The organism is Paenibacillus sp. BK033 (genome assembly GCF_004345425.1).
Taxonomy (GTDB): Bacteria; Bacillota; Bacilli; order Paenibacillales; family Paenibacillaceae; genus Pristimantibacillus.
On record NZ_SLVP01000012.1, the window covers coordinates 57,085 to 112,172 of the forward strand.

The 55,088-nt window shown below is 51.0% G+C and carries 77 protein-coding genes (2 of these 77 only partly in view); 8 read left to right on the top strand and 69 right to left on the bottom strand.

Features of this window, described 5'->3' with window-relative positions; all coding sequences use genetic code 11:
• From EV294_RS26785 to EV294_RS30470, 17 genes are all read right to left on the bottom strand, one after another.
• On the bottom strand, positions 1-173 hold the 5' end (the start) of the coding sequence (locus EV294_RS26785; protein WP_132312541.1) for a hypothetical protein. The gene continues 1,057 nt to the left of window position 1, outside the view; only the first 173 of its 1,230 coding nucleotides appear in the window; its start codon is at positions 171-173; the stop codon falls past the left edge of the window.
• Complete coding sequence (locus tag EV294_RS26790) at positions 173-2,491, bottom strand: phage tail tape measure protein (protein ID WP_132312542.1); 2,319 nt, start codon at positions 2,489-2,491, stop codon at positions 173-175. The genes EV294_RS26785 and EV294_RS26790 overlap by 1 nt, the downstream gene beginning before the upstream one ends.
• A 310-nt stretch (positions 2,492-2,801) precedes the next feature.
• Positions 2,802-3,173, bottom strand: a complete 372-nt coding sequence (locus tag EV294_RS26795) for a hypothetical protein (protein ID WP_132312544.1) — start codon at positions 3,171-3,173, stop codon at positions 2,802-2,804.
• Positions 3,174-3,284: 111 nt separating this feature from the next.
• Complete coding sequence (locus EV294_RS26800; RefSeq protein WP_132312546.1) at positions 3,285-3,689, bottom strand: hypothetical protein; 405 nt, start codon at positions 3,687-3,689, stop codon at positions 3,285-3,287.
• 43 nt (positions 3,690-3,732) lie between these two features.
• A complete protein-coding gene (locus EV294_RS26805) occupies positions 3,733-4,194 on the bottom strand; it encodes a hypothetical protein (protein WP_132312548.1) in 462 nt (153 codons plus the stop codon).
• A gap of 2 nt (positions 4,195-4,196) precedes the next feature.
• A complete protein-coding gene (locus EV294_RS26810) occupies positions 4,197-4,547 on the bottom strand; it encodes an HK97 gp10 family phage protein (RefSeq protein ID WP_132312550.1) in 351 nt (116 codons plus the stop codon).
• Positions 4,547-4,927 (bottom strand): hypothetical protein, encoded by a 381-nt coding sequence (locus tag EV294_RS26815; RefSeq protein ID WP_132312552.1) that lies wholly within the window; start codon positions 4,925-4,927, stop codon positions 4,547-4,549. Before EV294_RS26815 ends, EV294_RS26810 begins: the two co-directional genes overlap by 1 nt.
• Position 4,928: 1 nt before the next feature.
• Entirely contained in the window at positions 4,929-5,729 is an 801-nt protein-coding gene (locus EV294_RS26820) for a hypothetical protein (protein ID WP_132312554.1), read from the bottom strand.
• Positions 5,730-5,747: 18 nt separating this feature from the next.
• Positions 5,748-6,092: a hypothetical protein gene (locus EV294_RS26825; protein ID WP_132312556.1), complete on the bottom strand. Its 345-nt coding sequence runs from the start codon at positions 6,090-6,092 to the stop codon at positions 5,748-5,750.
• A gap of 6 nt (positions 6,093-6,098) precedes the next feature.
• Positions 6,099-6,302 (bottom strand): hypothetical protein, encoded by a 204-nt coding sequence (locus EV294_RS26830; protein ID WP_132312558.1) that lies wholly within the window; start codon positions 6,300-6,302, stop codon positions 6,099-6,101.
• Positions 6,303-6,375: 73 nt separating this feature from the next.
• On the bottom strand, positions 6,376-7,464 hold the full coding sequence (locus EV294_RS26835) for an SU10 major capsid protein (protein WP_132312560.1): 1,089 nt from the start codon (positions 7,462-7,464) through the stop codon (positions 6,376-6,378).
• Positions 7,465-7,539: 75 nt separating this feature from the next.
• Positions 7,540-8,244: a phage scaffolding protein gene (locus EV294_RS26840; RefSeq protein WP_132312562.1), complete on the bottom strand. Its 705-nt coding sequence runs from the start codon at positions 8,242-8,244 to the stop codon at positions 7,540-7,542.
• Between the two features lie 83 nt (positions 8,245-8,327).
• Complete coding sequence (locus EV294_RS26845) at positions 8,328-9,830, bottom strand: phage portal protein (protein ID WP_243711813.1); 1,503 nt, start codon at positions 9,828-9,830, stop codon at positions 8,328-8,330.
• Positions 9,831-9,900: 70 nt separating this feature from the next.
• Entirely contained in the window at positions 9,901-11,457 is a 1,557-nt protein-coding gene (gene terL / locus EV294_RS26850) for a phage terminase large subunit (RefSeq protein WP_243711814.1), read from the bottom strand.
• 719 nt (positions 11,458-12,176) lie between these two features.
• Positions 12,177-12,566: a phBC6A51 family helix-turn-helix protein gene (locus EV294_RS26855; RefSeq protein WP_132312566.1), complete on the bottom strand. Its 390-nt coding sequence runs from the start codon at positions 12,564-12,566 to the stop codon at positions 12,177-12,179.
• Between the two features lie 366 nt (positions 12,567-12,932).
• Positions 12,933-13,385, bottom strand: a complete 453-nt coding sequence (locus tag EV294_RS26860; RefSeq protein WP_132312568.1) for a hypothetical protein — start codon at positions 13,383-13,385, stop codon at positions 12,933-12,935.
• Positions 13,386-13,603: 218 nt separating this feature from the next.
• Complete coding sequence (locus tag EV294_RS30470; protein ID WP_165930819.1) at positions 13,604-13,774, bottom strand: hypothetical protein; 171 nt, start codon at positions 13,772-13,774, stop codon at positions 13,604-13,606.
• Positions 13,775-13,929: 155 nt separating this feature from the next.
• Between EV294_RS30470 and EV294_RS26865 the strand changes: the two genes are divergently transcribed.
• Positions 13,930-14,787 carry a ComEC/Rec2 family competence protein gene (locus EV294_RS26865; protein WP_132312570.1) on the top strand — a complete coding sequence of 286 codons (858 nt, stop codon included), beginning with the start codon at positions 13,930-13,932 and terminating at the stop codon, positions 14,785-14,787.
• Positions 14,788-14,789: 2 nt separating this feature from the next.
• The gene (locus tag EV294_RS26870) at positions 14,790-15,008 is read left to right on the top strand and encodes a DUF3006 domain-containing protein (RefSeq protein ID WP_132312572.1); all 219 of its coding nucleotides are present in this window, start codon (positions 14,790-14,792) and stop codon (positions 15,006-15,008) included.
• A gap of 254 nt (positions 15,009-15,262) precedes the next feature.
• Here EV294_RS26870 and EV294_RS26880 read toward each other — a convergent pair whose 3' ends face one another.
• On the bottom strand, positions 15,263-16,105 hold the full coding sequence (locus tag EV294_RS26880) for an ATP-dependent DNA ligase (protein ID WP_347813063.1): 843 nt from the start codon (positions 16,103-16,105) through the stop codon (positions 15,263-15,265).
• Positions 16,106-16,224: 119 nt separating this feature from the next.
• On the opposite strand from EV294_RS26880, the gene EV294_RS26885 reads away from it, so the two are divergent.
• A complete protein-coding gene (locus EV294_RS26885) occupies positions 16,225-16,731 on the top strand; it encodes a YhjD family protein (protein WP_132312578.1) in 507 nt (168 codons plus the stop codon).
• On the opposite strand, the gene EV294_RS26890 is transcribed toward EV294_RS26885, so the two are convergent.
• The 3 genes from EV294_RS26890 to dcm are packed head-to-tail and all read right to left on the bottom strand — an operon-like array spanning position 16,714 to position 19,064.
• Positions 16,714-17,358, bottom strand: coding sequence for a hypothetical protein (locus EV294_RS26890; protein ID WP_132312580.1), 645 nt, complete (start codon positions 17,356-17,358; stop codon positions 16,714-16,716). The genes EV294_RS26885 and EV294_RS26890 overlap by 18 nt on opposite strands.
• Complete coding sequence (locus EV294_RS26895) at positions 17,359-17,742, bottom strand: sigma factor-like helix-turn-helix DNA-binding protein (RefSeq protein WP_132312582.1); 384 nt, start codon at positions 17,740-17,742, stop codon at positions 17,359-17,361. It abuts the gene before it with no gap.
• Entirely contained in the window at positions 17,742-19,064 is a 1,323-nt protein-coding gene (gene dcm, locus EV294_RS26900) for a DNA (cytosine-5-)-methyltransferase (protein ID WP_132312584.1), read from the bottom strand. Before dcm ends, EV294_RS26895 begins: the two co-directional genes overlap by 1 nt.
• 76 nt (positions 19,065-19,140) lie before the next feature.
• Between dcm and EV294_RS26905 the strand changes: the two genes are divergently transcribed.
• Complete coding sequence (locus EV294_RS26905; RefSeq protein WP_132312586.1) at positions 19,141-19,494, top strand: hypothetical protein; 354 nt, start codon at positions 19,141-19,143, stop codon at positions 19,492-19,494.
• A 9-nt stretch (positions 19,495-19,503) separates the two neighbouring features.
• On the opposite strand, the gene EV294_RS26910 is transcribed toward EV294_RS26905, so the two are convergent.
• The 27 genes from EV294_RS26910 to EV294_RS27030 form a co-directional block, all read right to left on the bottom strand.
• Entirely contained in the window at positions 19,504-19,899 is a 396-nt protein-coding gene (locus EV294_RS26910; RefSeq protein WP_243711815.1) for a nucleoside/nucleotide kinase family protein, read from the bottom strand.
• A 182-nt stretch (positions 19,900-20,081) separates the two neighbouring features.
• Positions 20,082-21,617, bottom strand: a complete 1,536-nt coding sequence (locus tag EV294_RS26915) for a hypothetical protein (protein WP_132312588.1) — start codon at positions 21,615-21,617, stop codon at positions 20,082-20,084.
• On the bottom strand, positions 21,618-22,070 hold the full coding sequence (locus EV294_RS31145) for a 3D domain-containing protein (protein WP_132312708.1): 453 nt from the start codon (positions 22,068-22,070) through the stop codon (positions 21,618-21,620).
• Positions 22,071-22,197: 127 nt separating this feature from the next.
• Positions 22,198-23,013, bottom strand: coding sequence for a thymidylate synthase (locus EV294_RS26925; protein WP_132312590.1), 816 nt, complete (start codon positions 23,011-23,013; stop codon positions 22,198-22,200).
• Complete coding sequence (locus EV294_RS30475) at positions 23,010-23,162, bottom strand: hypothetical protein (RefSeq protein ID WP_165930820.1); 153 nt, start codon at positions 23,160-23,162, stop codon at positions 23,010-23,012. The genes EV294_RS26925 and EV294_RS30475 overlap by 4 nt, the downstream gene beginning before the upstream one ends.
• A complete protein-coding gene (locus tag EV294_RS26930) occupies positions 23,159-23,521 on the bottom strand; it encodes a dUTPase (protein WP_132312592.1) in 363 nt (120 codons plus the stop codon). Before EV294_RS26930 ends, EV294_RS30475 begins: the two co-directional genes overlap by 4 nt.
• A 198-nt stretch (positions 23,522-23,719) precedes the next feature.
• Positions 23,720-24,439 carry a PhoH family protein gene (locus EV294_RS26935; RefSeq protein WP_132312594.1) on the bottom strand — a complete coding sequence of 240 codons (720 nt, stop codon included), beginning with the start codon at positions 24,437-24,439 and terminating at the stop codon, positions 23,720-23,722.
• Positions 24,440-24,456: 17 nt separating this feature from the next.
• On the bottom strand, positions 24,457-25,425 hold the full coding sequence (gene nrdF, locus EV294_RS26940) for a class 1b ribonucleoside-diphosphate reductase subunit beta (RefSeq protein ID WP_132312596.1): 969 nt from the start codon (positions 25,423-25,425) through the stop codon (positions 24,457-24,459).
• A gap of 22 nt (positions 25,426-25,447) precedes the next feature.
• Entirely contained in the window at positions 25,448-27,553 is a 2,106-nt protein-coding gene (nrdE, locus tag EV294_RS26945) for a class 1b ribonucleoside-diphosphate reductase subunit alpha (RefSeq protein ID WP_279513617.1), read from the bottom strand.
• Positions 27,540-27,899: a class Ib ribonucleoside-diphosphate reductase assembly flavoprotein NrdI gene (gene nrdI / locus EV294_RS26950; RefSeq protein WP_132312600.1), complete on the bottom strand. Its 360-nt coding sequence runs from the start codon at positions 27,897-27,899 to the stop codon at positions 27,540-27,542. Before nrdI ends, nrdE begins: the two co-directional genes overlap by 14 nt.
• Positions 27,893-28,087: a hypothetical protein gene (locus EV294_RS26955; protein WP_132312602.1), complete on the bottom strand. Its 195-nt coding sequence runs from the start codon at positions 28,085-28,087 to the stop codon at positions 27,893-27,895. The genes nrdI and EV294_RS26955 overlap by 7 nt, the downstream gene beginning before the upstream one ends.
• Complete coding sequence (locus tag EV294_RS26960; protein ID WP_132312604.1) at positions 28,084-28,623, bottom strand: crossover junction endodeoxyribonuclease RuvC; 540 nt, start codon at positions 28,621-28,623, stop codon at positions 28,084-28,086. The genes EV294_RS26955 and EV294_RS26960 overlap by 4 nt, the downstream gene beginning before the upstream one ends.
• Positions 28,598-28,798, bottom strand: a complete 201-nt coding sequence (locus EV294_RS26965) for a hypothetical protein (protein WP_132312606.1) — start codon at positions 28,796-28,798, stop codon at positions 28,598-28,600. The genes EV294_RS26960 and EV294_RS26965 overlap by 26 nt, the downstream gene beginning before the upstream one ends.
• 27 nt (positions 28,799-28,825) lie before the next feature.
• Complete coding sequence (locus tag EV294_RS31150) at positions 28,826-29,230, bottom strand: HNH endonuclease (RefSeq protein ID WP_481856096.1); 405 nt, start codon at positions 29,228-29,230, stop codon at positions 28,826-28,828.
• 315 nt (positions 29,231-29,545) lie between these two features.
• Positions 29,546-30,553, bottom strand: a complete 1,008-nt coding sequence (locus tag EV294_RS26975) for a hypothetical protein (protein ID WP_132312610.1) — start codon at positions 30,551-30,553, stop codon at positions 29,546-29,548.
• Positions 30,554-30,642: 89 nt separating this feature from the next.
• Positions 30,643-30,942 (bottom strand): hypothetical protein, encoded by a 300-nt coding sequence (locus EV294_RS26980; protein WP_132312612.1) that lies wholly within the window; start codon positions 30,940-30,942, stop codon positions 30,643-30,645.
• The gene (locus EV294_RS26985) at positions 30,942-31,385 is read right to left on the bottom strand and encodes a hypothetical protein (protein ID WP_132312614.1); all 444 of its coding nucleotides are present in this window, start codon (positions 31,383-31,385) and stop codon (positions 30,942-30,944) included. Before EV294_RS26985 ends, EV294_RS26980 begins: the two co-directional genes overlap by 1 nt.
• A complete protein-coding gene (locus EV294_RS30960; protein ID WP_279513615.1) occupies positions 31,386-31,517 on the bottom strand; it encodes a hypothetical protein in 132 nt (43 codons plus the stop codon). It lies immediately after the preceding gene.
• Positions 31,517-32,170 carry a beta clamp domain-containing protein gene (locus tag EV294_RS26990; protein WP_132312616.1) on the bottom strand — a complete coding sequence of 218 codons (654 nt, stop codon included), beginning with the start codon at positions 32,168-32,170 and terminating at the stop codon, positions 31,517-31,519. The genes EV294_RS30960 and EV294_RS26990 overlap by 1 nt, the downstream gene beginning before the upstream one ends.
• A 28-nt stretch (positions 32,171-32,198) precedes the next feature.
• Positions 32,199-34,376 (bottom strand): DNA polymerase, encoded by a 2,178-nt coding sequence (locus EV294_RS26995; protein WP_132312618.1) that lies wholly within the window; start codon positions 34,374-34,376, stop codon positions 32,199-32,201.
• Between the two features lie 7 nt (positions 34,377-34,383).
• Positions 34,384-35,625 carry a hypothetical protein gene (locus tag EV294_RS27000; protein ID WP_132312620.1) on the bottom strand — a complete coding sequence of 414 codons (1,242 nt, stop codon included), beginning with the start codon at positions 35,623-35,625 and terminating at the stop codon, positions 34,384-34,386.
• Between the two features lie 22 nt (positions 35,626-35,647).
• Positions 35,648-35,857: a hypothetical protein gene (locus EV294_RS27005; RefSeq protein ID WP_132312622.1), complete on the bottom strand. Its 210-nt coding sequence runs from the start codon at positions 35,855-35,857 to the stop codon at positions 35,648-35,650.
• Positions 35,844-36,230 (bottom strand): PDDEXK-like family protein, encoded by a 387-nt coding sequence (locus EV294_RS27010; RefSeq protein ID WP_132312624.1) that lies wholly within the window; start codon positions 36,228-36,230, stop codon positions 35,844-35,846. The genes EV294_RS27005 and EV294_RS27010 overlap by 14 nt, the downstream gene beginning before the upstream one ends.
• Positions 36,231-36,375: 145 nt before the next feature.
• On the bottom strand, positions 36,376-36,627 hold the full coding sequence (locus tag EV294_RS27015) for a hypothetical protein (protein ID WP_132312626.1): 252 nt from the start codon (positions 36,625-36,627) through the stop codon (positions 36,376-36,378).
• 20 nt (positions 36,628-36,647) lie between these two features.
• A complete protein-coding gene (locus tag EV294_RS27020; RefSeq protein ID WP_243711820.1) occupies positions 36,648-37,442 on the bottom strand; it encodes a hypothetical protein in 795 nt (264 codons plus the stop codon).
• A gap of 208 nt (positions 37,443-37,650) precedes the next feature.
• Positions 37,651-38,220 carry a hypothetical protein gene (locus EV294_RS27025; RefSeq protein WP_132312630.1) on the bottom strand — a complete coding sequence of 190 codons (570 nt, stop codon included), beginning with the start codon at positions 38,218-38,220 and terminating at the stop codon, positions 37,651-37,653.
• Between the two features lie 392 nt (positions 38,221-38,612).
• Positions 38,613-39,197, bottom strand: coding sequence for a hypothetical protein (locus EV294_RS27030; RefSeq protein ID WP_132312632.1), 585 nt, complete (start codon positions 39,195-39,197; stop codon positions 38,613-38,615).
• Positions 39,198-39,307: 110 nt separating this feature from the next.
• Here EV294_RS27030 and EV294_RS27035 point away from each other — a divergent pair, with 110 nt between their 5' ends.
• Positions 39,308-39,523: a helix-turn-helix domain-containing protein gene (locus tag EV294_RS27035; protein WP_132312634.1), complete on the top strand. Its 216-nt coding sequence runs from the start codon at positions 39,308-39,310 to the stop codon at positions 39,521-39,523.
• A gap of 81 nt (positions 39,524-39,604) precedes the next feature.
• Here the strand turns inward: EV294_RS27035 and EV294_RS27040 are convergent, their stop codons facing one another.
• The 8 genes from EV294_RS27040 to EV294_RS30490 all read right to left on the bottom strand — a co-directional run bounded on the left by EV294_RS27040 (position 39,605) and on the right by EV294_RS30490 (position 45,056).
• Complete coding sequence (locus EV294_RS27040) at positions 39,605-40,519, bottom strand: toprim domain-containing protein (RefSeq protein ID WP_165930822.1); 915 nt, start codon at positions 40,517-40,519, stop codon at positions 39,605-39,607.
• Positions 40,467-41,117: a helix-turn-helix domain-containing protein gene (locus EV294_RS27045; RefSeq protein ID WP_132312638.1), complete on the bottom strand. Its 651-nt coding sequence runs from the start codon at positions 41,115-41,117 to the stop codon at positions 40,467-40,469. Before EV294_RS27045 ends, EV294_RS27040 begins: the two co-directional genes overlap by 53 nt.
• An 83-nt stretch (positions 41,118-41,200) precedes the next feature.
• On the bottom strand, positions 41,201-41,575 hold the full coding sequence (locus EV294_RS27050) for a hypothetical protein (RefSeq protein ID WP_132312640.1): 375 nt from the start codon (positions 41,573-41,575) through the stop codon (positions 41,201-41,203).
• Positions 41,576-41,728: 153 nt separating this feature from the next.
• Positions 41,729-43,093 (bottom strand): DnaB-like helicase C-terminal domain-containing protein, encoded by a 1,365-nt coding sequence (locus tag EV294_RS27055; protein WP_132312642.1) that lies wholly within the window; start codon positions 43,091-43,093, stop codon positions 41,729-41,731.
• Positions 43,094-43,395: 302 nt separating this feature from the next.
• Positions 43,396-44,163, bottom strand: a complete 768-nt coding sequence (locus EV294_RS27060) for an ATP-binding protein (protein WP_132312710.1) — start codon at positions 44,161-44,163, stop codon at positions 43,396-43,398.
• 76 nt (positions 44,164-44,239) lie between these two features.
• A complete protein-coding gene (locus EV294_RS30485; RefSeq protein WP_165930823.1) occupies positions 44,240-44,389 on the bottom strand; it encodes a hypothetical protein in 150 nt (49 codons plus the stop codon).
• The gene (locus EV294_RS27065) at positions 44,377-44,613 is read right to left on the bottom strand and encodes a hypothetical protein (protein ID WP_132312644.1); all 237 of its coding nucleotides are present in this window, start codon (positions 44,611-44,613) and stop codon (positions 44,377-44,379) included. Before EV294_RS27065 ends, EV294_RS30485 begins: the two co-directional genes overlap by 13 nt.
• A gap of 299 nt (positions 44,614-44,912) precedes the next feature.
• Positions 44,913-45,056: a hypothetical protein gene (locus tag EV294_RS30490; protein ID WP_165930824.1), complete on the bottom strand. Its 144-nt coding sequence runs from the start codon at positions 45,054-45,056 to the stop codon at positions 44,913-44,915.
• Positions 45,057-45,452: 396 nt separating this feature from the next.
• Between EV294_RS30490 and EV294_RS27070 the strand changes: the two genes are divergently transcribed.
• Positions 45,453-45,668, top strand: a complete 216-nt coding sequence (locus EV294_RS27070) for a helix-turn-helix domain-containing protein (protein WP_132312646.1) — start codon at positions 45,453-45,455, stop codon at positions 45,666-45,668.
• Positions 45,669-45,917: 249 nt separating this feature from the next.
• On the opposite strand, the gene EV294_RS27075 is transcribed toward EV294_RS27070, so the two are convergent.
• From EV294_RS27075 to EV294_RS27110, 8 genes are all read right to left on the bottom strand, one after another.
• The gene (locus EV294_RS27075; RefSeq protein WP_132312648.1) at positions 45,918-46,331 is read right to left on the bottom strand and encodes a hypothetical protein; all 414 of its coding nucleotides are present in this window, start codon (positions 46,329-46,331) and stop codon (positions 45,918-45,920) included.
• 113 nt (positions 46,332-46,444) lie between these two features.
• On the bottom strand, positions 46,445-46,684 hold the full coding sequence (locus EV294_RS27080) for a hypothetical protein (protein WP_132312650.1): 240 nt from the start codon (positions 46,682-46,684) through the stop codon (positions 46,445-46,447).
• The gene (locus EV294_RS27085; RefSeq protein ID WP_132312652.1) at positions 46,674-47,093 is read right to left on the bottom strand and encodes a hypothetical protein; all 420 of its coding nucleotides are present in this window, start codon (positions 47,091-47,093) and stop codon (positions 46,674-46,676) included. Before EV294_RS27085 ends, EV294_RS27080 begins: the two co-directional genes overlap by 11 nt.
• A complete protein-coding gene (locus EV294_RS27090) occupies positions 47,094-47,366 on the bottom strand; it encodes a hypothetical protein (RefSeq protein ID WP_132312654.1) in 273 nt (90 codons plus the stop codon).
• 10 nt (positions 47,367-47,376) lie between these two features.
• Positions 47,377-47,727, bottom strand: coding sequence for a hypothetical protein (locus EV294_RS27095; RefSeq protein WP_132312656.1), 351 nt, complete (start codon positions 47,725-47,727; stop codon positions 47,377-47,379).
• Positions 47,728-48,499: 772 nt separating this feature from the next.
• Positions 48,500-48,691, bottom strand: coding sequence for a DUF4177 domain-containing protein (locus EV294_RS27100; protein ID WP_132312658.1), 192 nt, complete (start codon positions 48,689-48,691; stop codon positions 48,500-48,502).
• A 324-nt stretch (positions 48,692-49,015) separates the two neighbouring features.
• The gene (locus EV294_RS27105; RefSeq protein ID WP_132312660.1) at positions 49,016-49,747 is read right to left on the bottom strand and encodes an SDR family oxidoreductase; all 732 of its coding nucleotides are present in this window, start codon (positions 49,745-49,747) and stop codon (positions 49,016-49,018) included.
• Positions 49,748-49,855: 108 nt separating this feature from the next.
• On the bottom strand, positions 49,856-50,581 hold the full coding sequence (locus EV294_RS27110; RefSeq protein ID WP_132312662.1) for an MBL fold metallo-hydrolase: 726 nt from the start codon (positions 50,579-50,581) through the stop codon (positions 49,856-49,858).
• A gap of 228 nt (positions 50,582-50,809) precedes the next feature.
• Between EV294_RS27110 and EV294_RS27115 the strand changes: the two genes are divergently transcribed.
• Positions 50,810-51,076: a zinc ribbon domain-containing protein gene (locus tag EV294_RS27115; protein ID WP_165930825.1), complete on the top strand. Its 267-nt coding sequence runs from the start codon at positions 50,810-50,812 to the stop codon at positions 51,074-51,076.
• A 375-nt stretch (positions 51,077-51,451) separates the two neighbouring features.
• Positions 51,452-51,970 (top strand): DinB family protein, encoded by a 519-nt coding sequence (locus EV294_RS27120; protein ID WP_132312666.1) that lies wholly within the window; start codon positions 51,452-51,454, stop codon positions 51,968-51,970.
• On the opposite strand, the gene EV294_RS27125 is transcribed toward EV294_RS27120, so the two are convergent.
• The 5 genes from EV294_RS27125 to EV294_RS27145 form a co-directional block, all read right to left on the bottom strand.
• On the bottom strand, positions 51,971-52,603 hold the full coding sequence (locus EV294_RS27125; protein WP_132312712.1) for a methionine ABC transporter permease: 633 nt from the start codon (positions 52,601-52,603) through the stop codon (positions 51,971-51,973).
• Between the two features lie 22 nt (positions 52,604-52,625).
• On the bottom strand, positions 52,626-53,408 hold the full coding sequence (locus tag EV294_RS27130) for a methionine ABC transporter ATP-binding protein (RefSeq protein WP_132312668.1): 783 nt from the start codon (positions 53,406-53,408) through the stop codon (positions 52,626-52,628).
• Between the two features lie 103 nt (positions 53,409-53,511).
• Positions 53,512-54,279, bottom strand: coding sequence for a glycosyltransferase family 2 protein (locus EV294_RS27135; protein WP_132312670.1), 768 nt, complete (start codon positions 54,277-54,279; stop codon positions 53,512-53,514).
• Positions 54,280-54,479: 200 nt separating this feature from the next.
• Positions 54,480-54,905 carry a NucA/NucB deoxyribonuclease domain-containing protein gene (locus EV294_RS27140; protein ID WP_132312672.1) on the bottom strand — a complete coding sequence of 142 codons (426 nt, stop codon included), beginning with the start codon at positions 54,903-54,905 and terminating at the stop codon, positions 54,480-54,482.
• Positions 54,906-54,947: 42 nt separating this feature from the next.
• Positions 54,948-55,088, bottom strand: partial view of a DsbA family oxidoreductase gene (locus EV294_RS27145; protein WP_132312674.1) — the 3' end only. 585 nt of this gene lie beyond the right edge of the window; 141 of the gene's 726 nt are visible here — the last part of the coding sequence; the start codon falls outside the window, past its right edge — the gene reads right to left on this strand; its stop codon occupies positions 54,948-54,950.

Here is a 55,088-nt window from a genome sequence, read left to right on the forward strand (position 1 = left end):
CCGTAAGTAACCGCGATATCGCTCATCGCGTGCGTCTCCGATAAGTTGATTACCGCGACGTCAATCGTAGCTGCTCCGTCAATCGTCTCTTTAATGCTAACGCTCTGCACACGTTCGGTAACGTTGATTGTTTCGTCGAGGTCGTAATCGTAAATCGCGACTTCCATCGCCATTAGCGTTTACCTCCTATCGCGCGTCCCTGTACGCGGCTGACTTCGGCGGCGAATCGCGTAAGTGCTTCGCGGTCAACGTACGCGGCGTTAATTACGAACGTTGGGCCGGCCGCTGATGCTGCGCGAGAATCCGCGATACTTGAACGTGCTGCACTAATCGGTGCGTCCGTAGAGGCTCCGTTAATCGCTGCGTTTGCCAGCGCGCTCGTAGCGTTTTGAATGGCGCCAACCGTGTCCGTAACACCGATCGCAAAGCCTTCGCCCGTGTAACCGCCGAGCTCCATAAATACGCGCGATGGCGAGTGAATGCCGAGAAAGTCTTTCGCACCTTTAACCGCTGCTCCCACTGCGTCCGTTACGGCTTTGACCGTCTTAGAGATCATAGATTTAACGCCTTCGATTAGCCCTTCCATGATGTTCTTACCCATCTCGATCGCGTCCGTTTTGATTTCCGCCCAGGCTCCGAGTAGTTTCGTTTTCAGTTCGCTAAAGACACCGAGGACCTTACCGATACCGTTCATCGTATTATCAACAACGTCACCGAACGCGTTGGTCCAGATCGACTTAATGCGGTCCCATAAATCGCCGACAATGCCGCGCACTTTCTCGGTGGCCGCGTTAAATACACCGCCTACCTTATCCCACTGTCCAGTTACGATGTTGTAGATGATAAGGAATGCCGCAGAGAATATCGTTTTGATGATTTCCCACCACGCAGAGATCACAGCCTTAATCGTATCGAATGCCGCGGTAAATATCGTTTTAATGTTCTCCCATGCCGTAGTAACGACCGCCTTGATGATCTCGAAATAAGCCGTGTAGATCGCGATGATCGCCTCGAACACGCCGCCGAAGTACGTCATAATCCACTCCCACGCCGCCGTAATTGTCGCGGTAATCGACGTCCAAACTCCGCTTAGGTACGTGGTAATCTGATTCCACACGTTAAGTGTCCACGCTTTGATCTCGTCCCAATTCGCAATGATGATCGCGGCTAGTACGACAATCGCAGCAACAACGAGAGCGATGACGCCCACGGTCGATAACAGTACGCCGGTCGTAACGCCGAAGATCGTAGCTAATGCGCCAATACCTCCGATAAGCGACGGTAAGAATCCGATAAGCAACAGGATTGGGCCGGCAAGTAACGCGAGGCCCGCGGTCAATGCAGCGACGATACCGACAACCATCTGCGTTTTGTCCGATAAGCCGTTGAACCAATCGACTAGGCCGCCAAGCAAATCCGTAACAACGCGGATAGCCGGAGTCAACGCGTCCGATATATTAATGGCTAACGACTCGAGCGATCCTTTGAGTTGATCGATAGATCCCGCCAGGTTATCCTTCATAATCGCTGCCGCTTCCGCAGATGACCCCGCGCTATTCTGGAGCGATGCCGTCATTTGGTCGATCTGCGCTGGACCTGCCGCCATGAGCGATAACATACCGGATACCGCTTCTTTACCGACTAACTGCGCAAGTGTGGCGGCCTTCTGCGTCTCAGTCATTCCGCTCATCGACGTCGATAAATTTTCGATAAGCTTCGAGATTCCGACGAAGTTACCTTGCGAATCCGTAATGGCGACGCCTAAACTGTCCATCAACTTCGTGTTCTCCTTCGACGGACTTAAGAGTCCGAGGAGAGCGCCGCGGAGCGTTGTACCCGCTTGTTCCCCTTCCATCCCTGCGTTCGTCATGATGCCGATTGAAGCCGATAACTCTTCGAGACTAACGCCGAGCGCTGCCGCAGGTGGTCCCGCGTATTTCAGCGCGTATTGCATATCGGTAAGGTCCGCCGCGGAAATGTTCGCTGTCTTGGCGAGGATATCCGCAACGGCCGACGCATCGGACGCACTCTTACCGAAGATGTTCAACGTAGATGCCATTACGGAGGCTACTTGCGCCATGTCCGAACCAGAAGCTTCCGCCGCGCTAATAACGCCAGGCATCGCCTTCATTACTTCGTTCGCGTTGAAGCCCATTGCGGCCATCTCTTGGAAACCCGTTGCAACTTCGGAGGCGGATTTGGACGTTGAAGCTCCGAGCTGTAACGCCTGCTCGCGCATAGCTTTAAACTCGTCCGCTGTGGCGCCGCTTATCGCTTGTACTTTCGACATTTGCGCGTCAAAGTCTGCGCCTGTTTTAATCGCTGCTCCGAGACCTGCCGCCAAGCCTACGCCTACTCCGGTTACGGCCGCGCCAATACCCTTTAGCGTGCCGGACGCCTTGTCGAGTCCGCCTAGTCCGCGGTCGAAGTCGGAGAAAGTTTTACTGAAGCCATCAACAGCTTCAATTAGGTAGGAGATATTTTCAGCCACTTACTCGTCTCCTTTCTTTGCAAATAAAAAAGGAGAACGCTAAGGTGCGCCCTCCTGGATTTTCAACGTTATTTGTTTTTCTTTGCTTTCTCAGCTTCGATTTCATAAAAAGCATTCCAATACATAATCTCAGGGGATGATATCCCGTCGCGTTCCTCTACGATCTCTAACGTAGATTGACCGCACACTGCCGCCAATGCTGGCGGTAAGTTTATCGTGTACTTTCGTTTCTCCGTCCCGAGTAACGCGCCAACTGTCATATGTTTAGCGTCAGCTAGCGCGTATAAGTTATGGAGCGTCGGGTCCGCTTTTAGGACTTTTTTGCGTCAGCTTTCGCGCCATCACTTAGCGCAGACAACTCGAGTACCGCTTTACCGATCTTCAAAATCGGAGCTGCGGATTTGCTGTCCGATTCGAACACGGCCAAATCCGTATCATCAAATACGCGTGTACCGGTTTCGTCCGCACACCCTACGATAGCGGCCAGCAGAGACATCCGGATCTCATCGCGTTCACCTTTTGCGTTCTTCGATTTCGTAAGTACGTCCTTCAAGCCTTTACCGGACAGCGACCGCACTGGAAACTCCGCGTCCCATTCCTCTACGTATACCGAACCGTGCTTAATATCGTCCGTCTGAAGCGCCTTTTCGCGCAGTGCTTTAACGTCAAATTTCGTTGTCATATGTGATAACCTCCGAATGGTATCGTTATTTTTAACCGAGTATGAACGCCAAAAAACACGCCTCGGTCGCGTGCTTGTCGCGGAATACGTCCGCTATTTTGGCGTTAAAAGTTACGGTGTAATTGTGCTGCCGTCGGCTAACTCGCCATCGCCCGTAAACGTAACCTTCGTCTCGATGAGGTCATCGTACGGAGTCGTACGTTCGAAATCGATAAGCGCAGTACCGCGGTATTTCGGTTTCGGATCATCCTCGTTATCGTAGAAGTCAATCGTAACCGGCGTAGTTGCCGTAACCAGGTCGAGCCAATACGGATCTGCGTCAACGCACGTAGCCTCGCCGCTCCACGATAGTACACCGGTCAAATTACGCGCCCAAGTATCTCCGGCCACCGTTGCGTCGATCTTCTCGGAATCCACCGATACGGACCATTCGCGCAGTTTTGCCAATTCAACGGCCGATGCCGAGCCGACTTTCGTTGTGATCTTCGCATACTGTCCTGTTTTTGTGCTTGCCATTTTGCGGCCTCCTTCATAATGAAAAACGGCCTAACCTCCGCTATTACTGCGTAAAGGTCAAGCCGTTATTATCCAAGTAATATCGTATCTCCACGTCTAAGTAAGCGCGGTGTTTGTTCGTCTCGTCGTTAACGTCCTCTGGTGAAATCGGAGTAATTCCCGTAACATCTGCGTTAAATGTCTGCGTGGTTAATACCGGCGCCGTACCGTCCGTATCGTACAGCGGAATAGGTTCACGTAGTGCCTTCGTGATAACCTCCGGTAGTTTCGACCGTTCAGCGACAGACCGCGTATAGACTCCGATCTGCAGCGCGTACGTCTGCTGGTAATCGCGCCGACCAGCCGCTACCGCGTTACCGGTGTTTATCAGTTGGTCAACGGTAATGAACGGTTTAGTGCGTCCGGTTAACGATACGCCATCGTAGAGCCATATGACGCGCTGCGCTACATCCGGAATACTCGCTTTCAAGTGCTCTACGATGGCGTACGTAATTGCGTGAATCAACGTTAATCACCCACCTTTTTCAATACGTCCTCGATTGCTTCGCGGAAGGTGATACGTTCTTTGTACATCGCTTTACGGAAGAAACCGCGCTTAGTCGGATGTTCGTACTCCTGGCGCCTCGCGTACGGTCGGTCGGAGCTAACTACTCGCTGTAACTTCTTCTTGCCGGAGACTTTGATCGAGTTACGCAGGAACCCGTCGAGTACTGGCGCGTTCGTCCGCGCATCGTTAACCACACGTAAAGCCGCGCGCTCCGTTTCGTCATCGAGTTCTTTAAGAAGTTTCTGCGGAATCTCCTTCGCAGACTTTAACGCCTTATCGAGTCCCTTTACGCTGAAGCTTAGCGTCGGCATTACGTCACCTGCCTTACTACGCACTCGTAACGGTTAGGACCGCCGAGTCCGAGTTCGTCAGCCGTGAACACCGCGTAATCAACCCCGCCTTTGGTCAGCCGCGCAATATCCGCTATACTAACGTCAGACATAAACGATACCTTAACGTCACCATTCCGTATTTCCGTTCCGTTCACCAGATCGCGCTCCGTAACCGGCTTCCATACGACGGAGACGGTCTCCGCTACCGGTTCACCTGCGATTGGCTCTCCCGTATAAGGATCGTAGCCTCCTACGGAATTAAATAAAACCGTAACCTCAACGGTCCGGTTCGTAAGTATTTCCGTTCTATTGGCGCGAATCCAATCTACGTCATTTGTCGTTAGAATTTTTATCGCCACCTTACGTTAAAACGTACGTCAAATACGAAGTACAATTCGGATGCGGATTGTAAATTTCCGAAGCAGTAGCCGGATAAATACCGGTTCCCATTCCGTAATTGTCCTCGCGTGAAAGTACCGTACATTTATGGTCCGGACGGTCAGCTTTACCGCGATGTACCTGCAGTCCGCTTACTACGTCCGATCGTTGCGCATATATAGCGTCAGCCGTGCGATATGCCGTATTCCCCTCCGTTGACACCAACCGTTTAATCTTCCACGTGTCGTTCGCGTAGACACCGCGCACCTGCGCTACAGTCGTTTTGAGGTCCTGACCGCGAATGATCGCCGAGCGTATAACTTTATTTAGTTCGTCTCGCGTTTCGCCGGCCATGCGCCAAATACGATCGGATAGCACGAGGCCGTCCGTGTCAAAGCGGTTAACCACGTAATTAAATACGTCCGCGTTCATACGGTTAAAGGAAATGCCGAGGCCCGCCGATTCGCCGAGCGTTTGGATTACCGCAGCTTCGGCCGCCGCTGTTCCGTACGCCGCCGTTTCTTTAATAACGCTATCGAGCGCAGAGGAACCGTACTTCCGGATATTATCCTCGATCTCGGCCAAATCGCGCAGTAACGTATTGACGCGGCCTCTAGGTATCGTACCGTCTTTTCCCGCGTATTCGTTTAGCAATTCGATAAGTTCGAGACGTGTACGGTCAATCTCGCCGACCGCGTATTTCTGCTGTTTAGCGTTAAGTTTACCGTAGCCGGCCGCCGCCTTCTCGAGTAACTTTGCTAATTTGTGCTCATTCTCTGTCAAGCGGCGCACCTCCTACGTTTATCTACCGTCATAACGTGCCGGCGCGTACATATACGACGTACCACCGCCTTTATAACGGGAATACCTTAAGCGCGCTACTTCCGCGAGCTTCATGTAATTAGCGAATACCGCCGTCTTATCTACGGACTCTTCACCGTCTTTGTACGTGAAGTACCGAGCTGCGTCCGTCGCAATGGATTCGCAGCCGAGCGCATACGCCAGGTAAAGAAGCGCGTTATCATTCGCTTCGCCTTCCGTAAGCCCCGACTCCGTTTCCGCTTCGGCGATCCAGTCGGTAACGTCCGTCTCAGTAACGCCGGGAACGTTGCGAAACCGTTTCGTTAACCGTTCTGCAATCGCCATGCTACGTCACTCCTTCGATTTAGCTTTCGTTTGAGTGCGTGCCGGCTTAACTTCTTCCGGTTCATCTACACGAACAACGTCACTAATGCCGGAGAGGACCGCGATTTCTTCCGCGTCTTCCGTATCGTAGATGCCGCCGTTAAATTTGCGGTAACTGTCACCAACGTAGAAGCCGAGCTCCTTATACCGCGGCGATTCGAATCTAGCCATCCGTTATACCTCCGTTAAAAAGATAAGGCGCACAACATTACGCTGCGCGCCTCCGTTATTGGACCGTTAGGGATTACGACAGGCCTTTCAGTCGGCCGTGCGCACGCTCTTGTTCAACCTTGAACGTGTACTCGCCAATGATTTGGCCAGTTTGGTAGTCGCCTTTTGTACCGAGGTACGTATGGCTGAACTCACGAGTAACCAGCGGGTGGATGGACAGACGGTTCGCGTCAGTAAGGAACAACTCATCTGCTGCGAGGTTTTGGTTAAGAACGATCTCAAACTCGCCGAAGTCTGTAACAATGAAGTCAACGACTTGACCGCGTTTGTTTTCGCCTCGAGTAAGTTGAATTTTCGTTGCATCTGCGTTAGAAAGAGCGATCTTTTGCTTCGCTGCGACCATGATTTTGTAGTCGCCGCCAGTTGCGAAACCGCCCGCGTCATAGATCGTTTGTGCCAGCGTATTAATCTTATCGACAGTCAACGCACCGCCAACGTTAGTAACGTTAGTTGTGATGAAGTTACGCAGGCCGCGCATTTGGCGAACTTGGCCGTTCTCGTAGAAAGTACCGTTGATCAGCGCCTTCTCAAGTTGCAGCGCCAGTTCGAGTTGTTTCTTTTGCTTCTCATACTCGTACAGGTTGTCGATGCCGTATTGAGCAACCGCCTGAGCTGTACCGGAGATATCGATCGAGTCCGTGAAGATTTGCGTCAGGTTCGATTTACGAACGCGCGGTTTCGAACGTGCTGCACGAGCGTCTGCACCTTCCGTACCTTCGTCGAACAGGAACTCGACTTTAGCACCGGATGCGATTGCAGCTGCGGTAGTCGATGCGTATGCACGCGTTACAGTCAGCGTTTTTGTACCACTATTAATCGCGGAAACGTACAGCAGCTCGTCAACGATCTTAATTACACTGCCTACGCGGAATGGAGATACGTCAGCAACAACAACTGCGGTGTCACCTACGAGTGCAGACGCTGTAGTTGTTGTTTCATCCGCGAACATTTCGTCCTCGAACCATACGTGTTCTACCGCGTTTACTGCTTCAGCAAAGCCGAGCGCGTTAAGCAGCGGTGTTTGGTGCGGATTAAGCAACAGGATTTCATCAACTACGGATTCTTTCTTACCTACGAGGTTTGCGTTAAAAATTTTAGCCATTTAAGGTATTCCTCCTTGGATTGTGTGTAATTAAAAAAGACGCATCCCCGTATGAGGCGCATCTTTAACTAACTTTTAGGATTCGATTTCGCGTTTGTACTCCGCATAAGCCATTTTGTCCTCGATACGGCCGGTTCTACGTGCAGTGTCTGCGAGATCTTTTAGCTTCGCTTGTTTATCCGCGCCGGCATCACGTCTTGGATTCGGCGGATTACCTGGCGATGGATCGCCGTATTGCTTGCTACCGAACAGGTACGGTTTGCTTTCGCGTAGCGCCTCGACCGCCTCCTTCGCGCCTTGTACGTTGCCTTCGTCATCGACCGTAATACCTTGTCGATTCGCGAGTACGAACGCATCGTCGAGCGCTTCCGGTTTAACTCCGAGCTCTTTCGCCATAAGCTTAAACTCCGCTTTAATCAAGCGATTGTTCGCGGATTCCAGCGCTTTCGTGCGGCCTTCTTCGGCTTCCTGCGCTTTCTTCAACGCTTCCGCCTTTTCGGCTTCCAAACGTTCACGCTCCGTCATGTCAGCGCGTTTTCGTTCTTCCTCCGCCTTCTCGTACTCAGTAAGCTTCGTCTTAACATCGTCATAGTCCGCATACTTCTTCCGTTCGCGGGCGAGTCGTTCCGCAATCTTCGCGTCAAACTCTTCCTGCGTTAGTTCGAGCTTCTTCGGTGCTGGCGGATCTTGTGGCGGATCACCTACGGGATCGTCGTCACCTTCCGCAAATAACTGCAGATCGAGTTCTATCGGAAACTTGCGTTCTAATTCGTTTGTCATCGTTATCCTCCCGTTTAAAGGCCGTCGCCTATCGTATAGCAAACCGTAGCAGTTTTACGTCATGTACGTTCGGACAAATTGCGTTACTCAACCGTTGGATCCGCGTCACTTACATCGCGGTAAGGATCCGTTTGACTGCGTAATAGCTTACGTTCGGCGATAATCTCCATCAGCTTAGCCTCCGGATTCTCAACGCCGCGGCGCGCGAGTGCGCCTTTAATCGATTCCAAATCCGAAGCCATCTCCGTAGTCAATTGCGTGATCAGCGCGACTTGATCTTCCGGTAGTGGTAAGCGGAAATGGACCGTATTCGTGTAATTACCGTCAACTTTACGTACCATGTCGCGGTCATAAGAAAAACGCGGATCATCAACCCGCGCCTTCATGTATCGTAGGATATATTCGTTTAATTGCTGCAGACGCGATCGCCATATGATCCACGAACGCTGCGTCTTCGAGATAATCGCGCTGAATAGGAGCTTAACGGCCATATCGTTAATACCGCCGACGTTCATTTCCGCAGTGTTTACCGTTGGAACTTCTGCGATCTTATGAAGGTTAGCGTAAAGGCGGTCGATATACGCCTCGGTCGCGTCCTTAAACTTGAAGTTACTCTCGAGTTTCTTCGCGTCAGGCCGTTCACCTTCGAGTAAACCGCCGGCTCCTTGCAGATTCCACATCGCACCAGGCGCTACGGATAATCCGCGGTCATCGTCTACGTTAGTAAACAATGTTATCGCGAACATTTCGAAGCGAATCGCGTCACTATAGTCCGATAACTTACGGTTAATCTCGTCGGTAATGTCCGCAAACTTCTCGATTTCCGAGTAACCGCGTTGCATGCCGGCGAGCCGTTCGTTTGGTATCTCAACGACCGGTATAAAATCGAGCCCCATCGATGTTTTCGGTACGCGATCCTCGATAATACGCACTACCGTACGTTTTTTCTCCGCGTCCTCTTCGATACCGTATACGGCTTCCTCGATAAAACACTCATACTGACCGTCGTCCTCGTTCCATTCGAGGTAATACGACTGTTTCCATAAGCGCGTCGAGTTCAAATCGAGGTATGCAACGAAATGGACTTCCTCGAGTTGGTCCGGATCCTCCGGGTTATAAATCGCAATGACTTCCGTATCCGGACGGAAGAAGATGCGCAGTTTACCGGTGCGCTTATCGTACAGCAACTTCGCCCATACAGTGCCGGCGATCTTACGGTCCTTCGCGGCTTCCAACAGCTTCTCGTGCGTGCGGTTCTCGCCGTGTATCCAGTTGATCAACTGCTCTTTCGCGGCCGCCCGCCTATTCTCCGTATCTTGCTGCTTGCTCGGCGCGTATCCTTCCGTTACCATATCGATCGGATCGTCGATAACGTCAGGCTCAACGTCGTACTTCGGAGCCATTTCGAACTCCCACGCGGCCATCGTATCGATAAGCAACCGGTCAAAGTTTACGGTAAGCGTAGTCGGATCGTATTCCAGACCGTCAGGCTTAGCGTACTGCGTATCGAAGTATTGGCGGCCTTCATACCGCTCATAATTACGAATTACGCGATTAATCCGCTCAACTTCGGTCTCACCGAGCATTACCTGGTCGAGCCGCATGATTATCGCGTTTAAGTGATCGGGATTGTACGAAACAGTAACCGCCTCCTCTCTAACGTAGTCGTTTCGATGACGTCGTGACTACGCGTGATTTTTGTTTAACGGCCGAAATCGCCATTTCTAACGCATCGATAACGTCATCATGTGAATTAGTGCCATATTGTTCGAATTGCTCGAGTAGCAACGCATGCCGGCGCGAAAACTGTATCGTCCGGTTCTCGATATCGGGTAACATCGCCTCAATACGCAGCTCCTTACGCGAGCGCTGATATATCTTCTTTAATCGCGTATGTGACGGATAGCCTTTCGCGAGTAACGCTTCGTGCAATTTATCTACGAAGAACTCTTGCGCGGCTTGCGCTTCGGCCGAAACGGTGTCCGGCATGTACTGCAGCACGCGTTCGACTATCTTCATTAGGAACTTGTCCGGAGCGATACGCTCGCCGTACGCATCGAGTACGTAAATTGCGCCCGACCGCTTATGTTTCGCTACTACAACGATTGCACTATAGTCGCCGCGCTGCTTGCCCATCGCAAAGTCAACGCCGAGCCCAATAACGTATTCGCTATGTGGGAACTCGCGCTTAGCGTTCGAGTCTGTCCAGTACGTGAACGCGTCCGGATTAAAGACCATATTCTCCTCGTCGACCGGATTGTTCATGTACTCCGTATTAAACGCTTTAGATCCGTTATCCCATTTCCACGTCATCAACTTCCATAACGGCTGTACGTCCGGCCATAATACGTGAGCACCGGCTTCCATTTCAGTACGGTTAGCTTCGTAATAGGCGGCTGCGTCTGCTGATCTATTCTTATTCTCGCGGTCAACGTAAATAAGGCGGCAGTTTTCCCATAAATCCATCCGTTCGGGCCATTCGATGACCGCGCGGAATAGCTTCGTTTTGAAGTCGGACCGTTTCTCCATTACGTAACGTAATAAACTTTCGTGATGTACCATAGTTCCCATATAGATCAGCGCGGTTCTTTTACCGGCCGGATCACCGAGCGGTACGACTACTTGCGTGAACCAATCGCGCATCTCTGTCCGCAATAAGTCCGTATTTGTGTTCTTTTTGCCCTCGAGATCGTCGCATACGATAAGGTCCGGTCTGATACCGTTCCAGTTACGTCCGCGAAGTGCCTGACCGGTCGATGCCGCTTCAACACGTGCGAGTAACCGTTGAGATCCGTCTGGCCGCGCTTCCCATGCGATGAACTCTGCGCTATTATCCTTCGGGTTCTCCTGTTGCTTAGCGGAGAGTAGCGGTCCGAAATCCGCACGTAACTTCGCGCTAGACTTCAGTTGGAGGCCGAGCCATTCCATGTTACCCGTTGATACTTGCGGCGTCTCCGATATGATGATTACGTATTTGCGCTTCCGGTACACGATTTCATGCAGCGGAAATGCCTTCGATAAGTACGATGACTTAGCGTGTGACCGCGGGGCCGCGACCGCTATCTTCGCGTTGATATCCCGCGTTGAAACATCGTTCATAATCGCGCATAGTTCACGGTGAAAGGCCGGCGCTTCATCGATCGCGACCGGTATCCAGTTGCCGGAGTTATCTGCGTTATAAAGCTCACCGAAGTATTCGTAAGCGAAGTACATAAGGTCCGATTCTGCGCGGTGAATACGTTCCAGACGCTCGAGTTCCGCGGCCGTTTCGAATAGCTCACGTTGGATATCGTCAGGGAAGGCGTCGATATCCGCGAGGTCTACCGTGTCGATAACGCTTCGTAACTGCGTGATGAGCTCGCCGCGTTCACTAGCGTTAAGCCACCGATTGCTAACCCATGCGATATGTACCGCCCTCCCTTCCGTAAAATTTCACGTCAAATAGGCGTTCCAGTACCGAGGGGCTACGATAACCCATCCGGAGTGCTAGAACGCCTAATACGTGTGTAATTCGTGTGATGAACGATAGGAGTACGTTAGGCGCGCTCCGTAAAGTTCAAAGATAAAAATTGATACGCGGATTTCTCTGGCGCCAGGACACGGACCCTCCGATTTCGACCCCGCCCGGGGGTCACGCTTCACCGCGTTAAAGCGTTGGCATATGTATAAAACTCATCTTTTGGTCGGAAGTCCGATCGCTGGGAACCCGCATTCCTACGCGGTTCTTCCGTTTGCGCCACGCTCGACCGCTCTCTTTTCGTACGAATCGTAGTCAAACGGAAACAAACGGGCACGAAACGGATCGATTAACGCATGTCCGAACGTTGAAAATTTTCCGAGGGGCACGCGTCAGAGGCCGTGTGCTGATAAATTCTCCCGCAATCCGAACGTTTCCGAAGCGCTATTAATCCAACGCTACATATAATGCGCTGTTATTCCGCTGTTTCGGATTTGCGTTGCTTCAGCGCCTCTATACGCTCTTTCAACGCATCGATGTCCGTACTCGCGCTGTCCTTCGTTTCCACTTCGACTCTATCCGTAAGCATATCGTTAACCTGCAGCGCCAGCTTTGCCATCGCGGCATTACGGTCTTGAATCGCGATGTCTACGATTGACTCGACTAGCTCCGGTAACTTATCGCTGTTATTCCGTATCATCGCACGTTTTAGTTCGCGATCGAACGTAGGGTCCTTACGCCAGTTCTCGAGCGTACGGTCAGTTACTCCGCAAATAGCCGCTACTTCTGCGTAAGTCTTTCCGCCTCTACGCGGTATTGATAACCATTCGATAGCTATCATTTGTTCAGCGTTAAGCTTCGCCATATATTAACGTCCTCCTTCCGCAGTCATATACGTTAACCTAACGTTAGTTACCTACGCTAATAAACGTAAGAGCTCAACGATGAGTGTTCACACTCTCCGAAGAGCTCTTATATACTAACGCGTCGCTTTTGCTCCTTGTCTGTACGCGTCAAAATCTACGCGTCCAGTATTATCTATTCTTTATTTATTACATGAGGTTAGGTGCTTTATCTAACCGAAATGTAGCTAGGAACGTATGTGACGACGCTATTATTTATAAGTCTTTATACGTAAGTATTTATTGCGTAAATCTATATACGTCACTAAAACGGTGATAAGCGGATCACCATTTCGGTGATTAGGTGATCACTAAAACGGTGATTTGCCTCATAGCCAGTCCGCTAAAGCCGCCATCTCACCGGTATCCTCTACCGCGTCAGCCTTGTCCGGTCGTTCTTTTCGCGCAGACAATTGCGCCAGCCTACGTTCGTAATAATCGCTCGCATCCGGAAATGCTGCGTAAAATTCCGCTTCTTCTACGATCGGAGCTCTTAGCGTATATACATCGTTGCCGTACGTAGGATGTCGCCTTGTTGCGATTAGGCCGTATTTCTTAAGAACGCGCTTATACGCCGTCACCTGGTTAATTCCGCAGTTTAACGCCAGTGCGATATCACATGACGTTGGGAACGCGTAACCATATGACGGATTGAAGCGCGCCATTAAATACGTATATAACATCGCGTGCTCCGCTTTAAAGTCAGGCAACCGCGTATATAACGTGAAAAGCGCGTTGTGTACTTTCGTAAAATCTCGGACTGGCTCGAAATCTGCTTTCATGACTCCACGCTCCCTACTCCAATAATCGCTTAACTTACGATTGTATAATCGTCAAGCGACCGCTTAAGCCCGTCATCTTTGGCGTATAACCAAAAACGGCCGCCTGTCCTTTCGTTAATTCCTACGCAAATATATCGGTGGCCTCGCGCACGCAAAAACTGAAACATTGCGGGCGAATAGCAGAAAAGGTACGCGTTATTCATACGTAAGACCTCCAATTAGTTAATCTCAGTAACTTCGCTGCGCAGACCTTCTTCGAGAGTATCTTCAAACTCGTAATTAAAGTCATCAGCATCTTCAAAAGTGGCAAAGTTCTCGTAAGCTGTGTCTTCCTCATTACGAAGCAAATACTCATTTCCTTCTGCGTCAATAGGTTTAATTCCGTACATTCACTAAACACTCTCCTTTTAATTTTAAAAAAGCGCCTTCTTTTGGCGCCGTCTAATACGTATAGCCTTGAAAACCAACAAAATATACGGTATTTGCATCGAAAATTTACTGGAAACGTAGTAAAATAAGAGGTAATTACTAGGAGGTTAATCCGATGAAAAAACTGCAAATAATCGCTCTATCTACCACACTAATCACATCATTACTCGCATCTCCAGCGTACGCAGCCGCGCCAACTAAACCGGAGAAGGGTAAGCTCTCCGTTTACTTCCTTGACGTAGGCCAAGGTGACGCGACGTACATAAAAACGCCGAATGGTGACGATATCCTCATCGACGGCGGCAATAACAGCTACGGCGACGACGTAGTTAACGATCTTAAAAAGCTCGGCGTTGACGATATCGAAGTTATGATATCTACGCATCCAGACGCGGACCATGTCGGAGGCCTCGACGCTGTTCTTACCGCGTTCAAGGTCGAGTCGGTATACGCGCCGAAAGTCTCGCATACGACGCAGACGTTTAAAGACTTCCTTAGCGCGGTCAAAACGGAGAAACTTACGATTAAGGAAGCGAAAGCCGGCGTTAAGTTACCGCTCAAAGGTATCGAGGCTACCTTCGTTGGCCCTACGAAAGAGTACGCGAAGGCCGACCTCAACGACTGGAGTGCGGTATTACGCGTAGTTAACGGTAAGAACTCGTTCCTGTTCACAGGTGACGCGGAGAAAAAGTCGGAGGCCGATATGATTGCGTCAAAGGCAACGTTAAAGGCTGACGTATTAAAAGTCGGCCACCACGGTTCGGACACGTCCTCTTCGGCTGCGTTCGTTAAAGCTGTAGCGCCTAAGTATGCGGTAATCAGCGTTGGTGCGAAGAACAGTTACGGACACCCTACGCAGACTACGTTAAACACGTTAAAGAACGCCAAAGCAACGGTATATCGTACGGATAAGAGCGGAACGATCACGTTCGTGAGCGATGGTACGAAAATTACGGTTAAAACGGAGAAATAACGATGGAGAAACGGGGCGTAATCGATCGGTTCGAAGGTAACATCGCGGTCATCGAAATAGATGGCGATACGGTTGACGTAGATAAGGCGTTATTGCCGAAGAGTGCGCGTGTGGGCGACGCAATTATTATCGGGGACGACGGGTCTTACCGCGTGGATAAAGAAGCAACGAAGAAGTTGCGCAAAGAAATCGACGAACTTATGGACGAATTATTCGAGTGAGGTACGCTATGGATAAGAAAACATACCTGGGATTCCGCAAACTTACGTCGCACCTTCATTTTCATACCGCGATGATTGAGAATACGGTAGTCCTCGCGTTCCAGGACGCAGAGCTAATTGGAAGTGGCCGGATAGAGGCGTTAAAAGAAGACGAAGAGGACATCGTAGTCATAGGCGGAGAAAATTACATTAAACGGAATTGTACATTCGTATACGCGAGATAAAGAAAGAGCCGAGCGCAAACTCGGCCTTTTTTATTTAACGAAGCTAACGAATTCCGGCGTACGTAGATACCCCTTCTTCGTCCAGTTACGGAATCGTACGCGTGCCTTAATCCGCGGCTGAACGTACACATACTCGTGGTCCTCACCGGTCACGATCGATTGCGCGACGCCATAGAACGCCTTCCTATGCGCAGCTGGCACGGCTAACTCGATAATACCCGCAGGTCTGCCGTTATAGTGCGCGAGCCACCCGAAATTATCCTTCCGATATCCCGCGATATGAACGTCGGCGTACTCGTAATTGATGACTTTGAGCCAATTATCGGAACGCCGGCCGACGTATACGCTATCCTTCCGTTTAGCGACGATCCCTTCTAATTTGCGCTCCTTAATCGTGTTAAATAACGCAATTCCGGAACCGTCAACGCTTAGGACACGGCTGAAATGCGCAGTATTCGTGAGAATCGCGTCCAGTAGCGCTTTGCGTTCCGTTAGCGGCTGGTTACGTACGTCCTCGCCGTTATAACGCAATATATCGAACGCGAAGAAATGAACCGGTAACCGCGTACGCCCGTCGTTAATACGCTGCGGCTTCGTCATCATAAACCGCTCCATAACGGTTTCAAACTCGACCGCGCCAGTCTGCGGATTGACGTACGCAACTTCTCCGTCTAACACGGCTTCATCTGCGTCGATTGGAACGTCATGGAGCTCCGGGTACTGGCGCGTGACTTCGTTGTTGTGGCGCGTATATAAGCGGACACTACCGTCCGAGTATGAAAGGATTAACCGGTGACCGTCGATTTTGGGCTCGAAAATGAACCGCTCGTCTTCAAACGGCTGCTCCCGTTTCTCCAGTAGCATTGGTGCCATAAACATGATGAATCACCTCATACTAATCATAGCAAACTACGGTATAAGCTTCCGTGGTAAATTATGCGCTTGATAATAGAACACACGTTCGCATATAATAAGCGTGAGGTGATTGCGCTATGAACGCGAATAGTAAAAAGCTTTACGGAAATGGCCGTTGGGAAGCATCGCGTATTATGCTTCCGGAACACCGCGAACAATACCTGCAGTTAATGGACCGCGATCGCATCAAAGCAGCCGGCCTTAAACCGGAGAGACCGCCAGCCTCACGCGAAGAGCTACAGCTAATGCATGACCACGTACTCTTACCGATGGCAAAGAAGATCGCGGAAAAGAACCGTCACCAACTCGAAGAAAAAGGACGTACGCTAAAGCCCCTCTTCGTTAAGGTCACGAATATTTGTTTAGCGAATATGCAACACGATATAGAACAAATCGCGATAACACTTAAACGTTCGAACATAACCGTATACCCTGGCGAAAGTGTCGATGGCGTTGCTTCCTACGCGTATAAATGCCGCGGCCATGAAGGCGGATTCGCAATAACGCGCGAGTACGCCCGAACTCATATCGGAGCGATGATCGCGCGTTACATTAACGGTGTATTTTCAATAAACGAGACTTAGCCGGTCGCGCCACGTAGCTGCTACGCTTTTGGCCGCGGTAAATGGTTCCGACTTAACGGTAACGACCGGACCAGGCGCGGTATCCCGTTTGTACTGAGCAGCGCGCTCTACATTACGTATCTGAGCACCGTTATCTACGCGCCAGTTTTCGTATCTTGTACGAAGGCGCTTCGTTGGCTTGCGGTAGTTGCGGCCGTCAGTTCCCGTCTCCTCGGCCTCTTTTAATCCCGTTTCACGATCGCGGCGTAGATCAAGTTGCCTATCGGACATGAACGGATACTCTTCTTGCGCAATTTTGTGCGGGTTCGGATCCGTTAGTTCCTCGTCGAGAATTGCGTCGGTAAGCCGGTCAAGCATCGCGGAGTCTAACGGTAAGGAAGCCGGCCGCTCACCTTTACAATCGCGTTCCTCCCACGCATCGATAGTGCGCTGATTGACCTCGCCGTGTTCTAACGCGTAATCTCGTGTAACGTAGCGGATAAGTTCGATGCGCTGCGACCGGTCAGCCAAATCGTATGGCGTTCCGTTGTAGGCAAACCGTAAGTGTGCGTCATTTTTACGTCGCTTTACGTTATCAATAATTTGCGCGGTTAATTGCGCGTATCTTTCCGTGTATGTTAACGTCATCTATTCTGCCTCCTCTAGTTCGACCGTGACCTCACCGTAATCCCAACGCTTGAATACTGCGCATATCTTTTCAGCCGCGGTATCAATCGTCTCGCTCACGTTCTTCTGCGCGATTCCCATAACGCGAGCTGCTTCCGTTTGTGTGACGTCAAGGCCGTAAACGAGCGCGATAGCTTCCGCCTGGCGATCCGTTAAGCCGGCGCTTTCGATTGCGCTGTGAAGATCGATGAGGATATCGGATGCAGCCGTGTCGCCGCGGAAACGGCGGGATGCTATACGGTGACGATCGCGGAGAAGATATTTTACGCCGGCTACGTCGTTGAGTGCGTACTTTTGCGTATATTTACGTGTGTCTTGCGTTAGATCTACGTTACATGCGCCCATTATACGGTCACCTCCTGCGGATTTAATAACGGAATCAAACGCTTGCCTATGGCGCTGATTACGTTGACTGTTACGGCATTGCCTGCCTGTTTATAGCGTTGCGAGTCTGAGATACCTGCGGTTGCTACCGTGTTGTGCGCAGCGTCCGAGAAGCCTTGTAGACGCCAACATTCGAGCGGCGTGAGTTTACGGATCCGATAAAGGGGTTGTTCTAACAATGTCTGTTCAACTGTTTGCGTCGCCGTTACGCAATTCGCAAGACCATCCTCACGAGGAACTAATATTTTACCGCGTCTTGGTGAAAAATCTCGGCCTTCCTTGCGGGCTTCTCTACGTATAGCTTTAGCTTCATCCGAGCGCCTTTCTGTTAGAGCAACACTCTCGATTATGTGAGTACGACGTCCCTTTCCAATATCACCTAGCGAAGTTCCCTTGGAGTAGTTGGCGTCAACATTATAGGCGATACCGTTACCCTCGGAGTATTGTTCAAGCTGCGGTTCTACTACGTGATTATTTTGCTCGTAACTGTGAGACGTAAGTGGAGGCGCTACCTGGTGCTCACTTCCTTTATTAAAGCCTCGACTGCGTTGAATTATTAACGGTTCTTTGCTATTTAACCGTGTAATTAAACTTACTGCCTTCTCTTCGCTAAGATAGTAACGCTCGTCCACGTTCTGCTCCAAGACGTCCCTTAACCGTGTCGTCACGTTATCATTCGTCGGCCAATCGAAGTTAAACGTACGCACACCTAACGTTTGAATCCTGCGCTTAGCTTTCGCGACAACATCCGTACCGGTTACGCTCCAATCTGCGTGTTCTGCATCGCGGCTACATACGATGAATATCCGTTCACGATTCTGAGGCACTCCGTAATGCTTCGAGTTAAGCACGCGGAAGTCGATTGCGTATCCGATATCGTTAAGGACTGACGCCATTACTTCGAGCGTGTGTCCGCCATCATGCGATAGCAAGCCCTTAACGTTCTCGAGCAGCATCAAACGCGGTTGTTTAACGGCCGCGATACGTGCAATCTCGAAGAACAACGTACCGCGCGCATCTTCGAATCCTTTACGCTGGCCGGCTACGCTGAACGCCTGGCACGGAAAGCCGCCGACTAATACATCATGGTCCGGAATGTCGTGTTCGTTAATCTTCGTGATGTCACCGTGGAGCTCGGGAGCACCGTTATACAGAGCGCGGTACGACTTCGTTGCAAACGGATCGATTTCGCTTGCAAATACACACTCGACACCTAACGGATCAAGTGCGGAACGGAAGCCGCCAATACCAGCGAACAGTTCGATATATTTGAGTACTGCGATTGTGAACGCCCCACTTTCGTTATATAATTGGAAATAAACGCGTAATTACGTTAAAAACTCGGAGGTTTTACGTCATATGTCCGGCACCGAACCAAAACGGTTTCATATCGAAACTGTACCGCTCGTTAACCTTTACGTAGCGACTGATAAACAAAAGAGAATACGTTTGTCTGCGGACATCGTAGAAATGTATAAGCTTAACGAAGGCAACCGCGTTGTGCTCGGATATGACGCGACCGAACGGGCCATTGCGTTAAGACTCGCGGAAAGTAAGGCGGACCCGACGGCGGCCAACATCGATAAGCGCGGTTATATCTCTGCATCGCGCTTCTATTCGAAGGCGCGCCTGGAAGCGGAGTCGCTGCGTTATGTGTTTGAAGCGGAGCAAGACGGCTGGCTCGTATTTATAGCGGAACGTCCGATCACGTAATTGCCTAGTTTACGTGATCTTTTTTGCGTTTAAATCCGCCAATACCTCGTCTACCTTCGTGTACAACTCCGCCAAGCTACCTCTATTCTCGATCTCGTAATCGACCACGAAGCTGCTGACGTGTGACTCCGTGCTATGCACCAGGTCCGCGTAATTGAACGTATCCTTCGCGTCGATCGCACGCTGGATCCGCACGCCGTCCGGTGCTGTAACGCGGATGATTACGAAGCCCTCAGCGCGGCACCGTTCGTACTCGTTGGGCTGGCGGAGGTCCGTGAGGATCGCGCGGAATGGCTGCGTGGGTTCACCGTAGAACTCCTCGTTAGCGCGCTGTAACCGCTCTGCGCCGGAAATCCTCCGGAAGCAATCGTTAACCCAAACGTCCGAGTCGAACGATCGCGCCATCTGACCGAAACCCTGCAGTAACGAGCGGGGCTTTTTGCCGTCGGCGTACATTTCCGGATAAAGCCGGCGCGTTACTTCGCGGATGCCGTCTCCGAATGCGAAACGTGTGTATCCGTAATTGGCGACGAGGTGCGCTGCGACCGCGTCTTTGCCGGAACGCATAAGTCCGCAGAGGGCGATGTTCAAACCGCCACCTCCTCGTCTGTTTCGCGGCTGTCGTCAAGTACAGTCACGCTCTTAATACGCGTCCAATACTCGTAAGGCTTACCGCTTAACGTAATCATGAACGTAAGCCCTGCTTCGGCATCCGATAACACCAGCCCGTGTTCATACGCTCCGGCAGTTTTGGTTTTCGGACGCACTGCGTGAACGCGTCCCGTCCTAATCCCGTCAGCTACTATATCCCCTACGCGCGGCTCACTCGGCTGCGGTGCGTTCGTATACTCCGCCGGCACTTCGAGACCAAGCGCTCTTCTCAACGCGATAGCCCGTCCAATGTGCGAGTTGAATACGTCGCCTGGCGCTGCTTTTGCGATGCCGCGTGCCCAAACCGTACCTTCAAGCGATAGAAGCGCAACGACGGTTCGTTTATCGTGGTTCACTACGAACTTCACTTCGTCCCAGCCTGCGTAGTACTTTACGCGGAAACCGGTCAATGCCGGTATATCTTCGTGGTTCTCCGTCTGTAACTTCGCAACGTCCGCCTTCGCACGTTCAATGACGTCATCACGCGTCAGTTCTTTAACGGGCTTGGCCGCCTGTTTCAACGCGTCGATTTCGTCAGCAACTCCGGATTCGATCAACACGACGTCCCCTTCCGTCACCTTTACGTGCGTCTCCAATTCGACGATTTTGCGCGTTAATTTCGCCACGGCGTCCGTAAGGCCGTCGGTAATTGCGATTAGCTCGGCGATCGATGGCTCAGTTGGCGGTTGGGCGGACGTAGATTGGACGCTACTGACCGGTTCGAGTACGCAGTATGCGCGCGGGGCGATTCCCCAGCGCCCGTCCTGTAGTACATACTCGTTTCCGCTGAAGTTAACAAAATCAACACTTATTGCAATTCCCGTGTTACCTGTACGAAAATAATATCCGTCTGAGCCGCCCGTACCATCTCGATCATTTACTACAATAACACGCTCCCCTTTCGCTGCCTTACGTTCAACCATCCGCAGACGTTCTCCGTTAACGCGTACGATATCGGTCGGCTCTAGGACTACGTAAGTGAATTCCGCACGCATACGCTCATCCCCAGCGGCATCCACGTACTCAACCATGCCGGCGGCTGCAATGCCGGTTACCTCCGTCACATACCCGACCGGAAGGTCGAAGCTCTGCGAGGTGTTCTTAATCCGCTCACCTATGTGCGCCTTCCGCTTAACCTCCGTGTACTCGCGCTCAATGCCGCCAAGTGTCTCGTCCTTCAGTACTGTTATGTTTACGTTTTCCAGTATACGCAGCCCCTTTTCGTTAAAGATATGGCGATCTCCGTTCGCGTCTTCAACGATCCATAACGTATCGCCTTCATACATCGTAAGGTGTGGCCCGGAAGTGAGGAGCGTTACAATGTCCCCTTCCTGGGGTGTCTGACGCTTATCGTGCCAATCAGATTCGGCTACTGCGTCAGGATAACCGTGTTTTCTCGCGAATTCCCAGTACGTACTGAAACGTCTTCCAGGACTAGTAATTTCCGCTTTGCGTCCGTCAATTTTACGCATTTAATCCGCTCCCTTAATTCGTATTTGTACGTCTCGCCTTCCGAACTCGACCGCTTCGGCCTCCGTTGCCATCAATACGTCGATCTCACGCCCATCAATTGCGGCGCCAGTGTCGGCCGCTACCGCTTCGATTACTTCGTTGCCTATGCGAATATCGAGCGCGGTGCCTAGCGGTATAACAACCGGATCGACTGCGATGATCCTGCGTCCTTCTTCGTCAACTTGCGTGTGTTTTACGTTAATCCCAATACGGGTAATTCCGATACAACCGTCGCAGTCCGCTACGTAAGCGGTGGCTGTGAACGTTAACCACGCGGGCTCGGGCGGTGATTCTTCGGATGACTCCGCGACTACCTTCGTAACTGCTGGCGTCGGAACTTGCGCCTGTACTTGCGGTTCCTGTACGTTATACGTCAGAAATAACAGCGAATAGAGTACGATCGTTGCTGCAATGTTAGCGGTTAGTCACGCTCCTCTCTGCGTAGTTTTTGCGCCAGCCAATCCGCAAGTTTAACGAAGCCTAACGTAATTAGTAAATCGCGCATTGCTTTACGGAATTCCTCAACGCGATCCTCGAACGTCATACCGCTACCGGCGCCTTAATGGGCGGATGCGGATCGTACCCGACTAACGCAATATCTTCGAATGTAAACGCGTCAATGTCCGTGATTTCCGGATTCAAACGCAGCGTCGGTAACGGCCGCGGTTCACGTTCTAGTTGCGTACGAGCCTGGTCGATATGGTTAACGTAAATATGCGCGTCACCTAACGTATGAACGAACTCACCAACTTCCAATCCGCAAACCTGCGCAATCAGATGCGTTAGAAGTGCGTAACTAGCGATGTTGAACGGAACGCCGAGGAATACGTCAGCCGACCGTTGGTACAATTGGCACGATAGGCGACCGTTAGCTATGTAGAATTGGAAAGCGAAGTGGCACGGCGGCAGCGCCATTTGAGCGAGGTCGCCTACGTTCCAAGCCGATACGATTAATCGGCGGCTGTCCGGATTCGTACGGATTTGCTCGGTTACGTCCGCGATTTGGTCAATTACCTTCGTTTCCATTTCGTATTCGCCAGGGAATCGGTGCGTCCATGAACGCCATTGCTCACCGTAGACCGGTCCGAGGTTTCCGTATATGTCCGCCCATTCGTCCCATATCGTAACGCCGTTCTCACGAAGGTATTTAACGTTAGTGTCACCGCGTAGGAACCAAAGTAGCTCGTACGCGACTGACCGCCAATGTACGCGTTTAGTCGTTAATAACGGGAAGCCTTCCGCTAAGTTATAACGCGATTGATAGCCGAAGACGGATAGCGTGCCGATACCGGTGCGGTCCGTTTTCTCAACGCCGTTATCGAGAATGTAGCGTAGTAAATCATGATACTGCTTCACTTCACGTCCTCCTTAACGATGATCTCTCCGAGGATAGCGCCAAGAAGGTATGCGATGAATCCTTCCGCCCGGGAGCCGTCAAAATAATTAACGGCTGCAATATTCGCAATAATACCGCATAAAATCGGAATCCAAAACGACCTACTCACGCAATCACCTCGTATCCGTCTTTCGTGCTCGTTCCGTCCTGCCGCGCGTGGTTCTCGCTGTTCTTACGCGTGTAAATTTCGTACACATCATCCGCGGTAAGACCGACTTTATCGGATAGGCTGATGAGGAAATGCCACATATCAATGATTTCCTCCTGCAGCGCCGGCGTATTAATCCGTTTCGGATTCTTCCACCACTTCCAGTTAACTTCGCGCCGAATCTCGTCGATCTCCGACTCCATAGCGAGTGTGATTCCGATTACCCATTCGTCGGTTGTCTTCTCGATCGTACGTTCCTGGGTAATCCGCTCATCGAGCGCTTTCTGCATCGTAAACAATTGCGTAAGCCTATCGTACAATTCGCAGCCCTCCTTTTTAATTGCGCTGTATTCGCGCTTATACCATAGTAACGACGGCCGTTTCCGTTTCGCACACGTTGCAGCGAAATATTTTATCGGCGGCCTTATACTATACATACCCCCCACTATTACGCGGATTGGGACATGTAATCGAAAAAAATCCGCAACCCTAAACGTAGCGGCTGCGGACTGGTATCGTTAAGCTATATTACCTCGTGCTTCTAACGTTGCGAACTCCGCCGGCATATCGTGATTACGTAGAATACGCTCTACTACGTCGACGACCGGATGGCGCATCACTTCCGTTAGGTTAACGTGGTCAAAGTACTCGAACGCGCCAGCCTCATACAAGCCCGCCAGCAACCGGTACAGTCCGTTAGTCTCAGGCGTACGCAGCCGATGGTCGTCAATCTGAGCGAAGTTACCGAGGAATACGATCTTGGTTCCGTCAGCCGGCCGTGTTGCTACGGTCGATATCGTATGCGTATCGAGGTTTTGCGCTTCATCGGTCATAACGAACATGTGCAGGAACGAACCGCCGCGCATCGTTTGGATCGCGTCAAAGAAGAGCTTACGTTTATCCTCGCCGCCGGTTGTGAGATAGTGGTACGCGCGCTTCGCCTCCGGAGCCATCGCGTCAAGGTTATCGAGGAACGGCCGCATGAACGGATACGTCTTCTCGTCAACGCTGCCGGGTAGCGCACCGAGGTCTACGCCGATTTGCGTCTGCATCCGCGTATACATCATCTTGCGGAAGTCCTGCGCTTCGGTTAAGCGGTGGAGACCGACTGCTTCCGTTATCAGCGTCTTGCCGGTACCGGCTGGTCCCGTAAGGAATAGTAGTGGCTTATCGTTAAGAAGAGCACGGACTGCTACCCGTTGCCCTTCGTTCTTCGCGGTAACTCCGTAATACGCCATGTGTACGGCCCCTCTCGTTATTTGTTGAACACGAAGTCCGCGTCCGTCATCTTCTCGATCTTGAGCGCCATTATGTAGCCGTCGCCCTTCTTACTAAAGAAATCGTGCTGCTGCGTGTCGGTCGATAGCCCGTTCGATACGATCGCGCTGAAAGGTGCCGGAGTAAACTTCGGATCGAGACCGAGGTTCATTAACGCCTTATTCGCGTTGTACTCAATAAAGCGCAGCACGTCCGCAGTTAATCCGATTGGTTCGTAAATCTCGCGTGTATACTCTGCTTCGTTTGCGTGTAAGTCCGCCAGTAACTTCTCCGTCTCCTCGGCGGCTCTCTTAAGTTCGTCTTCCGTAAGCTGCGCACGAAGCTCCTGCGCTACGACTCCGACGAACAGTCCGTGAATGGACTCGTCGATCATAATTTTGCGGATGACTTCGCCCGACGTTGTCATACGTCCTTGGCCGGCTTGGTACAACGGATAATAGAAACCGGAGTAAAACAGGAATGACTCGAGGAAGACGGACGCCACGCACGCCAGATACCGCTCATAAACGGTCGCGTTCGGTTTCAACAGCGCGCGATAGTACGAACCAATACGCTCAGCTTTGTACGCTAGATGACGCTGTGATGGCGCCCATTCTTCGAGGAGGTACGCAGTATCCTCCGTAGTAATAAGCGTTGCGAATATGGACGAGTATGACTTCGCGTGAATCGATTCCATCATCGCCATAAACGACATGACCGCTTTCTTACGGTGGTCCTCCGTATGCAACGCAATAAGCGGCATACCTTCGCCGGCTTGCTGCGTATCGAGACCGGTTAAGCCGGCAAGAACGGACTTATAAACGGTCCGTTCCTCCGACTTCATTCCGTGCCAGTCCGCTAGGTCGTCTGAGATCGGAAACTCCTCGTCCGTCCAGAACTGCATGACATTCTGATTCCATAACGCGTTTACGTAGTCTTCCGGTACGTTCCAGTTAACAGCCTTCAATTAATCGTCTCCTTTTTCGCGTTTAAACTGCGCAGCTTGTGCATTCTTCAACGGACAAGCGTTTCGTTCTCGTATAATAAAGCGACTTAAGGCCGCGGTGATGCGCGTAGGCATACAGCCGGCCGAGCGTCCGCGTACTAATGTCGGAGTTAACGTGCAGGATCGTTGAGATACCTTGGTCAATGTGCGGCTGAATTTCCGCAATTAAGTCAATCAGTTTGAATTGATCGATGTTGTAGGCAGATTTGTAATAGAAGTAGTTGTCTTGCGCGAGGTAAGGCATCGGATAGTACGTTGTGGAGTTCGCATACGTACGTGTTTCGATGTGCTCAACGATAGGCATAACGGAGCTGGTTGCGTTCTGAATGTACGAAATGGATTGCGTAGGGGCGATCGCTAGTCGGTACGCGTGATAGAGACCGTACATTGAAGTCGCAATCGCGAGTCCACGCCAGTCTGCTACCGTCGGCAATTCGATACCTGCGAATAGCGCCCGTACCTTTTCCGTTCTCGGCGCAAAGTCTTCCGCGAGATAACGTTCAAAGTAACTTCCGTCCGCGTACGTAGACTTCTCGAAACCTTTGAACGTAACGCCGCGTTCCTTCGCGGTCAGCATCGACGCTTCGATCGAATAGAAGTTCATCGCAGCGAAGAACGTACGGGCAAAGTCGCGCGCTTCTTCGGATTCGTACGCAATCTTATTCTTCGCGAGGAAACCGTTTAGGTTCATTGCGCCCAGCCCTACGCTATGTAACTCCTCGTTCGCCTTACGTACGCCCGGCGCGTTAGGAATACGCGATAAGTCCGATACGACTGTCAGCGCGGCCATTCCGTCATGTACAGACTCACGTAGTTTGCCGCTCTCCATTATGTTAGCGATATTAAGACTGGCGAGGTTACACGAAATGTCGCGCCGGTATACCGTTCCTTCTTCGCCAATGTCTGCGATATCGGACGTCTCCTGTAGCTGGAAAATTTCCGTACAGAGGTTCGACATTTTAATGCGGCCGAGATCGTTAAGCGCGTGCTGCCGGTTCGCGTTGTCTACGTTAGCGATGTACGGATAGCCTGATTGCAATTGCGTAATCGCGATCCGTTCTAGCATCTCGCGGGCCGTACCGACCTGGCGCTTCTTAACGTCTGGATTCGCGAGCAGTTCGTCGTACATTTTCGTCATGTCCATATCGTCGAGGTGACGTCCGTACGCTTTAAATACGGAGTATGGACCGAACACGTATAGCGGTTCGTCTGCAGCTGCCAACGCGTAGAATTTATCCGGCGTGATAAGTCCGATTGACAACGTTTTGATACGGACTTTTTCGTCCGCGTTGATCCGTTTGCAATCAAGGAACTCTACAATATCCCAGCCGAACACGTTATAGTAAGCAGCACCGGAGCCCTTCCGTTGTCCCATCTGATCTGCGTACGAGAACGCGTCCTCCATCAGTTTCATAACGGGTTGTACGCCTTTTGCCGCTCCCTCAACGCCTTTGATCGGTTCGCCACGTCCACGTAACTTCGATAAATTAACCGCTACGCCGCCGCCTATTTTCGAGAGCTGCATACACGTACCGAGTACGTAATTAATCGAATTAAGCGAGTCGTCCATCTCGAGTAGGAAGCACGATACCATCTCGCCACGTTTCGCCCGTCCCGCGTTCATAAACGTAGGCGTGGCCGGCTGAAGACGTTGCTCCATCATTGATCGCGCAAGTTGCTCCGCAAAAGCGTAATCACCTTGGCCGAGGTATAACGCAACGATCGCGACATGCTGCTCGTAATCTTCGAGATACTGCGCTTTGTCGTCCGTTTTGAGCGCGTAGTCCTTGTAAAATTTCGACGCGGCCATGTACGAAGCAAAGCGGAAGTTGTACGAATAACAGATGTCGAGAATACCCATTAACTGCGGAGTCGTATACTGCGCATGGACATCGTAATAATAATCGTTATCTACGAGCCAATCGTAACGGTTAATCGGATGACTAAACGTCATTGTCTTCTCCGCTACTTCCGCTAAGAATGCGTCAATTGCAGCCTGGTCGCGGTCTAATTGGAACCAACCGTCCTCGCCGCGTTGCATGATTTCGTTATTAAGTTCGATATGGCTTGCGCCTTTATTCTCCGTAATATCGCGTCACCTCTTCGTTAAAATTACGTACGTCTTCGTCTGTTCCCGCTAGTTCAAAGCGCGCGATAACTGGTACGTTATATTCCGTTGCTATAATGTCGGCCGCATTCGTATACATTGCGCCAAAGTTACGGTTGCCTGACGCAGCCACACCGCGCAGGAGCCCCGCGTTATCCCGTAAGAACCGCGTCACTCTCGACGGAACCTCTCCGAATCCGGTCGTCGGCGTCACGATGATAAACGGCTCGCTTACGTTAAAGTCGAACGGAATCTCTTGCGCCGGCCGCCCCGTCTTCTCAACGAAGCGCCGTACGTTACCGGTCAGCGAATAGTAAACGATCAGCATGGCGGATCACCTTCCGTTTCTGCGCGTTCGATTATCTCCGAATAATGACCGAGGCTCTTTACGATGTGCGCTCGGTGGTCCTCTAAATCCGCGAGCCTAACGCGCGCTGCCGTTATCGCATCGTCTAATAGTTCGAGTTCATTGCGGTAAGCCTGGCGCCATAGTTTCGCGCGCCTTAACTCGGTCATGTATCGATCAGCTCCTCGCGGATCAGATACGCCAGTACTACGGCGGCAGCGTCCGAGTCATCGTAGCCGGTCGCGAATTTATACTCCGGATCCAACCGCAATAGCTTCCGTACACCGGCCGCCACTTCCGGTTTCTCCGCCTTACCGTTGCCAGTCACGAGCTTCTTAACGCTCGTCGGACTAAGCGGAGGCTTAACGTCATTCACCGTATAGCCGTACGTATGGAGTGCGCGATCGGCCGCTGCCCACGCGTTGAATATCGTTTGAGTCGCGCGTTTATTACGGCCGGCCGTAAAGTCCTCGCGTAAAACGGTGACGTACGGACGGTTAGCGTAAATGTGACGCGCGATGAACGATTCGACCGTGATGGACCGAACCGCATCGTTGTCCTCCGTTGATGTGGCGACGGACTCTGCCGCGATGAGATACGGTTGCCTATTCCGTACCTCAATCGTAGCGACTCCGGGACTTAGCGAGAGGTCTAGCCCGAGAAAGCGCTGCGCTGGTTCCTTACGCGTTGTCTTCGTCTTCCTCAGCTCCTTCGATCCAGTAAATAAGCGCGATTAACGCGAAGAACGCACCGACTACGATTTGAACCCACAATGCTGCGTCAATAACTAAGCTGTAAACGAACATACCTCCGAGGCATACCGCGCCAATCAGACAAGCCATCGTTAGTGCGCTAATAATTGCGCTAAAAAGTTTCAACAACTAGACCGCCTCCTCTTTTTCGCCTGCTTACCGTGGTTCACGATAGTCAGTAAGAAAGTATTCGAACGATTCCATATCTGCATCGTTGTGACTTACCTTACGGTGGTATTCGTTATGGCAATCTTCACATAGCGTGACGCCGTTGGTTACGTCAGTCCGTTTTTCCGGTACGCGAGCGTAAGACTCAATGTGGTGGGCGTTAAGTCTACCCCCATGTCCGCATATTACGCAGATATAGCCATCTCTACGAAACACACTGCGCCTCCACTCGTCATAACCAGGAATGGTCCGCTCCTTAACTCGATCGGCTTCTGTTAGTTCGGGTTTCCAACTAGGGTTATTCGGTCCTGTAAGTTTTTCTGAAATCCTACGATCCTTACACGACTGACAACGTTGACCTGCTTGAAACTTCGCTAATGAGATAGCGGTCACGTTTCCGCAAGAACATCTAAAACTTAACTTCTGCTTATTGCTGGAATACTCTGAGCTCAATAACTCACAGCCACCTAAAGCGAAAGTTTCCCTTACTGAATCTATCGTGCGTCTTTGTTTACTTGAACCGCGCTCCCACCGACATCCTCCGCATAACTGTCCCCTTCTAAATTTGTCGTAGGATATCTGCGCAGACCTTCCGCAAACACATACGAATGATAGAGATTCGCGAACGTTATTGATACTGTCGGAGGTAAGGCGGCATCCGCGGCTTGCGAAAAGAGTACGAGCAGCTTCGATCGTTACCTTCCGCAACTAGACGGCCACTCCTTCGAGAAACTTGGCTACGTTACAGTGCTCTTTCTTACCTGCCATGCTCGATGTAGCCATCGCGCTCTCTGCACGTTGAAGCTTCGCGACATTACCGTCAGTAACCGTACGCTTACAGTGGTCCGTAAATTGGCAGAATCCGCATTTGTCCGTACTATCAACGGTAACCTCCGGCACTTCTCCGCCGGTACGTTGCTCGTAAACCAACGCAGCCTGACGCGCCAGGTCCGATAGTAACGCGTGCTTCATCTCCTCCGTAATCTCTACGTAGAAGGCACGCAGATCCGGGCGTGGTGCACCGTCTTCCCACGTTTTCTGCCCTTTCGTGACGGACGTGCTGGCTGCGTCATCAAACCACGCTGGCTTCTGCGTTGACTCGTAAACGATGAGTGCTTCGTCAATTCCGAACACGAGCGATTCGGCCGTTACCTGACGTACGTGCTCGTCCTGCGCGCCTTTGTAATCGAGCTTGCCGTTCATAGCGCGGAGACCGGATGCCTTCGTTTTGTATTCGAAGATGATGCGTGATCCATCAACGACATAATCGAACTTACCGTCGGGCTTTGCGGTAATCGCGAACTTAACGAGCTCTCCCGTTTCGGGATGCGGCCATTCGAATACGCGGCGTTCTTGCGCAGCCTCCTCGAAGTCCCATTCCCCGTTATCACGTACAGCCATAGTAAACGACGCCAGCGGTCCTAACCGTTTTAACATATGGATAAGATCGAGTTGTACGTAATCGACAATCGCTGTACCCTGGCGCCGTTGACGGCCGCGGAACGGAAGGTCATCGGACTTTTCCGGCTTAGTTGCACGGTCATTCTTAAACACGAGCTGCCGATCGCACAGGTTCGTACCGGACGCTCCAAACGTGATGAGACCATCGTTAGGGTACGGTTTATATCCGAGGTGGCGAAGTTTCTGTTCGTAGAATTTACGCGACAGTTTATCGTCGTAAAAGGAAGACGCTGGGCTAGCGTAATATGCGTCCATTTGCGTTAGAAATTCGTCAACCAATCGCTCGCCGCGTGTTTTCTGCGTGGCCCCTATGCGTGTGAATACGCTAATTTAAACCGCCTCCTCTATATAAGTTTCGTTTCATCAAACGGCTCGTACGTGATTTGAGCTGGGCAATACTGCATCTTCCCGTTTTTGAAGTATTTGCGCCAGATGTCGCCGGCCTCTTCACCTTCTCCCCTTAGTTCGAAAGTGTGTTCCGGATATTTGATCGATAACTCACGCATGTCATCTTCATGTCCGTACCACTTGTATGAATCCCCGTCTTCATGAATCGCGTATAGGTCATCGTCAGCTTCGATGGACTGACGGACAGCCTCCGACTCAGGCGTGATTTTCACTTTGTACTTCGTGTAGTAGCCCATTAGATCGCCTCCTCTACTTGTTCGCCGAGTGCCGCTTTGAACTGCGCGTACGAACGTTTGGACTTTGCTTGTCCGCAGTCGCACTTACGGATGAACTCACGAGCTGCGGCCGCTAGTAGATCGTAATCAATTACAGGCTGCGAGAAGTCCGTAGTCCAAACTTCTCTCACGTGCTGGACCAAACGTACTCGTTCAATGCCTGCCGGACCGTCACCGTAATACTCAGAACCGTACGCCCAATCAGTCCATTCCGAACCCGAGCGTTCGATTGATCCACGGTAGTAGCGCTCCCCGTCTGTAAAGATAATCTCACGGGATTGAAACTTATGCTCATGCGACCAATTGCCTTTCTTTATGACGCGAAGTTCTACGCCCTCTGGCGTCAATAACGAATCCTCAAACGCTAAATCTTCGAGTTGCCCTATCGTAATTGCTACGCTCATCTATTCGTCCTCCTCTTCGCTATCAAACGGCACCCATCCGCAAGTGCAGCCGTGGTCACCGTATTCGTCCGCTAACGTGCGGATTTGACGCCGACAATTCGGACATGTGTACGTGCATGTTTCGCGTTCCATTACGCGGACCTCCTATACGGAAGTACTACCGCGTCGATCTCGTTATCCTCGTCACGCAGCACGATCGGGGACGTTGCGCTGATCAAGCCGATAGTAACGCGCTTACTGCCAGCGTCCTTGAATACATTGAGCGCCGCGAGGAATAATTCAGCGTTAAACGCTAACGTCATGTCAGGACCGTAAAGTTCTGCGTTAATAACTGCGGAGAATTTAACGCGTGGCTCCTCGTTTTTAACAACGAGCATAGCGACGGACCGTTCGACTACCAACGCAGTAATGAACGACTTATCGCCTGCTACTTTCGCAGTTTCAACCGCCAGCTTAACGCGCGCAATTGTGTCCTTAACGTCATCGCGTCTGAATCCGTCACTAATTAACGTAATCTGCGTCGGTAACTCCATCGGAATGATACGCGACGTGTCTGGATATTGCCCGTCGATCGGTGCGCCAGTAACCGCATGTGACGTGAATGGCTGCGTGAAACTATGTGCGCCTCCAATACGGAGAAGTTTGTGCCGGTCCGTTACGACAACGGAACCGTCAGCGGAGTAATGTACGCCTTCTAACACCGGACTAGCTCCGTTCATTTTTGTTGCGAACTTTCTACTGTGCTTCGTAATCAACTCGAGTTTCTTCGCTTGGCTAATCGCCATTCAATCCGCTCCCATTTATCGTTTTTAGTTAGTCGGTATCCTCTTCGCTAAACCACGCGTCAACGTCGACTTTCTTGAGCCAACGCTCCGGATTAATCTCGACATCGCAGCGTACAGGACAGCGTAACTTAACCGCTTGCTCCATCGTAGAGCGGATGTGATCGATCGCAGCCGGCGTAATATCACGCGGACAATCGAATACGAGCTCGTCGTGTACCTGCAGTAGAATGTACGTATCGTACAACGGCATCACCGCGTCCAAGTCAACGAGCGCCTTCTTTAAGATGCCGCCAGCTCCGGACTGGATCGGAAAGTTACCGCCCATACGTTGAGCGCTAAATACCCGCCATTTCTCCTTCGCCTTGATCTCCGCGTGCAGCCGGCGCTTACGTCCGAGCAGGTCCGTAACGTAGCCATCGCGCATAACTTTCGCGTGTTGCTCGTCCATGTATCGCTTGATGCCGGGATAACCGCGGAAGTAGTCGTCGATAATTTTCTGCGCTTCGGCTTTCGTAATCTCGAGCGTATCGGCGAGTTTGCCCGCGCCCATTCCGTAGACAATCCCGAAGTTTACGATCTTCGCTTGCTTACGGTATTTCTGCGCAGCGTGCCCTTCCGTATCCTTATAGCGCTCGATATCCTCGTACGTGAATTGTCCGTTAGAGATGAGCGCGGCAGTCGTCGAGTGGATATCGCGGCCGGCTTCGAACGCTTCGATTAGAACGCGCTCATCCGCCATGTGCGCCAGGACACGTAATTCAATCTGCGAGTAGTCGATCGATACGAGAATGCGATCCGGACCGGTAGACGTAAAGAGGTGACGTATTTCCGGACGCTTAGCTGGAATCTGCTGTGTATTCGGCGTGTTGCACGTAAAGCGTCCCGTTGCGGCGCCCCACGTGTTATGCCACGGATGAATCTTACCGTCAGCCTTAACGTTATGCGGAAGCTTTGACGTGAAAGCTTGGCGCAGTTTACCGACCGCGCGGTAATCGAGAATCAACGGTATTACTTCGTGCTCACGTTTGATACGTTTTAGCGCGCGCACACCGGTTGATCCTTTATCTACGTCCGTAAGTTTGAGTTCTCCGTACAATTTCCGCGATAGCTGAGCCGGCGAGTTAAGGTTAATCTCTTCGCCAAGCAACGTGTAAATCTTCGCTTGTAACTCCGCTTCCTCGCGTTCAAACTTCGCGTCGAGTTCGTTAGCCATCTGCGTATCAAATCGTATGCCGCGGATATCTGAGCGAATGAACTGGCGCATGACCGGCATCTCTACGTCGAACACTAACCGCTCTATGCGCGCTAAGTCTTCGCGTCTGCTATAGTGACCGCGGATCCAATCGAATAGCTTGAGCGTCTTCTCCGTATCACCTGCCGCGTATGCCAGCGCAATGTCGAGCGGTACTTGGTTGAACGGAGTCCGACCGAATAGTACGTCGAAGTTGTCGCCAGGCAACCCGAGCCAATCCGTACATAAGTCTTTCAACCGGTGGCTGCGGTTCTCATCGAACGCCATCGCCATTAACCGTGTATCCGCGTGTAAAGCGTCGATCAGATTGATTCCGTATTTAACCGCGAACCACTTACAATCGAATGGCGCGTTGTGCATAACGGAAGGTGTCGTTTCAAGTACCGCCTTCAAACGTTGGAGTACGGTCGCTTCGTTCAATTCCGTACGCTCATCGTGGTTAAGCGGAACATAGAACGAGTGCTCACGCGTTGAGACGGAGAAGCCCGCCATATTACCTGTCCACGGATCGAGCGCACCGTCCGGATTGTCCGGAGTACCGAACGTCTCGCAGTCGACCGCAATAATATCAGCCGCTGCGATTACGTCGTACATTTGCGTTAAAGTGCGTTCGTCTCGGACAAGTACGTAATGTGCCGGCGTTGCTTCGACCATAGCGCGTAGAGTTGCCGCTCTATTGCGCTTGTTTAGTTCCGCCCACATACGTAATGCTTCCGCTTTACTGAACCGTTTGGCTGCGAGGGAGGGATCTCTGCCTATAAGTCCCTCCGCCATCGCCGTCCGTACGGTCCGTAGCTTCTCCTTATCCGGGTCCGAGTTGTTCATCGCGAGAATACGTTGCCAGGCGTCCTCGATCGGTTCCTGAATCGCGGCCTTTTTACGCTCAACCGCCGCCTTTACCGCAACCGCTGCGCTATCCTCATGTGTGTTAAGCGTTAGTTTTACGTCGATCATATGCGGATTAACCTACGCGGTCAAAACGCTGTTCGACCGGCGTTACGAGCGTTGCTTTATGTTCAACCTTATACACTGCGTCGTACGTAGCGGACATATCGTTCAATTTAGTCGATGCGACTCGTACGCCCAAAAGACTGTTACTAACGTCTTCGACCGTACCCAGCACGTCCTTTCCGTTCTTAACGTAAAGCACAATATCGCCCTTCTTAAACTCGTTCACTTTACGTCCGATCGCGGCCCATTTCGCGGTTAACGCTTCTTTTGCGAGTTCCTCAGCGGTTACCTTTACGAGTTGCTCCGGCTTGGCGTAACCAGTACGGACGCTTCCGCCTTTAATCTCGATCGTTCCCGGTTCGCCTTCGTGTTTAATAGGCTCCGTTACTTCGTAAACTTTACCGTTATCATATCCGTTAAGTGGATAGTCTCGACCGCCACTAACTAAGCGCACCTTATCGCTTTTAGCGAATTCGTTACGTGGATCAGACTTCGCGGCCAACGCAGCTTTTGCGGCCGCTACCTCTTCGTCAGTGGCGCGCACCAGCTTGCCTTCGCGGAACCAGTCGTAGTCCGACCCGTCGAACTTCTCCGCTCTATACGGAACGTGAGATCCGTCAACTTCTACGATTTTACGGATTTCTCCGATGTAAGTACAACCGCGCGGAATCCCGGATGAACCAAGATTGTCTACAACCTTCACGTAATCCCCAACACTAAGCCGGTCCGCCTTCGCCTCAACAGGCTCTAGCACCTTATACTCAGAACGGTAAATTACGTAGTAGTCGCCGACGTGAGCGTCATAATCACGGTCAACTTTAACGGACTTAAATACGTCCCCTATCTTCGTTGGATTGAACGGAAGGTGTTTGCTGCTTTCCCACGAGGTAACGATAATGGTATCGCCTGTGTTCGCGTTACGGTTAATTTTACGGTACTGTTTGCCTTCGTACGTAACGGTATCGCCGTCTTCCACTGGCTGCGCTACTTCCGTTACCTTCTCGTACGCTTCATACGTCCACCCGCAAAGATCGAGCTCGTCACCATCATTATCTGAAATATGCGGGTCCCCAAAGAAGTCCACTACCATAACGGCATAATAACCGTTACGTGTCAGATTCTCCTGATCATGTGCGTCCTCATCCGTAATCCGAACGATATCGCCCGCCTGTGCATCGCGATCAACCTTACGGTACTCTACGCCATCAACAATTACGTTCGTTGCCGGAATTACCACGTTCAATTTAGCCATTTATACATCGCTCCCTAATCGTTTAATTTACGTTACAATTTCGGTCGATTACGCCCTCGGCGTCGTATACGCGTTCTATTGCGTACTCCGCAGCGCAATTCGTGCCTGTGCCGGTCCATCCGTCATGTACGTAACCGCCGCCGTCATCAATCCGCTTAACCTCGTCACCTTCGTAGATTTCACCGCGGCAATGCGCGCAGGTGGCTACGGTGATGGATTCACGCAGATACATCCGTTACCTCCGATAAGTTGCCGCGGTTGAGTGCGATGGATAATTCCACCCAACGTTCAGACGCACGCGCTTCGGACGCCCAATACTCGCCGATCATCCGGTTTTCGAACATATAGACGCGTGGGACTTCGCCGTCGACCGCCCATACTCCAACGATATAGTCAGCGTCGGCGCGGTCGTACGTGGTGCCGTTCCCTTTCTTCGCGTAAACAACGAGGTCGCCGCCGCGGTCCATCCGCTGTCGAATGGTTTTGACCTGGATCTTAACGTGCTGGCCGCTAAGTGGATCCGTCGCGAGGATATCGTACGCTTCGTCCGTGTCCGCGGTATGCACCGTCCAACCGTTCGCGAGCAACGCCAGGCGCGCAGCCATTTCCGAATACTTGCCCGTCACTTCCGTTATGTGTGCGATGCTTATTCCTCCTTTTCGGAGCCGCCCGCGTAGATGACGTATACAGGCGGCTTCCTTCCGTTGTTATTACCGCTCGTGCGCGGTCTGGCTAACGTTGCTGACGAACTCATACCGTACCGCCTCCGTCGTCTTCGTCGCAGATAACGCCGCCTTCACCGTAGTAATTGTTAACGACGTTATCGCCCGGCCGCGGCACGTTCTCGAATCCGCCGACCTGCAGACCGATCGTCACGTCAAACGGACCATGCTCGACGTCTACTTTGCGCAGGAACTTCGCCAGTTGCTCGCCCAACTTCGGTAATTCGGCCGGCGTCTCTACGTTGATTCCGACGCTAATATTGCGGTTAATCTTCGTCATCGATTGCGGCCTCCTCTGCGTTAAAAGTGGAGCTGCGGTACCTCACCGTCCGGGATCGGTTTTACATCCGTTACTTCAGGCTCGGCTGTTATAACCGGTGCTGCTCCGATGGAGAGACCAAGACGCGCGATATCGAAGCCGGCGATTACGAGGTTTTTTACTTGCTCCGCCTCGTCCGCTACGTACAAGCACGTTTCGAACGATTCGAGATCGAACGGAGCCGCGCCCAGCTTTTCGAAGTTAACGCGTTCTGCATCCGTCAGGTCTTCGTCCATATCGAGGACGGGCGATAACGATACGGCTGCGTTCGTGGACTGGCCCGTTTTGCCGAGCTCGAACGCTACTTTACCGAGCTTCTTCGCATACTTCTCGATGACCGCTTTGATCTGCGTTTCTTGCTTCGGGCTCAGGTCGACTACGATATCCTTACCGGTCGCCAGGTCGAAGAAAGCACGCAGATAACGTTTCTTGCCGCGGAACAGGTACGCTTCGTCACGAATCGGTTTAACGTCTGCTTCACTTGCGCCGGTTTCTTCCGCTTTCTTTGCGTCGGTATAAAGCAGGTCAGCCGCGCGATCCCATACGCTCGGGTTCGATTCGATAAAGCCGCGTGCGTTACGTTCTGCCGGATTCTTCGGTACAAACGTGTTCACTTTCTTGTAGATTCCGTAACCGTAATATTCGGCTACGTCGTTCACCGACTTAACTCCGACTTTGTACGTAGTTCCGGACTTGAACGTTACGATCGGAGATTCTTGCGCGCCTCCATTATCGTTAGTTGCTTGCGCTGCTGCTTCGCCAACCTTCGTAAACATTGCCAATCGACAACAACTCCTCGTTTAATATTCGGACGCGATTCGTCTTTCTTACGTCCGCTATACGGTATTAACGAAAGTCCGGTGACACTCGGAATCTCCTAAGTTACGGCGGCGGCTGCCTGTTCCGCCCTCTGTCCGTTAACACCGTATAGCGGACGTATGAAAATACGTTGTATACGCAGTTTCACACGTTCCACACTTGCGCTTAAATGAATGCGCAGATACCTTTCGCCAGCGTCGACTTCTCACGTTTAACCTCAAATTCTTCGTTCGCAATCGCGGCCAACTCAACGTCGATACTCGCGAGATCTTCGTTCACCTTACGTATAACAGTGGTCGATTTGGTACATACTAGGCGTAGTTCCAATTCGGCGCGCTTAACGTTAAGCTCCGCTCTACGTATAGCCAACCGCTTTAACTCGCGGGCCTCCGTACGTTGTGCCACTTTAAGAGCACGCGCTAGGACTTTGCCGACGCCTTCGATAACGTGTTTAGCGGCGGTCTCTTGCGGGTATATCGTAATTACGGTGTTCTCCGTTAAATCAACGACGAACGCGGTACGTTTGTAAGCGAACAAGCGGCCCGGGTTACCGTCTTCACCGATCACACACGGATCGATTAACGAAGCTTTACGCAACATGTCCATTACGAACATTGGCGCAGCACTACGCTCAACGCCGAAGTGTTCAACAGCGCGGTCCAGAGCGTGAGGGACAACGAAGATTTTACCGGTGAAATGCGTGCCGGCCTTCGGGTCGATCGCGTTAGGTCTCATGCAAGACGCACCCCTTTCGAGAGATTACGCGGGATAAGAGAAGCTGCGTCCTCATCAAGCGGAAGGCAACCGTTATATTGCGAAGAAATTCTCAATAAGTGCGAAACGTTTGCGTCGGACTTGCGTACAATAGAGCGTGGGTTTACGTTAGTCATTCGTCTAACCTCCGTTAATTTTTTGTTAGAAATAGTGTGAACTATGTTGACAAGTACGTAATATCTAAGTTAATATTGAAACTGTAATTATAATCCATAAACACCGAACGGACAGACTTATAGCGGGACTTTTTCACTGCTTTTTTGATACAATGCCTAAGTATCAAATTCAGCAACCGTGAAGATTTACTAATTTATAAGTTTGAACCGTATATGCTATACTTAAACTGTCAGGGGCTATGCCAATGCCTTTTGACAGGTGGTTCTAAAACGGTTAATGAACTTACGGTGTGATTCAGAATTGCCTCCGTATCGTTTCGCCAAAAACGACGCGGTTTCTGAATCGTTGTACTCTCCGTTAGACCATGCGTTGAGGATCGCCAATTTGCGTGAATCGTCCTCCGCCAAGAGGGCGATTTTTTCATTTATGATTAAAGCGTCATCGATAACCGCCAAGTTATCGGGGACTTCGTAAGTTGTTTCGTTACCCTCGTCGTCTTTGCTCGCCAAAGCTTCGATCGACAAGTAATTTAATTTAATCCTGTATTTCGGTACTGCCAGGTACTTACTTCGGACTCCGCGCAGTTTGTGAAGAACAAAGTTGCGGAAGGAACGTCCAGCTGCGGGATTATACTTCCTCGCCGCGTTTAGTACCTTTCGATAACAAGCCTGTTCGAACGCCGATTCGTCACGTAAGAGATGCCACACCTCTTTTGACATTCGCTGGATGATCGGGATGAAGTAGAGGATTAAGGCTCTCTCTGATTCCAAACATCCTTGAGCGGCTTGTACCGCTGTTATATTCAGTTTTTCGGTGTTCATTTAGTTCCTCCTCTTGTTTTTTGCCTTATACTTTATATACCCCCCAGCTTCTCAGAAGTTGGGACACGTTCCTAGAAATAATTTCAAAGAACTTTTTCGGAGGGTTCGCGATGCCATTGAAGGCTCGTCGCTGCCTTATTCCGGAGCTACTTAAAGAACGCGGCTGGACACAACGATTATTAGCCGAAAAGTCCGGCGTGAACGAAAAGGTCATTTCTAAATACACGACCTTTGATCGAAAGCAGATGTCTCTTGCGATTGCCGTTCAACTAGCGGATGCGCTTGACGTCAGCCCTCGCGATCTTTACGAGTGGTCTCAGGAATGAGAGCCTCGACCGGCCAAAAATTCGTACAATCCGCCGAATTATATACCGTTCTTCTATTGTACATGCGTCCATAGTTCGCCATCAACCAAAATTAACCGTCATCGTTCGACATTTACGAGTGTTTATGTGTCGAAGCGACTGTCGAAGTCCCTCCGCGCAATGCCACTCGTTAACGTCCTTATATGTCCGCGGCACTAACGCAATCTCCACGTCCATCTTTCCGCCTAGTTCCGCTATGATCCGGTTCCGCCACGTACGGCCGGCCGCATCATTATCGCGCAGTAATACGACCTCCTCGATCGGCGACCGTAATAGCAAGTCCCGTTTCGCTGCGTTAAAAGCGGCGCCGCCCGTAGCGACTGCGTATATACCCGCGCTCATCAACGATAACGCATCGATCTCCGCCTCTACGATAAATGCACGTTTGATCCGCTGCTTATACGCCAGGTGAATGCCGTACAACATTTCGCGTATCGGCCGCGCACCTTTCGCGTACCAAAATGCCTTGCTGTCTACGCGCCTATACTTCACGTTTCCAATGCTGCCGTCCGGGTTCATCCACGGTAATGTAACCGCCTGCCTATCGCGGTCATAACCGATCTGTAATACGCGCTGTACTTCTTCCGTAATGCCGCGCTTCTCGAGATATGTATGTCTGAACCGGTAGTTATCGAGTATGGACGCGTCAATTCGTGTTACTTTCGGCTTGTCCAGCGTTAGCCGCGGTACTGTTAGCGTAATCTCATCCGGATCTTCCGGTTGCCCGCCGTATTTGATCCGCAGATACTCCGCTGCCTCTTCGTATGTCTCATCGCGTAAGAACGCCAGGAGTTGAACGAATCCGCCACGTTCGCCGGTACCACTATCGCCCCAACAACCGTAGCCTGGATCGTTTTCGTCGAGGATAACGTAGAAAGAAGGATGACGGTCGTAACGGAACGGACTAGCTGCGATCAGACGTGTCGTCGTCCACGCTGCGTTGACCCACGGGTACATCTCCAGTTCCTCGCGACACGCGACCGGATCTTTGAACATAATCTTGTTCACCGCCTGCTTTACGCATCATCATAATGCGCTTCATTGTAAGGTCATAAGCAGACTTGAGTTCGCGGTCAAGAAATACCTGTTCTTCTTCAGTTAGCATAGTGTTTTCTGGCGTTACTTTGTACTCTGACTGGTTTTCTTGAACGGTCGAGCCTCCGCTGCTTTTAAGTGCCCCAGTTATTACACTACCTATCGCGGCACCTATTGTGGCACTTACAGCTGGACCTAAGATGGGTAGTAACGCTGCGGTCGCTAGTCCTGCGCTAGCAATGACGCTGGCATTTTTCATCTTGTTGCGATTCGTTACTATTAGCTCCTCTCTTAAATCACGATCAACGTACCCAGCTAGAAACATCATTGTTTCCTTCTGTACATTAAGAGCATAAGCCAATTTATTGACAGTTTCCTCGGTAGGGGTTGCTAATCCTCGTTCGATTTTACTTAGTTGAGACGGACTGACTTCCGCCTTTTCGGCTAGCTCCCTTAAAGAGTAGCCTAATTCGGTTCGTTTTGCCTTCACCGATTCTCCAAAACTAGTAACTTCATCCATAGGATCACCTCCTGTATTTACCAATATACTAGATTTTATTTCCTCGGTCAACACACAATGTTTCTTATGACGAAACACCCTGATTAATCGTTTTCATCTAGTGGATCAATGGCTTCCACCTCCATGTATTCTTTGTAATACCACTTCCGCGCTTCAACTTTCTGCTTTTCGTCAAGTTCCAAATCCTCTAGTTCGTACATGAAATCGTATTCCGCTTTTTCCCACCCTGTCAAATTCAAAGCTGCCTCGGCATCATCAAGTGCCCCAACAATAAACTCCCTGGCAAGTACACTTTTCGGCTCCGAAAGTCTGTCGGCCATGAAAGTAAGTCTTTTGAAGTCATACTCACTTAATACGACGGTGAATCTACGTTCTTTACCCTTACTTCGCTTTGTGTTCTCCTCCATCTCCTTGATTTTCTTTTCAATAAAAGAGGTTACTTTGCTGCTATTGTTCAACTTGTCTTCACCTGCTTTCCTTATTTTGGACATGCTCAGAATAGCACAGCTAAAATATTATTGTAAAGTGTTTTTTGTAATACGCAAATATGCATTACGTAATATATAATTACGCAACTAATAATTACGCATTTATTATTCACGCATTCACCATTAGAAGTTCCCCGCAAACATTGCCGCTGCCGCCTCGTTATCCGGTTCGCGCACGATGCCCCAATTCGGTAAGTACACGATCTCGATCCGCGTATCCTCGCCACCACTGCGCCCTTTCCCGATCTCGATAACGCCGCGCCCTTCGTGAGCCAACGTATCTAATCCGATGAGTGCCGCGCCATCTTCGAGTAGCTGCTTCGTTTTCTTAACCTCTGCGCGCTTAGGCGGCTTCAACTCGCGGACACCATCGTCGCCCTTTTCGGAAGCATCTTCGTCAGCTTGCGTAATCGCAATCGTCAGCACTCCCAGCGAACCGGTCATGATCCGTAGCTTTCGCGAAGTCGCTGCCGCATCACCGCCCGCTGTCTTCGACGTGTTCGCTTCGTACTCGAGGTAATAGAACGGATCCACGATAACAACGTCAGCGCCGTGTTCCTTAATATCGGACTTCAACGCAGCCAAATTCCGTTCGGTAAAGCCCTCTTCGTCAGTTGCGCGGAGTATAATGCGGCCAGGAATCAACGTATTCAGCTCCGCGATGAACTTACGGAAGGCTTCCTCGTATTCCGGCGTAAGTTTGGCCGACTGCAGCGCGCGGTTATCGAAGCCGGCGTCGTAATCAATACCGCCGATGTTCGCGTTCGTGATCCCGTACCGTGCGCTAATTGACGAGAAAGCCCGCGCCATCCACTCGAACCAGCCCATCTCCAATGCGTAAATGAGGAGTGTAGCGCCTTGGAATGCGAACTCAATCGCTTCCTCTGCCGCGACGATCGATTTACCGCGGCCGGATCGTGCATAGATAACGTACATATTCGAAGAATAGTAACCTCCACCAAGCGCTGCGTTAAGTGACGGAAACTTCGACTTCCATATACGGTTGGACTGTCCGGATGCGCGCGCCTCGTACTCCGCTAAGAACCGTTCGCCACTATCTGCGATGTTCGCGTATTGGTTACGAACACTTGTTCCTATTGATAGTTTAATCCCCTCAAGGCGACCCGTCAACGTACTAAAAAATTCGTCAAGATTCGACGTTTTACCGACTGCATCGAACGCGTGGCTAATCTCTCCGGACGCGAAGTACTCTTGTACCTGGCGCTTGCCCCACTTTTCCTTCAGCTTACCGGTCAGATATTCGTACGTATCCGTTACCGCGGGAATGTACGTAAAGTCCGGAACGTTCGCAACAAGCGTTGCATACGACGGAGCTTGTCCGTTTTCTTCGATATATTTGCGTGTAAATTCGTATGCTTTGCGTTCCGTTTCCGTTAAAAAGTGTTCGCCTTTTACGCCAAATCGGTCGAACGCGGTAATATCGTTCGCATCGATTACCTTTGATATTAACGTTTCAGCTACGCTCAATATTGTGTCCTCCTCTGCAGTTAAATCTAATCTCTTTTGGGGAAATTTTCAAACCGCAAAAACGGCCATTTTCGACGATTTTGCTCTCTAGGGAGAAATTTTAAATTTTTCTCGCGATTACGCCGTCTTTCTCCGTTTTACTTGAATTCTTGATTACGAACTCTCTTTTCCACTCCTTTACATTAACATAAGTTCCCAGCTTTCACAACAAGAAATACTATATGTTGTGGTCTGGTGCTTGAATATTAATTTTCAACCACTATATATTGACGTCATGTCGTCTTGGGCACTATACGTTGTGTTTATCGCATTCCGCGTTTGCTCTCGCCTTTGAACGTCAGCTCTCCGCATAAATCGCGTACCCTATCTGCCAGGCGCCGATCGAATACCTGACCGAGCTCGGCTAACGGTATATTCGACGTATACACAGTCGGCAGTCCGCCAGCTACTCGCGCATTGATCACCGTATGAAGATCCGCTCGGAACGCTTCGGATGCATCACGTACTCCGATATCATCCGCGACCAGGAACGGTGCCACCATCGCCCGCCTTTGCGCATTGTAATAACGTGCAGCCGCCGGTTCTGCAATTTCGTCAGGAACGCGTGGGCGGTTAAATGCGTTATAATCCGTTTGCCACTCGTTCACATCGAGGAAGAAGGCCGGCCGCTCTAACGGTTGCAAACCGCGTTGTACACTTCCTATATAATGAACGGTCAGGTACGCGTTAAGTAACGCAGCGGCCGTCGTAGTCTTACCGGTGCCGGGTTCGCGCGAGTAAAGGTACAACGATTTAACCTGCGTTCGGCCTTCGCTATCCGGACCGAACTGGCGCGTAAAGGTTGCCGCGTACTGTTCCGCGAGTGCGTACACTTCCGGTTGGCCGGCGCGTGCGGGACTGTTCTCGAGCGTTATTAATCGGTACGCGTTCGGTACGTTTGCGGATCCACTGCGTCCGCCGGCGCCGTTCAATCCGTGGAGCGCGATATAGGACGAACATAGTCGCGTACAGGACTCCGTATCAGACTGCGTACATGGATCGCGTAGAAGACATCGTAATGAGTGTGTCAGTGCGTTCAACCTCCTCGAACGATTTCACTATAACTAATATGAGGGTTCCGCTCAACGGAACTTGTGGAATTTTTTTTTATCCGCGCTTCTCATCCGCTACCCGTAGATAATTCCGCTGCCACATTTGCGCAAGCCGTTCGTTCCCTCGCGCCATGTCCGCCAAGTCCAGCAGCATAATGTGCGGAGCTCCCACGTAATCAATAACGCGTTTCTTCATATTTCCCATCCGTCGCCCACCTCCTTCTTCAATCGTTCGCGATACGCGATTAACCGTTTCGTACGCAGCGGCCGCGCTTTGCCTATAGCGAGTTGACGCGCTGTGTGTTCGTTAAGCTTCCGGTAATAGTACGCCAAGCGGTGAGCCAGCGGTTTCCGGCGTTTCATGTTAAACGTGAGGCCCGCGTAGCTAACGCGATCAGCCTGTCCGCTTGTTGGCGCGAGTAACCGCATAGTGCGATGAACTCTCCGAAGCCGCCGATCGATTCCGCTAAGCCGGTCCGTTTGACGTGCGCTAAATGGCGGCCGATTTCGAGTGACTGCGCTAGTGTTTGTACTCCGTTCATATTCCGTCAACTCCTTCGTAATGTAATTCAGTATTCACGAATGTTCATCCCCAAATTAGCCATCCGACAATTACACCAATTATTACACCGATTCCAACAAGCCCCGAAATGAAGGCGTAGGCGGTTGCGTTATCGAAAAAATTACCCACTTATAATCACCTCATGTCCTTCTGTATTCATTGTGATTCATACTAAGCGCCTGAAACGTTCAGCTTCTACAAGCGCGTCAAGCACCATTTCCAGCCAATCAACGGTACAGGAAATCGCTTCGCCATCTTGTGATTTCGCGCAATTAATAGCGTTTTTTACTTCGTCGATAACTTCTTTCATGCCATGTACACCGCCTATTCATTTTGTCACTTCGTTACTTTCTCGTTAACTTTACGTTACCAAAACGCGAATAACCTCGCGCTAGGTTCCGGACCAGGGCGGTCCATCATCGTAAAGGTACGCAGGAGATGCGTTAGCCTTTCGATTACTTTGCGGAGGTTTTGATGCGTGGTCGGACGGTGAGGGTGTCCGTTTATATTGCGTGGTTTTGGTCGGGCGACCGTTGCGTGGTGTGCGTTGCGAAGCGTCGTGTAATCCGTTGGTAAAACGTGGCATGTGTGTTATAATGGGGCGTATATTATTCCATACTTGTATGACGCGTATTTTTATGACGTGTCTTTAATATACACGTACTGGTAATACGTGTCAATACGAATTAGGAGGTTTTTTCTATATATGGCTACGCTTGGCTCCCGTCTTAAAGAACTCCGCGAAAAAGCCGGCATCACACAACGCGAACTCTCCGAATTTATGGCGTATAAGACTACGCGATCCATCCAACGTATCGAAGCCGATGAGTCTACGATCGACCATACGCAGCTTATTAAGCTCGCGGACTATTTCAACGTATCCGCCGATTACCTACTGGGTCGTAGCGATAAGGAACGTTAAGTCTCCGCAAACTTCTGCGTTCCTATATAGTTATGGCGCAATCCTACGAAATCCCACGCTGTACGAAAATTTCTACTCCGCCACGTTTTCCTCCTTATATAGTTATGGCGTAACCGCGCGAAATCACACGTGTCTGAAACGTTAACGGTTTATTGCGCGTTCCAACCAATCCTGAGTACGGTCGCTTACCACGCTTAGGGCTTACGGTGTATCCGCGCTCCTTCAATAAAAGGATCGTCTGCTCTGCGTTTACAACCACGCTGACACCTCGCTATAATCCGTACTCTCCGCCCGCGTCTCCGCTGCCCGCCGTTCTTCCTCCGCTTTCTTCGCTACTAATCCCGGTATGATCCCGTTAATCCTATACGCGATACAGAAGCCCGCGGTTAAAATCGGGTATTCGCGCGTTGGCCGGTACGTACGGAAGCACTCATCGAACGCCTGGCGTAAGAGCTCCGCACCATGTTCCGCGATCGCACGCTTTAACGCGCCTTGCTCAAAGGCCCAATTGCGTAGCGGCAAATACGGCGAGGATCCGTAGCACTCCGCGTTCATATCGGCGAAGTAGGCGTGGAACGTTCGGACATTCCATTCGGTGACCGGTAAGTTACGCCAATCGGACCGGTTAATCTTCGGTTTTGGTTCTGCTTTCTTTCTTGGCATTATCTTACACCTCCATGCTAAAAATCTTCAACTGAGAATGGACGAGCATAAGCGAGTATTAGTGAGAAAAGGTCGCAGATCGCGGCTTCAAAACATCACTAATTTGGACAAATTTACACTTTGCGAATTTCTTCCTCCTCCTTCGCTTTCAATTCGTTATACAACGCCATAAAACGGTCCTTAAACGATTGCGGCACGTTATCCAGCGTACCAAACGACGCCAGCCACATCGTTTTAAACTGGCGGTGGTACATCGTTACCGCTCCGGATGACCAAGCGTGTTCTAACCGGCGTTCAGTCCACGCGATAATTGACGCGGCCTCACGTTCGTCGTCTTCGTATTTACGTACCACTACGCAACGCCTCCGCTTCGTCTAAAGCTTCTTTTGCTATCCGCGCCATTTGAGAACGCGGCATCATCGGGTGTTTACGATCGTCCATCTGTTCGAGCGCTTTACGAAGTAACGCCAGTTCTTCGTAATATACATCGCGCTTTTTTATTTCAGGAAGAACAGCGGCAACGTATGCGTTATACTTATGGTGAGTCTGTGCAAGTTCGGTCTTCAGGCGTTCAATCTCCGCCAGTGCTGCCGGCCAGCCTTCGCGTGCTTCCGCAATGAAATTGGCGTCCTGGATTGTTGTATCCGATGCTACTCGGTAATGACCGATAGAAGACGTTGCCCGTACGGCCGTAATTACAGCACGCCAAGGCCCTTCAGTCGCCGCGTCACAAATACGTTTATCTTCGTCAAAGTTACGCAATTAAACGTCACTTCCCTCCCGTAAATAAGCCACGCAAGCCCTCGCGCCTATATCCCCGTACGCGTCCACCTTCCCGCGGTAATAATGTACCGCCAGGAATCCGCCATCCTTCGTCTCGAACTCCGCCGCCTTCGTTTCCGCATACGTCTGCAGTTTCGTCATATTCGTACGAAGTCGCTTAACCTCCGCGGTCAGCTCCGTGATCCGCGCGGTATAATACGCTTCCGACTGCTGCATAATCTCCGTCATCCGCTGCGTATATGGATCGTTCATATCGCGCCTCCTATTCCGAAGCGACTGGCGCAGTGGTATCCGTAAGTTGCGGGAACATTGCGACCGATATAGCGTTATTAAGTCGCGCAGTCTCTTGCGTATAGCCCGCCAATAAGTCCGCAATTGTACGCGCCTCCGTTGCGTTATTTACGTCACGTACGATCGCGCTCCGTACAGCCGCGGCTAGACCGTCCGGTGTAAGCGGATAGTAACCGGCAACGCGCCATTCTTCGCGTACATTAGCGTCTTTATCAGGCGTATACCACGGCGAGCGCGTTGGGTCTACGAGGTGCTTGCGCTGTAACGTGAACTGCGTATCGTCCGCAGCGAGAGCGTAATTCGCGGTTATCATAACGTTCATAAGTACACTCCTCCTCCGTTTGTGTAAAATAGTGCAAACGATTTGGCGCGCGGTCACTGCCGGATGAAAATTACGTGTTGACATACGTGGCGCGCTCCGTTATTTTAAAGTCTTTTTCTTTAAAGATTTAAGTACTTAAGATCTTTACTCACTTAATAAATCATTACATTCTTTATTAAGTTCGTACCGCAACGGGACAAAAACCGTCCGTTACGGATGTAATAAACATATAAGGAACCGCGTGGACCTTAAAATATAAAAGAATAACACCGTACAACTCGCCGCGCCGGCCGCGCACGTTTACCGCTCACCTCCCGTATAGGATCATCCACGTATTTTCCACACGTTTTAGCCGCGCTAGGCTGCCTGAGGTATATTCGGAACCCCTGCGATGCTGGACGCGGTAATTACAGTGGAAATTGCGGGGACGTTTTTTGTCCCACTATAACGTACTGCTGGCGTGATGTATCCGTCACTAACCATTATGACCGCCAACAATCGTGTCGTGTATGTCCGACTTTCGAAAATAAATTAGTATACAAATAGTGCAAATACCTACGTTGTACTCGGGATTAACTCGCGTTCATCTTCGTTCCCTCCTTATACAGCGATAACGCTCGCCGCCCTAATCTCGCACACTTTCCGTGAAATAATTTTCCGCTTATACCGTACATACCCCCCATATCCTCGCGTATTGGGACACGAAAATAAAAAAAAAAACGGACACCCAACGGAGATTAATCCGTTAAGTGTCCGCTATTGATGCGTTATATTAGCCGACTCTGCGTTTAAACGTCGCGAAGAGTTCATCGGAGGAACCTACGCCAGCGCCCGCAGTATACATCGCTACGAGCTCCCATCCTTCCGCGCCCAACCGGTTGAGTTCTTCGTCCGGATTAAACTTCGCTTTAAATACGCCCTTCCGCGCAAAACTAATCGTTTGATACTCGAATCTGTCCGCCATTAATCGATCGCTCCCCGTAATTTAAATAAACTGCGTATCCGTATAAATTCTACGTATATTTGCCAATTTCCTTTACGTTGTATTGCACGTCCTATTTGCGGTAAAATAACGTTGACTGTAGGAGCGCGTATTAACTGTGTGCCTACGCCTGAATGTACGTATTAGGCACCGTATAGGTTTCGGAGTGCAAACCGTGACCCTTACGCTTTCCTAAACTGTGCGTCGCGGGTTCGAATCCCGCCGTGGCGCGCCATAACAAAATGCCGAAAAACCCTTGATCATCAAGGGTTTTATTTTTTGTCTTTGGAGCTTTCTATAGCTCATTTATATTCGAAAAGGGGGAATGAATCGACCATCGATATCCGTGAAGCCGTATTCCTGTGCAAGATCGCCAACTTGAAGCACCGTTCCGTTTTTAAGCTGCACATTTTCATCCCCTGCCAAGGCGGTCACAGCACGCCCAATATAATACGGGGACTCCGTATGCTCTAGAGCCTCAACCTCCTTCCAGTGATCTTCGTCTGTAGTGAAATTCTTTAATACAAGTTCTGTTCTCATCCATCCAGGGGAGACAGCCACCACCGTTATCTTGGCGTTTTTGAAATCGTGAGCTAATCCAAACACTAATCGGTTAGTCGTATTCTTGGCCAGGTCGTAATAGAAAGTTCCCAAATACTTATCCTGATCCCGGAAGGTGGTATGGACGATCAAACCGGAATCAGACTCCAACATAAGCGGTATCGCGTAATGGTTTGTCGCTATATGTGCCCGTACTCCGATTTGAAACATCGCATCCCACATATTCAGTGGATATTCCCAGAATGGTTTGGGTTGTAAATTTACTTCCAAGTCATGCAGTCCCCAAACGTTATTCACAAGGATATGGAGTCGCCCTTGCTCCTTTCGGATTCTCTCGATCAAAGCTTGCGTATCCTCGTCACTGGTATGATCGCAACGACATGCGTAAGCCTTTCCGCCGTTTTTTAGAATTTCCTCGACAGTCTGATCAATACTGCCTGGGAGTGCAGCATTATCTCGTAAACTTCTTCCGGACACATAAACTACAGAATATTCTCAAAATCCAGCTATCGCGTAGAAATAATAAAAAGCGCGCAAATGGCCCTGATGAGCTTGCGCGCTTTTTATTTGCTTTTTATTTGCTTTTTATAAACCTTCCGTCAACGCGGCGATACGGTTCCGTACATCGCCTTTAAACACTCCGCCATGATAGCAGATGACCGTTTCGATCTCGAAATCCTGGAGCTTCTTCAGCGACTGAAGCGCGGTTGCCATATCAGGCGTTACCGCTTCTCTAGGGCCATTCAATTGTCCTTTCTCCACAACCATCGCATCGCCTGCGATCAACGTCTTGCTTGGCCGATGATAGAGGCTCACATGACCCGGCGTATGGCCCGGCGTGTGGATAACCGTAATCCCGCCGGCAAACGGCAGATTTTCTCCATCCGCCATTGACCGGTTTACGTTTGCGCCTGTTGGATGTATGAAAGTCGCTTCAAACTGGCTGCGGGCAGTTTCAGGCAGCGCCCCAAGCAGACCCGCTATTCTTTCCGGCGATGCCTTAAGCATCGGCTTCCTGCCGTCGATAACGGCCCGATCATCCTCATGGGCGTAGACGACAAGCTCAGGATTGTCCGCTTTAAAGCCCGGAAGCCCCCCGATGTGATCAAGATCCTGATGAGTCAGAAGGATCGTATTCAATTTCCGTTCGCCGATGCCCGCCTGCTTGGCAAGCTCTATAATGATTGAGGCCGAACCCGGCATGCCAGTATCGACCAGCACCCATTCATCCTTGTCGTATATAACCGTCGGACAGACTGTCATCGGCCCCAAATCAAGCTCCAACATCTCAATACCATCTGCAATCCGCATAGTAATGCCTCCGTTTCAAATGAGCCTTTAACATACGAGTAGAGTATAGATCTCCCCATAGCCGCGCGTCAAATCGTCCTCATTCACCGTTGTCAAAGCTGGATTTCGCAGTAAAATATGTCTAAAAGGATTTGTCTCGGCATTCCCGATGAATACGGGTTTATGGACGAGGAACCCATGGTATACTGGTTGTAAATTTTAACCAAGTCAATGCCATGGAGGTTTAACATGATCGTCGTAATGATTATATTCGGTTTATTGGCAGCCTTTTTCGCCTACTGGATCCTGCACGAAGTTATTCAAAGCGCTATCGACAATTCAGCGATGGCCAGAAACATTCAGGAAATCCGGGATCATCTGGTCGGCAAAACGGTCGAACAGCCACAGACCGCAGGCGGTGAGGAGCATGAGAATTGCCCGGGCTGCGGACATCTCGTTCATAAGTCGGATAGAGCATGCGCCAATTGCGGATTGGCATTAAGGGATTCGGACTAACGGATTTACAATTTCTTTACACGTCGCGCATAACAATCGCCCGACCCGACCATAATACTTGTGACGGTGTAAGTGAGGTGTGGTTCCATTGGCCTATTCGGTGCAAGAACTGCTGAGGGATCTTAACTAGCCACTTATAACGATGGAAGCGAGGGGTTGTGCCGCAGAGTACATCCAACCGCGTGCTTAACACGTTCCGCCCTAACGGTTCGTGAGTAAGCCGTGCCCGAGTGATCGATACGTGAAGTGTGATATGTAAAGTCTCATTCAAACAACACACCGTCGGAGGAGGGGCCTGTAAAAGGGCTCCTCTTTTCTATTGAAAACCACCACCGCAGGCGGTATACTCCAATTAATTCTAAGGAGGTGCCATTCATGCTCGAACGTCCGCAAGCAGGCGAATACAACGAGTTTTTCACTCGTTACATCGGCCTTGTACCCGAAGGGAATTTAATTGCTTTATTAGAAGAACAGCAGGCGGAAACAAATCGCATCTACGCCGCCTTATCCGCAGAACAAGCGGATTACCGCTATGGCGAAGGCAAGTGGTCGCTAAAAGAAGTATTGGGTCACGTGACGGATACGGAGCGCATTATGAGCTATCGTCTGCTCCGCATTGCAAGAGGCGACCAAACCCCGCTTCCGGGCTTCGACCAAGACGCTTACATGGAAGGCAACCCGTTCAGCGCGCTCACCGTTGCGGATCTTCTCGAGAATTATAATGCCGTGCGCCAAGCAACGATCATTCTGCTCAGGCAGCTGCCGGCGGAAGCTTTCGCCCGCTCCGGATTTGCCAACAAATCGCAATTAACCGCTCGCGCAATCGCATATATCATGTATGGACATGAGCGGAATCATCTCTCGATTATCCACGAGCGTTACTTGAACGGCTAATTATTTGCGCTTGTCCAGCCGGGAGGCAGCGAAGCTGCCTGTCCATTGGACAAGCTGAACGAGAATAACCAGAATCACGATACACGCCGCCATAACCTCGGTATCAAACCGCTGATACCCATAGCGTATCGCCAAATCTCCGATGCCTCCGCCCCCGACGGTACCCGCCGCGGCCGAATACGAGATAAAGCTGATGATCGTTACCGTAAGGCCGGATACCAGTCCCGGGCGGGCTTCGGATAACAGAACCCCCCATATGATATGCGTCAACGGCGCTCCGGAGGCTACTGCAGCTTCAATAACCCCATTAGGCACATCCCGCAGGCTTTGCTCCACCAGCCGCGCGTAGAACGGAATAGCCGCTACCGACAACGATACGGAAGCTGCAAGCGGTCCAATCGCAGTTCCCACGATCATCCTGGAGAATGGTATCAGGGCTACGAGCAATATAAGGAACGGGAAAGACCGAACCAGATTCACCGCATAACTGACAATGCCGTATAACGGGCGGTTAGACCGCAGATGGCCGGGTGCCGTAAGGAACAGGAGTATGCCGATTGGCAGGCCGATAACGACCGCTGCAGCGACCGAAATGGAGACCATCGTGAAGGTCTGCTGGATCGCTCTGATCATCTCCGATTTTAAAGCCAGAACGCTATCCACGGTAACCCTCCCCTCTCTGCCACAGGGAAGAGGAAGCTCCTTCGGCGGTATCGAATAAGAACTGCCCCAGCGGCGTTGCCGGCTTAACCCTGGAAAGACTCATATCCAGCCGTTCCGTTATCTGCCCGTTCTCCATGACCGCAATATGGCTGCATAAGCGCTTGGCCACCTGAATCTCATGCGTCACGAGCATGATCGTCACTTGAAGCTCCCGGTTGATTTTCTCCAGGAATTCGAGGATCGACAAGGTCGTAACCGGATCAAGCGCCGAAGTAGGCTCATCGCACAGCAGCACCTTCGGATTATTCGCAAGAGCCCTGGCGATCGCCACCCGCTGCTTCTGCCCGCCGCTCAGCTGAGCCGGGTACTGCCTCGATTTATCCGCCAGTCCAACGATCTCAAGGCATTCCTCCACTCTTCTCTTCCGCTCTCTGGAAGGGAGCTTCGCTGTCTTGAGCACGAATTCCACGTTAGCGGCGCAAGTCTCGTTGCTAAGCAAATTATAATGCTGAAATATCATTCCAATCGATCGTCTAGCCTCCCGCAGCTCTCCCGCGCTTAGCCCCGTAAGCTCTTGTCCATCTATATAAACCTCTCCGGCCGTTGGCACCTCGAGCAGATTGGCCATTCGAAGCAAGGTGGATTTACCCGCTCCGCTGAACCCAATGATCCCTTGTATCTGCCCCTTCTCTATATGCAGCGAGGTAGGCTTGACCGCCTCCACCCACTGCCTTCCGGCTTTATAGCTTTTGCTGACTTCTCTATACGTAATCATGGGTTTCTCCTACTTATCTCCGTGAACTTGCCCTTATGGTAGCAAACATCGGCAGTCAAGGGCAAGCTAAGCCTCTCAGGCAAGAGGCCTAGCTGTCCGCTCTTTATTGCGCGTTCGTACTCGGCCTGCGGAGCCCTATTCCATGGAGCTGCTGCATGCTGCGATTTACACGCTTCCGATATTGAGTGGTTCTGGTTATGATTGCCCCCTTGGAATTCAGCAGATTCCTGTCTGTAATTTTCCACGTATGAGAGCTGCGGTCCGCTCTTCGCATAGCAGCAAAGTTATAGGGCGATGTCGTATAGACGCGGAACTTATGGTTCAGCGCTCCTTTAATAAACCGTACGTCCGAGCCCTGGCGGACTTTGGTGTTGAAGGACACCTTCTCCAGCACCCGCTTATGGAACATAATCGTCGCACCGGCAACCTTGCTGACCGGAGCATACCAGGATGCACTCCTTTTGCGCAGCATTAAGGTCGAGCGGTGCGGGAAAAAATAATATATCTCCAGTTTTCCGACAATATCCGCCTTGCTGGTCTGGAACATGGACAGCGCTTCAGGAATGTAATTGGCGCCGTAGTAATCATCATCGTCGAATTTGGCAATATAGTCATGTTTGGCGAGCGAAGCCCCGTAATTGAGACAGGCGCCAAGCTTCGAGCTCTCCGGCATCCGGAAGACTCTTACATTCGAATAAGCTTTCGCCTTGTTCTGATAGGGCTGGAGCCCGGCGTTATCCTTATTCACAATGATAATAAGCTCTTTATTGCTCCAATCCTGACGGGCATAATTCTGAAAGATTTGATTCATCAGCTGGGGGCGCATGGTGGATGTAATAATCGTGACGCCTCTTGCGTCTGCAGCGCTCATCGCTTTCGCAACCTCCTATTAATGTTGTGGAAAGAGGCATGGCATTCGGGCGTATTGGCCGCTGTGCTCCCCTTTCCGGCAACGATACCGATAGTATATGCGTGCCTGCCCCAATATCGACGGACAACAGCCCTGATTTATCATTCGAATAAAATAAGGCCCTTGCAGACGCGTCAGCCGCGCTTGCAAAGGCCTATTCATTACTTCACTATAAATTCCACCCGGGTTCCGTCCGGGAACGTATCGAGCTGGTTGCTAACCCAAGCACCGGCTCCGCGATTGTCGGATGGAGCGATATACGCGATATCGGCACCTTCTCCGCCTTCCTTGCACATCGCCATCGGCCATTCATCGCGGTCATAGCCCTTTTTGGCCGGAATATCCTTGAGCGATTCCTTGCGGTTCTCCTCGGCATTCTCCCGGTCAATCGTACAAATCTTGGATTCCCCCGAAGCCATGGCTTCTCGGATATGCTCTGCCGTCTCCGGATATCGGTCAGCCGGGAACTCCAAGGTATAGCTGCTTAATGAAGCAGGCTCTGTTGAAAGCTGCCCCTGCCAATCGTCTAAATGAGGTACGACATAGATCACAATGGCCACTGCTATAATGGCGAGTAGTTTCTTCAAAGCTAAGTAACCCCCTGCTGCAATTCGGCAAGCTAAATTCCGTTATTTATCGGATTTGGGAGCGCAAACCCCGTCAACGCAGGCATCATCCGCTCCGCTCTGTCCGCTGTCTCCGCCAATAACGGTAAGCGGCTTATTTTCCTCCCACGCCTTCGATACCGCCTGCAGGAATACCTCGCTTGG

Coding starts and splice junctions, on each gene's coding strand:
- EV294_RS26795 (WP_132312544.1), bottom strand. CDS start 3,173: ATGACAACGAAATTTGACGTTAAAGCACTGCGCGAAAAGGCGCTTCAG.
- EV294_RS26800 (WP_132312546.1), bottom strand. CDS start 3,689: ATGGCAAGCACAAAAACAGGACAGTATGCGAAGATCACAACGAAAGTC.
- EV294_RS26810 (WP_132312550.1), bottom strand. CDS start 4,547: ATGCCGACGCTAAGCTTCAGCGTAAAGGGACTCGATAAGGCGTTAAAG.
- EV294_RS26825 (WP_132312556.1), bottom strand. CDS start 6,092: ATGGCGATTGCAGAACGGTTAACGAAACGGTTTCGCAACGTTCCCGGC.
- EV294_RS26830 (WP_132312558.1), bottom strand. CDS start 6,302: ATGGCTAGATTCGAATCGCCGCGGTATAAGGAGCTCGGCTTCTACGTT.
- EV294_RS26835 (WP_132312560.1), bottom strand. CDS start 7,464: ATGGCTAAAATTTTTAACGCAAACCTCGTAGGTAAGAAAGAATCCGTA.
- EV294_RS26840 (WP_132312562.1), bottom strand. CDS start 8,244: ATGACAAACGAATTAGAACGCAAGTTTCCGATAGAACTCGATCTGCAG.
- EV294_RS26845 (WP_243711813.1), bottom strand. CDS start 9,830: ATGCTCGGTGAGACCGAAGTTGAGCGGATTAATCGCGTAATTCGTAAT.
- terL (WP_243711814.1), bottom strand. CDS start 11,457: ATGTACTTCGCTTACGAATACTTCGGTGAGCTTTATAACGCAGATAAC.
- EV294_RS26855 (WP_132312566.1), bottom strand. CDS start 12,566: ATGGCGAAGCTTAACGCTGAACAAATGATAGCTATCGAATGGTTATCA.
- EV294_RS26860 (WP_132312568.1), bottom strand. CDS start 13,385: ATGAAAGCAGATTTCGAGCCAGTCCGAGATTTTACGAAAGTACACAAC.
- EV294_RS30470 (WP_165930819.1), bottom strand. CDS start 13,774: ATGTACGGAATTAAACCTATTGACGCAGAAGGAAATGAGTATTTGCTT.
- EV294_RS26865 (WP_132312570.1), top strand. CDS start 13,930: ATGAAAAAACTGCAAATAATCGCTCTATCTACCACACTAATCACATCA.
- EV294_RS26870 (WP_132312572.1), top strand. CDS start 14,790: ATGGAGAAACGGGGCGTAATCGATCGGTTCGAAGGTAACATCGCGGTC.
- EV294_RS26880 (WP_347813063.1), bottom strand. CDS start 16,105: ATGGCACCAATGCTACTGGAGAAACGGGAGCAGCCGTTTGAAGACGAG.
- EV294_RS26885 (WP_132312578.1), top strand. CDS start 16,225: ATGAACGCGAATAGTAAAAAGCTTTACGGAAATGGCCGTTGGGAAGCA.
- EV294_RS26890 (WP_132312580.1), bottom strand. CDS start 17,358: ATGACGTTAACATACACGGAAAGATACGCGCAATTAACCGCGCAAATT.
- EV294_RS26895 (WP_132312582.1), bottom strand. CDS start 17,742: ATGGGCGCATGTAACGTAGATCTAACGCAAGACACACGTAAATATACG.
- EV294_RS26905 (WP_132312586.1), top strand. CDS start 19,141: ATGTCCGGCACCGAACCAAAACGGTTTCATATCGAAACTGTACCGCTC.
- EV294_RS26910 (WP_243711815.1), bottom strand. CDS start 19,899: ATGGCGCGATCGTTCGACTCGGACGTTTGGGTTAACGATTGCTTCCGG.
- EV294_RS26915 (WP_132312588.1), bottom strand. CDS start 21,617: ATGCGTAAAATTGACGGACGCAAAGCGGAAATTACTAGTCCTGGAAGA.
- EV294_RS26935 (WP_132312594.1), bottom strand. CDS start 24,439: ATGGCGTATTACGGAGTTACCGCGAAGAACGAAGGGCAACGGGTAGCA.
- nrdI (WP_132312600.1), bottom strand. CDS start 27,899: ATGCTGATCGTTTACTATTCGCTGACCGGTAACGTACGGCGCTTCGTT.
- EV294_RS26955 (WP_132312602.1), bottom strand. CDS start 28,087: ATGACCGAGTTAAGGCGCGCGAAACTATGGCGCCAGGCTTACCGCAAT.
- EV294_RS26975 (WP_132312610.1), bottom strand. CDS start 30,553: ATGGACGCATATTACGCTAGCCCAGCGTCTTCCTTTTACGACGATAAA.
- EV294_RS26980 (WP_132312612.1), bottom strand. CDS start 30,942: ATGGGCTACTACACGAAGTACAAAGTGAAAATCACGCCTGAGTCGGAG.
- EV294_RS26985 (WP_132312614.1), bottom strand. CDS start 31,385: ATGAGCGTAGCAATTACGATAGGGCAACTCGAAGATTTAGCGTTTGAG.
- EV294_RS30960 (WP_279513615.1), bottom strand. CDS start 31,517: ATGGAACGCGAAACATGCACGTACACATGTCCGAATTGTCGGCGTCAA.
- EV294_RS26990 (WP_132312616.1), bottom strand. CDS start 32,170: ATGGCGATTAGCCAAGCGAAGAAACTCGAGTTGATTACGAAGCACAGT.
- EV294_RS26995 (WP_132312618.1), bottom strand. CDS start 34,376: ATGATCGACGTAAAACTAACGCTTAACACACATGAGGATAGCGCAGCG.
- EV294_RS27000 (WP_132312620.1), bottom strand. CDS start 35,625: ATGGCTAAATTGAACGTGGTAATTCCGGCAACGAACGTAATTGTTGAT.
- EV294_RS27005 (WP_132312622.1), bottom strand. CDS start 35,857: ATGTATCTGCGTGAATCCATCACCGTAGCCACCTGCGCGCATTGCCGC.
- EV294_RS27010 (WP_132312624.1), bottom strand. CDS start 36,230: ATGGCTGCGCGCCTGGCGTTGCTCGCGAACGGTTGGACGGTGCATACC.
- EV294_RS27015 (WP_132312626.1), bottom strand. CDS start 36,627: ATGACGAAGATTAACCGCAATATTAGCGTCGGAATCAACGTAGAGACG.
- EV294_RS27020 (WP_243711820.1), bottom strand. CDS start 37,442: ATGTTTACGAAGGTTGGCGAAGCAGCAGCGCAAGCAACTAACGATAAT.
- EV294_RS27025 (WP_132312630.1), bottom strand. CDS start 38,220: ATGAGACCTAACGCGATCGACCCGAAGGCCGGCACGCATTTCACCGGT.
- EV294_RS27030 (WP_132312632.1), bottom strand. CDS start 39,197: ATGAACACCGAAAAACTGAATATAACAGCGGTACAAGCCGCTCAAGGA.
- EV294_RS27035 (WP_132312634.1), top strand. CDS start 39,308: ATGCCATTGAAGGCTCGTCGCTGCCTTATTCCGGAGCTACTTAAAGAA.
- EV294_RS27040 (WP_165930822.1), bottom strand. CDS start 40,519: ATGTACCCGTGGGTCAACGCAGCGTGGACGACGACACGTCTGATCGCA.
- EV294_RS27045 (WP_132312638.1), bottom strand. CDS start 41,117: ATGGATGAAGTTACTAGTTTTGGAGAATCGGTGAAGGCAAAACGAACC.
- EV294_RS30485 (WP_165930823.1), bottom strand. CDS start 44,389: ATGGGAAATATGAAGAAACGCGTTATTGATTACGTGGGAGCTCCGCAC.
- EV294_RS27065 (WP_132312644.1), bottom strand. CDS start 44,613: ATGCGGTTACTCGCGCCAACAAGCGGACAGGCTGATCGCGTTAGCTAC.
- EV294_RS30490 (WP_165930824.1), bottom strand. CDS start 45,056: ATGAAAGAAGTTATCGACGAAGTAAAAAACGCTATTAATTGCGCGAAA.
- EV294_RS27070 (WP_132312646.1), top strand. CDS start 45,453: ATGGCTACGCTTGGCTCCCGTCTTAAAGAACTCCGCGAAAAAGCCGGC.
- EV294_RS27075 (WP_132312648.1), bottom strand. CDS start 46,331: ATGCCAAGAAAGAAAGCAGAACCAAAACCGAAGATTAACCGGTCCGAT.
- EV294_RS27090 (WP_132312654.1), bottom strand. CDS start 47,366: ATGAACGATCCATATACGCAGCGGATGACGGAGATTATGCAGCAGTCG.
- EV294_RS27095 (WP_132312656.1), bottom strand. CDS start 47,727: ATGAACGTTATGATAACCGCGAATTACGCTCTCGCTGCGGACGATACG.
- EV294_RS27100 (WP_132312658.1), bottom strand. CDS start 48,691: ATGGCGGACAGATTCGAGTATCAAACGATTAGTTTTGCGCGGAAGGGC.
- EV294_RS27110 (WP_132312662.1), bottom strand. CDS start 50,581: ATGCGGATTGCAGATGGTATTGAGATGTTGGAGCTTGATTTGGGGCCG.
- EV294_RS27115 (WP_165930825.1), top strand. CDS start 50,810: ATGATCGTCGTAATGATTATATTCGGTTTATTGGCAGCCTTTTTCGCC.
- EV294_RS27120 (WP_132312666.1), top strand. CDS start 51,452: ATGCTCGAACGTCCGCAAGCAGGCGAATACAACGAGTTTTTCACTCGT.
- EV294_RS27125 (WP_132312712.1), bottom strand. CDS start 52,603: ATGATCAGAGCGATCCAGCAGACCTTCACGATGGTCTCCATTTCGGTC.
- EV294_RS27130 (WP_132312668.1), bottom strand. CDS start 53,408: ATGATTACGTATAGAGAAGTCAGCAAAAGCTATAAAGCCGGAAGGCAG.
- EV294_RS27135 (WP_132312670.1), bottom strand. CDS start 54,279: ATGAGCGCTGCAGACGCAAGAGGCGTCACGATTATTACATCCACCATG.